Here is a 57,671-nt window from a genome sequence, read left to right as displayed (position 1 = left end):
AAACAGGTGAATTTGATTTAGCCGAAAACTATACTAATAAAATATTGCAAATTGATTCCAAGAGCGCAATCGCACTATTCAACCTTGCGGCTATAGCTCAGGCAAAAGGGGACTCGGAGAAAGCAAAAAAGATCTGGGAAAAAGTGGCAAAAGAGAATCCGAATAGTCAAATTGGACATATAGCAGAACAATCAATTATTCAATTGAATAAGATAAAAGCGGGAACAGATTAACAATAATAGCTGATCTTTGGATCAGCTAGTTATATTGGAAAAGTGAAATCCTTTTATTGGGTTTCTTAATGTTAGAACAGGACAGGGAGCTTTCCTAACGACTTTTTCAGCAGTACTTCCAAATAAAATATGTTCTACTCCGGTGTGCCCATGTGTGGCAATAATTATAAGATCAGCATCAATTTCTTGTGCTGTCTCATTAATTTCAACAAATGGTTTTCCTGTTTTAATAACAACATCCACTTTAAGACTGGAGTCGATCACTGATTTTGCCAAAGTATTTAATTCTTCCTCGGCTCTCTCATGAAGATGCATATCTGTTGAAGGAATTGCAACCTGCCCCATACTAAAATCAGCGGGATAAATCATTGGTTCTACAACATAAACAAGTGTGATGCTGGCTTCAAAAAATTTAGCAATTTGCGCTGCATATTTTAGAGCGGATTTTGAATAATCGGAAAAATCAATAGGAACTAAGATTCTGTTTATTAATTCCATTTTTACCTCCTATGAATTTTTCAGTTTGTTGAAAAGAGTAAAGTAATCTTGATTAAGATTACGTAATCGAGATGCCAAAATAAAGGAAATTCCTTTGAGGATTTTGATTCCTTCTTTTGGATAAGTTTTAATAAATTCATCTAAATCGGGCCTAAAAATTACCAGTATTCTAGTCTCCGTAGTGGCTTTAGCTGTTGCTGATCTGCGGGCTTCATCTACTAATGCGAGTTCACCAAAAAAATCACCTTTACTCAACGCGGCCAGCACAACCTCTTCATCTTTTTCTGTATGAATAATTTTTACTTCACCGTCAATTACAATATATAAACATATTCCAGGGTCATTCTGATAAAAGACAAATTCGTTAGCGGCATAAACTCTTGGATGCATAATTTTTGTCAAAGTTTTCAAGTGTTTACGAGATATACTGCTAAATGGAGGCATAGAAATCAAAACCTCTTCAATCTCACTCTGTTCTGAAGATGGTTTAAATAAATTAGCCCAAAAACTATTTTTAACAATTTTTTCGTTAGATAATTCCATAATTACTCCCACTAAGTAAATAATCCCGATTCGGCTACACGCCAAATTTTTTGGCAAGAAAATTTATTTTCGTAAAGGGCTCTCCCAATTATTACAGAGTCGATATAATTGCCCCCCTCTTTCTGCAATTTGATTAAATCTTCGAAACCGCCGATGCCACCGGAATGAGTTACCTTAGTTTCAGCGGCTTCGGCAACCGATTTTGAAAGTTCTACATTTGGACCAACTAACATTCCATTTGTTGTAACATCGGTAACCACGATTCTTTTTACACCTAGAGACTTTAAAAACTCGGCATACTGAATTGGTCTTAGGTGAGTTCTAATTTGCCTTCCCCTAGTAACAACTTCATCATTAACAACATCAATTGCAGCCACAACTTTATTAGGTGAAAATGTATCAAGTATTCTTATAAATTCTCGTGGTTTCTCAAAAGCGAGGGTACCAACTATTACTCTAGCAACGCCTAAAGTAAAAGCTTCTTTGACATCTTCAAAATTTCTTAGTCCGCCCCCTAACTCAACCGGAATAATTACAGATTCACAAATTTTTTGTATTACTTCAAAATTTTCGTGTGATTTATCTTGTGCCGCATTAAAATCTACTACATGTATAGTCTTTGCATTTTCAGCACGCCAAATCATTGCCATTTCAACCGGATCGTCTCCATATTCTGTACAGTTCAGTTCTGGAATTCCTTGAACTACCCGAACAGTTTTTCGGTCTTGAATATCAATTGAGGGAATAATTAATATCTTACCCATCAAATTTCCATTTACCGTTATTCTTAATAGTCTTACGACTAATAATTAATTTTTGGATTTCGCTTGTGCCTTCAAAAATACGAAGAATGCGGGAATCACGGAACACTTTTTCTATCGGCAATTCTCGAGAGAATCCCATTCCACCATGAATTTGAATTGCCATATCAGCAATTTCAGAAACTACTTCGGAGCAGTAATATTTAACAATTGCCGCGTCTTGCGAAACATCAACCCCTTCGCCATATTTATCGGCAGCTCTAAATAAAATACTTTCCATAGTATATATTTTTGTTGCCATATCGGCAATCATAAATTGTAATGCTTGAAAATTTATAATCGGCTGATCGAATTGTTTTCTCTGTTTAGCATATTCTACAGAGAGTTCCATTAATTCTTTTGAGGCACCAACGCAGCATGCTCCAACGCCTAATCTGCCGGCATCTAAAGTTTTCATTGCAATTAAAAAACCGCGTCCTTCAATCCCAATTATATTCTCTGCCGGAACTTCAACATTATTAAAACTAATCGCGTTAGTTACGCTTCCTCTTATTCCCAATTTTTTTTCATTCGGTCCAATTTCTATACCCGGGAAATCTTTTTCAACAACAAAACCGGTAATTCCTTTTTCAGTTCTAGCGAAGACAGAAAATATATCTGCGATTGCTCCGTTCGTAATCCACAACTTTTCACCATTTATGATCCATTTGCCATCAATAAATTTAGCAGTAGTTTTTAAGTTGAATGAATCGGAACCGGCTTGTGATTCTGTTAGGCAGAAAGCGGCAATTTTTTCACCTGAGGTTAGAGATGGAAGATATTTCATTTTCAATTCCTCAGAACCCCCAATATAAATTGCGTTAGTTCCAATGGAGATATGAGCCCCAATAAAAGTTGCCGTTGAGCCGCAAACCCTCGCCACCTCTTCTTGAGCAATGCAGTAACCAATTTCACCGAATCCGCCTCCTCCATATTTCTCTGGAAAAGGTGTGCCCAACAATCCAACTTCGGCAATCTTTTTAATTAACTCATGGGGAATTTCCTCCTTTTCATCTATTTGTTTTGCCAGCGGACGGATTTCCGAATTTGTAAAATCACGCACAAGATTTCTGAGCAATTCATGCTCTTCATTAAAATTTAATTTCATAATTCCCAATCGTATTTGAAAAAATAGTAGTCAATTGAATGGTAAAACTATAACGACTCTCCATAAGCAATATAATTAAATCGCGTCAATTTCTAATGCCGGTTTTAATTAATCTCGAAGAATTAGAATTGCTCCGGCAAGAATAAATAACACAGCAATTGTTTTTTGAATCAAATTAGTATCTTTAAAAATTCTCCCACCAATTATAGTTGCCCATAAAACAGAAGTTCTTTTTATTGCCAAAGTGAGGGCAACTGAAGCAAGACTAATTGCGAGAACCTGTGTAAAACGATATCCGATTGTCATTAATGAAATAGCAGCAATCCATCCAAAATCATTTTTCTTAAAACTAATTGGATCATTGTTTTTGTGCGAGCCTGAAATGAAATAAATGAGTGTGAATAGGAGAGCGAAAAGCAAGTGTTGAAAAGCTGTAAGTGAAACCGGTGTAAGATTTAATTTGATCATTAATAATTTATCTAATATTGATGAAGCGGTGAAGAGAAGGAGTGCCGCTAATATGTAACGATGATATTTCGATTTAACAAAAACTTTTAAAGGAAATAAGGTTTCTTTAAGATCTTTACTCTCTAAAATATATGTTCCAATTACAAGTGTAATTAACCCAATAATTTCTGTGGTTTTTAGTTGTTCACCTAAAAATATAAACGCGAACAACGCAACAAATCCGGGAGTTAATGCCAACAGGGGAAGAGCATTACTAATCTGCAGATTTTTTAACGCTGTCATAACCGAAAGGAAAGCTCCTACTCCAATAATCGATTTTAAAATTAAAATAGAAATATTAGTTGGATTGACAGTTTGATAATCAATAAAGAAGAAGAATGGGATAGAAAAAACTAGATTAACTATTGCTAATATAAATGAAAACTCAAGTGGCGTTCTATTCAACAAAACTTTTTTTTGTGTGATCGCGGCAAACGCCGAGAGAAAGGAAGAAACTAGAGCAACAAAAAACCATGTCATATATTAACAATCCCATTGTGGATTCTGGTTAAACTTTTATTAATTGAAAGGGAATGACCTACTAAATACATTCCTAAAAATCTGCTGCCAATTTAATAAATAAATTTCTTCCAGGCTCCACAGTAATACTTCCGCGGGTTGTAGAGAGATGGTTCCGATATTCTCTATTAAAAATATTTTCTATCCCGGTATAAATCCTTAAACTAAATCCATTAAATTTCGCTAAGGTACTATTTAAGTAAAGATTAAAATAGGCGTAACCCGGAGTTCTGATTTCACCGATTGCAGTTTTGCTTTGTTCGGCGAAAAATGTTGCAGAGAAATCCGCGTTAATACTATCAAATAGCAAGAAATTAATCCCCATAATTCCGTTCAAAGGTGGAATGGCGGGGAGATTACTGTTGGCGGATAGGTCATCTCCTTTTACATAAGAAATGGTTGTGTACAAATTTATATTATTGTAAAAATTAAGATCTGTGCGCAAATCAAATCCATAAAGATGAGCCTCTCCAATATTAGTTTTTATGAAGGCTTTTCTCCCTTCATAAGTTGATGGTAGTTCGGCTACTAGATTTTCAAAATTCTGGAAGAATATGCTAGAGATTATTTTGAGTCTTGAACCATAATACCTAATTCCAAAATCGGCGGATTTACTTAACTCAGATTTGAGGTTTGGATCCCCAATTCTAACAAAACTTCCTTGATCTATATATTGAAATCTTTCTTCAAGAGAAGGGGAACGGAATGATAATCCGAGTCCGAGTGTAATATTCAACTGTTCATTGACTTCATACTTTAATCCAAGATTACTACTATATGCATCATCGATAGAGTTCGATTCTAGCCAAATAATTTTTTGCCCTGCCGGCGAATTATTTATCACTCCGTTGTTAATTTCATAAAGAGGATTGTATGTTTCTTCACCACTGATATTTATTCTGTCATACCTTGCCCCTAATGAAAGCATCAATTTTTGATCGATTAGAGGCATTTCATCCTGGGCAAATAAACCAAGACTGCTGTATTTTGAGTTTGGGAGTGGTTTTTCTCCAATAATTCTATTAACGGTACTTACAACATTTCCTTGTGAATTAAGCATTTCAATTAGTTGAAATCTTTCACGATTACCGATGTAGTTTCGATCCCAATAATCAATTCCAACAACAAGATTATTTTGTTCAGACAATAGAAAGTTTCCCTGCAGTTGAAAATTATTGCTTTTGTGATCAGCGCCGGGGGTAATTTTAAGCACACTTACTCTTCTTGCTAATGAGGTGCCCGATGCCGGAATATTTTGCACTGTATAAGGAATATTCTCAACCCTTCTCTCAATTACCTGGAAGGAATACTTTGCAGTTAACTTATAGAATACACTTGAAATGTTTTGGATTTCATATCCCGCAGAAATCATTTCTCTTTTTTCATAAGGGTATCGAACATCGGCATTGCTGGGGAAAATTGATGCGCCCGGAATTCCTACATCATTTGCTTTAAATAACTGATAATCAATTTTTAGTAAGTGATTATGAAGTGGAAAGATATTTAATGTGCCATTTAGGCTGTAATCTTCAAATTGGCTATTTCTAAGTTCACCCGCGGGGGTTTGGGTATTTTGAGCTTTTCTATAGGAACCTGATAATTTGGAAGACCAAAAATTAGAACCACTATATAGAGTGCCGGAAAATAGAGATAAATTATTCACACTATTGTATCCGGTTGCAGCGTTACCAGTTAACGTAAATCTCTCGAATAACTTTGGGGATTTTGTTATCACATTAACAATTCCACCGGTAGCTCCGGATCCATACATTGAAGAGGAAGCTCCTTTAATAACCTCAATTCTTTCAATATCGTTAATATTAAACATCGATAGTCGCGCGGCGATGTCGGTTGATGTAGATATTCTATTGCCGTCAATTAATGTTACTACATTTTCCCTGCTCAATCCACGAATACTAATTTCTGTTCCCCAGATACCATCTCTAATTAAATTTATACCGGCTTGTTCTGTTAACACTTCCGCTACTGATTGATGCTGTTTTTTTAAAATGTCATCTTTTGTAATCAGTACTTCGGAGTAGGGGGAATTTTTTAAATATCTGTCAATTTTTGAACTACTCACAATAATTTCATCAAGTTTAATTGGGGAGGAGTGAAGAAAATAATCTCTGGTCTCATCTTGAAGGAGAGATAGAGTATCAACAAGTTTTTTAAAACTCGGGTGTGATATTGTTACAATATATTTTTTGGGGGATAGTTCGTCAAACTGAAATTCACCATTAATGCTGCTATATCCAATAATATTTTGGGAAATAAAGATTACAGCGTTTTCGACCGGATTCCCGGTTTGTTGTTCCTTTATTTTTCCTTTAAATATCAAATTCTGGGAGTAAATATTAATTGCGAAAACGAAGCTGATTAGGAGGATTTTATTAGTCATAGTAGATCAAGTTGATAAGTTAGTATTAAAAATTAAAATTACAGAACAAAATTACTCAAATTAATCATCACTTTAAAAAACCTCAAATTTAATTGCTTTCTTGACTTTTCCTACTTGAATACCCATATTTCGGCATGGTTAATCACCTTTCCTATAAAGCCAGCGACGGCCAAAATATTAATTTGAGCATTTATAGCCCTATAAACACTTTTAATTGCAAAACAATAATTTTGGTTCACGGATTCAAGGGATTTAAGGATTGGGGATTTGGCCCCTATACAGCTAAATTTTTTGCTGAAAATGGATTCTTTGTTCTTTCTTTTAATTTCTCTCACAATGGTATTGGAGAAAATACCACCGAGTTTACAGAATTTGATAAATTTGCTGCAAATACATTTAGCAGAGAAATCCGGGAATTGAATGAGGTTATTAACTCAATTAGAAATGGAAATTATTCAATCCCGCGGGATACGAAGATTTATCTTCTCGGACACAGCAGGGGAGGAGGAATTAGTTTATTAACAGCTCCTTTCAGAAATGATATTGCGGGTGTGTCAGTTTGGGCATCGGTTGCAACTTTTGATCGCTATTCTGAGAGACAAAAAATTGAATGGCGTAAAAAAGGGGCTTTTGAAGTAATGAATATGAGAACAAAACAAGTTTTTAAACTTAATGCTACTCTTTTAGATGATTTAGAAAATAATCATGAGAAATTGAATATTGAGAGTGCTGTTAAAAATCTTAATAAACCATTATTAATTATTCATGGAGATCAAGATTTGGCAGTACCAATAAAAGAAGCTGAGCAGATTTTTGAATGGGCAGATAAATCCAAAACTGAATTTCACAAAATTAATGGTGCCGGGCATACATTTGATATTGTGCATCCGTTTGAAGGTTCAAATCCTAAATTTGATGAAGCACTAAATCTTGCAAAAATATTTTTTAATAAATAAATGGTGAAAAATGAAATCTCTCACAAAATCAAATCTCCTACCCTTTGAATTAAAGGAAAACTTAAATCAAGCAATATGGATTGCTACATTTAGTTTAATTACAGCAATTGGAGCTCAAGTTGCGATTCCTACTCAGCCGGTTCCATTTACATTGCAAACAATGGCTGTGTTGTTGGCAGGTGCGTTCCTTGGCTCGCGGAAGGGTGCAGTTAGTCAAACTGCATATTTAGCCGCTGGAGCTATTGGATTACCTGTATTTGCTGCTTTCGGTTTCGGTATCGCTAAGTTGTTTGGTCCAACCGGTGGATATCTGCTTTCATTTCCTTTTGCCTCATTTTTGGTTGGTTATATTTTAGAAAGAAAAAATAATTTAGTCTCAATTATTCTTGCGTTTATTGCCGGACAAGCATTAATCTTGATTTCCGGTGCGGCTTATCTTTCTATTTTTATGAATGGTGATTTTGCAAGCGCGCTTTTTAGCGGAGCTGTAATATTTTCTGTTTGGGATATTGCTAAAATAGCCGCGGCAACAGGCATTTTTTATTCTTTTTCTAAAAAATAACAGCGTTCATTAAATGGAATTAAAAAACTTCATTTTTATTCTGGTATTTATATCCGCGTTTGGATTTTTATTTATTAATCTCAAACGGATTCTTGGATATATAAAATTAGGTCAGCCTGAGAATAGATTCGATAATATTCCCGATAGAATTAAAAATGTACTGAAAATTGGAATTGCTCAAACTAAAATTTTAAGAGAGCCGGTTGCCGGATTTATTCACGTAATGATTTTTTGGGGATTTCTATTATTCTTATTTGCGGTTCTTGAGTCAATAATTCAAGGGTTCTATTCCCCCTTTTCACTTGAATTTTTAGGACCAATGTTTAGTGTTATTACTTTAGTGCAGGATATTTTCGGTGTATTCGTGCTGATTGCGGTTTTGTGGGCGCTTCACCGGAGATTTGTTGCGAAGGTACCACGGCTCGATGTGGGGAGTGAGGGGAATATTGACGCGGCATTAATTCTACTAATGATATTTGGAGTTGTAATCTCCATGTTCGGTCAAAATATGTCGAACATCGCAACACATGATTTTGTTTTAGCAGATTATGAAATTAGACCAATCTCATACCAATTAAGCGGATTATTCTTCTCATCAAATAGTGAATCATCACAAACTTGGTTTGAAATTTTTTGGTGGGCACATATTTTAATCATATTCGCCTTTATGAATTTTCTCCCATATTCTAAACATTTTCATGTATTTACATCACTTCCAAATGTATATTTCTCAAAACTCGGTACTCAAAAATTTATTTTGAAGAAATTGAATTTAGAGGATGAGAATCTTACTCAATATGGTGCTTCCGATTTTGAGCATCTATCTTGGAAACAGATATTTGATGGCTTTGCGTGCACCGAATGTGGAAGGTGCACTGCCTCATGCCCGGCGGCAAATACAGGTAAAAAACTTTCTCCTCGCGATATAATTGTAAATATTAGGCATAGAACTGAAGAAAAAGCCCCGTTGATACTTAATTCTACGCCAGAGGAAAATGAAGTTATGCAAAAAACACTTGTGCATAATTACATCTCCGATGAAGAATTATGGGCTTGTACAACTTGCGGCGCTTGTGTTTATGAGTGTCCGGTGACTATTGAACACATTGATTCTATTGTTGATATGAGAAGAAATTTGGTTTTGAATGAATCGGAATTTCCAGCAGAATTAAACGCTGTTTTTAAAAACCTCGAGACCAATTTTACTCCATGGGCATTCAATGCTCAAGATAGAGCAAATTGGGCTGAGGGTATGAATATTAAAACTTTAGCCGAAGATCAAAACTGTGAATATCTTTTTTGGGTTGGATGTGCAGGATCGTTTGACTCTCGTTATCAAAAAGTAACTCAGGCATTCGCAAAGCTTATGCAAAATGCGGGTATCGATTTTAGAATTTTAGGTACGGAAGAAAAATGTAATGGCGATACTGCCCGTAGATTAGGCAATGAATATCTCGCCCAAATGTTAATGCAGGAAAATGTTGAAACGCTCAATAACTATAATGTTAAAAAAATAGTTACAGGATGCCCTCATTGTTTTAATTCTATCAAGAATGAATACCCTCAATTTGGCGGAAATTTCGAAGTCATTCATCACTCGGAATTAATCGATCAACTCGTGAAAGAGGGAAAAATTAAATTAAAAGATGCTGAAAATTCCTCAAAAATTACTTATCATGATTCCTGTTATTTGGGAAGATATAATAATATTTACGATTCTCCCCGCAATCCTATAAAATCGATTAAAGGACTCCAACTAGTAGAGATGGCTAGAAACAAAGATAATGGTTTCTGCTGTGGTGCTGGTGGAGGAAGAATGTTTCTTGAAGAATTGGAGGGAAGCAGAATTAACGACAACAGGGCAGAGGAAGCTATTAAAACTAATGCTGATATTATTGCGTCAGCTTGTCCTTTCTGTATGACAATGATGACCGATGGTGTAAAATCATTCGATAGAGCGGATAACGTAAAAATTAAAGATATTGCAGAAATAGTACTGGAAAACTCAATAAATTAATCCACAACAACTCTAAAGAGGAGGAAAAATGAACGAAAAATACTTGCAGCTAATCGAATTTGTGAAAAGTCTTGAACCAGATGTTGCAAAGTTTTACGAAAAAGGGCAATCAGCCGCCGGAACCCGTTTAAGAAAAGGGTTAAGCGAATTAAAGAAATTAGCCCAAGATTTTCGTAACGATATTCAAAATGTGAAAGCTGAAAGAAAAACACCTAAAGCTTAATTTCACACTGAATGTTTTTCAACGAGGCTGTCTAAAAAAGTTTTTATTCATTTTAATGAGCTAGGTTTAACTAATATTTTACTTATTCGAACTGCTCTAATCTTTTGACTTTAGCTCTTGATAATTATTAGACAGCCTCTTTTTATTATGCAAAAATTTAACTTCTGGATCGTCATTTTAACTTCACTGATATTAATTAATATCGGTATAGTGCATGTTCAAAAACCCGCAAATCAACGGGCTGATTCTCTAACTGTGATTAATCTCTCCTTCGTTGGTGATTTAATGTGCCATTCACCCCAATTTGAATCAGCTATGTTAGGCAAAGACTCTTTCGATTTCAAGCCTCTGTTTAATTCAATTAAACCATTTCTGGAATCAGCGGATGTTACATTCGGCAATTTAGAAACTGTAACAGCGGGCAAATCTAAAAAGTATACTGGTTATCCCATGTTCAATTCTCCCGATGAGTACATTGAAGCATTAAAGTATGCCGGTTTTGATGTTTTGTTTACATCTAATAATCACTCCGCTGATAGAGGAGATTTCGGCGTTTTACGTACTATAGATATTTTGAAAAAAAATAATATTCATCCAATCGGTACATTCAACTCGGAGCGTGATCGTGATTCAATTCGTATCATAAATGTAAAAGGAATTAATTTAGCACTACTTGCATATACATATGGACTGAATGGAAATGTTGTGAGTAAAAAATTCTATGTTAATCAAATTGATACTTTACTCATTAAAAAGGATATTAATCGAAGCCGTGAACTCAAAGCTGATGTAATATTGGTCTATTTTCATTTTGGAAATGAATATGAGAGAAAACCTTCAGAATATCAAAAGGAAATAGTTAGTAAAGCAATTCATTATGGAGCGGATTTGATTATTGGAAGTCACCCTCACGTAATACAAGGCGCATCATATTTTAAGGGGAATGGAAAACTGCAAACTGGATTTGTTGCATATTCTCTTGGCAATTTTATCTCGAATCAGAGATGGCGCTATTCGGATGCGGGAGTAATAATAAACCTTCGATTAAGAAAAGATAATATTGAGGGATCAATCAAGGTTGATAATTTCAATTTCACTCCAACCTGGGTTTATAAAGGTACTATTGATGGCAAACTACAATACCACATTTTACCCGCAGATACTTCATTGATAAGAGGGGATAAAAATTTCTTGCGCAACGATGATGTTGCCAAACTTACTCAGAGTTATAACGATACGAAATTACAATTCCACAAAGTTGATACTCTTAAAAATTTTGGAAATTCTAAAACGAAAAACAAATAATTACTTTTTACCCCTGAATAACTATTAATGACTATTAATGCCTACTAATAACTATTAATGACTATAGATGCCCACGAATGACCATTAATGACTAAAACCTTCCTTCCTCTACACAAACCCAATTGGGTAGTTAAATTTCATACAATGAATTTCCGGACTAAAAAAAGATTCCATTTTGTTATCTTTGAAAAAAGAATATTATTTAATTAATGAATAAAAAAGCATCTCTTACTGTCATATTTTTGACCATTTTTATCGACTTAATGGGCTTCGGTATTTTAATCCCTATTCTGCCGACATTCGCAACAAAAGAACTTGGTGTTAGTGACTTTGCGATTGGGGTAGTTATTGCTAGTTATTCTTTAATGCAATTCTTTTTTAACCCTTTGCTGGGGAAATTATCGGATAAAATTGGGCGAAGACCTTTAATACTAGCAACACAATTACTAACCGCAATTGCATATTTGATGTTCTCCTTTTCTACAACTTTTTGGATCCTATTTCTATCGAGATTGCTGGCTGGACTTGGCGGAAGTAATATTGCTGTTGCACAAGCCTACATTGCTGATATAACTTCTAAAGAAGAACGAACAAAGGGGATGGGAATAATTGGAGCGGCATTTGGACTTGGGTTCGTATTTGGACCATTAATCGGTGCATTTTTATCAAAATATGGATATGCTGTTGCCGGTTATGGAAGTGCCGCATTTTCATTGATGGCATTTGTATTCGCTTATCTCAAACTACCCGAATCATTAAAACTAAAAAAAGATTTTAAATTTGAGATTAAGCTGTTTGATATAAATAGTATGAAAAGAATCGCGAAGATTCCCGGCTTAGGTTTTATGATGCTTCTGTTTTTTATTATAATTTTTTCGGTATCAAATATTTATGGTACATTTGCTCTTCTTGGTTATAAAATATATCATTTCACTGATCAGCAGAATGGAATTCTTTTTGGTATATCGGGAATAGTTGGTGCTGTAATACAAGGTGGAGTAATGAGGAGATTATCAACTTTGCTGAGCGAGCGTTCTCTGATATTAATTGGCGCGGTATTTCTAATGTTTGGAATTGGGTTGATGCCTTACGGTCAAAATTTTTTAGGTGTAGCCTTGGTTATTTCAGCGTTGGGAATCGGTAGTGGAATATTACAACCATTGTTGTTGAGTCTGATTTCTAAATATTCTCCCGATAACGAGCAGGGGGAAATTTTAGGAATGAATCAATCATTTTCCTCAATGGCTAGAGTGTTAGGACCATTATGGGGTGGTTTCGCCTATGAATTTATTGGTTATCAATACCCATTTTTGACGGGTGGTTTTTTTACTTTAATCACTTTAATTCTTGCATTAGTATTTTTAAAAAACTTAGATAAGAAAGAAGCATAGATGTTCTCATTTGGAAAATTAAATATAGATAAGGGATTATTACTCGCCCCAATGGAAGATGTAACCGATATCGCATTCCGTAAATTATGCAAGGAACTGGGAGCTGATCTGGTTTACACTGAATTTGTTAATTCGGATGGATTGATTAGAAATAATAAAAAGACAGCTCAAAAATTAGAAATTACCGATGAAGAAAGACCGGTAGGTATTCAAATTTATGGTGGTAATCTTGAACCGATGATTGAAGCGGCAAAAATTGCTGAAGAAAAGAATCCTGAAATAATTGATATCAATGCGGGATGTTGGGTCAAAAAAATAGCCGGCAGAGGAGCCGGAGCCGGTTTGTTAAAGGATCCTTGCTATATGCAAACTATGGTTGAAGAGATTGTAAAAGCGGTTAAAATCCCGGTTACTGTTAAAACAAGAATTGGTTGGGATTCTGATTCTATTAATATTTTAGAAGTCGCCAAAAGAATTGAAGATGCAGGCGCTCAAGCTTTGACCATTCACTGTAGAACACGAGTACAAGGACACAGCGGAGATGCCGACTGGAGTTGGATTCCAAAAATAAAAGAAATTGTGAAGATTCCTGTTGCTCTGAATGGAGGAGTATTTACCCCGGAAGATGTGAAGAGAGCATATGATGAAACTAATGCAGATGCGGTGATGATTGCCAGAGGCGCGATCGATCATCCTTGGATTTTTAGGGAAGCCAAGGAGCTTTTGGCAGGTCATGAGTATATGCCGGTAACACCTGAAGAAAGAGTTGAAACAGCGCTTCGACATTTGAAATATTCACTGGCAATTAGGGAGACTACAGGGACGATAATTCCTTTTAGAAAATATTACGCAGGATACCTAAAGGGGCTTCCAAATAATAAAGAAATTAGACAAGAATTATATCAACAATTAGAGTATGCTCCCATTGAAGAAATATTATATAGATACTTAAAGCAAGTTAAGGAGCATGAAAAAATGGAGCAGTCAAAAATAGAGGTGAGAGAAAAATGAACTTAGCCGATTTAATTAGAGATGTACCCAATTTCCCTAAAGAAGGAATAATTTTTAAAGATATTACAACTTTATTGAAAGAACCAAACGGACTTAAAGAAGCCACAACTAATCTTTATAACCTATCTAAAAATAAAGGGATAACCAAAGTAGTTGGAATTGAATCGCGTGGATTTATTCTTGGTGGAGTTCTTGCAGAAAAATTGGATGCCGGATTTGTGCCAATCAGAAAACCGGGGAAACTACCATCGGAAAAAATAGCTGAAAGTTATTCCCTTGAATATGGAACAGACTCAATTGAGATTCATAAAGATGCAATTTCACCCGGTGATAAGGTCTTGCTCCACGATGATTTACTAGCCACGGGTGGCACAATGGAAGCCGCGGTTAAATTAATTGAAAGACTGGGTGGAGAAGTTGTTCAAATCTCTTTTATTATTGAATTAGATTTTCTGAATGGACGAGAAAAACTTTCGAAATATGAAATCCATTCACTTCTACATTATTAGTTTGCTGGGACGGATATCCGTCCCAAATTTTTATTAAACCTCCCCCCTCATATCTTCTTTACTCAATTTCTCTTTTTCTTTTCTTCTTTAATGTATCTTGATCAAAATGAATAATAAATGAGTAATAATTTAGTGGTAAGTTAAATTCATATTTCATATTATTAAAACACATAGTTATCCTTTTAAATTATCAACTCCTGATCGATTTACCTCTCTAAAAGAGGTTTAATATAAATCGTAGGTCATATTCCTTTATTGAAACAGATAATTTTTTTGAATTTAGTCAATTTGTTGGTGCCAAAACCCTACAAAGGAGGAACTATGCAACGCAAGAAATTATTATCCCACTCTGTAATATCTCTAACAATATTATTAATTGTTTTTATTTATCCTTTCTTTTATACAAACCCAGCGCAAAATTTCCAGACAAATAAAAAAGTGAACCACATTTTAGAAGGTGAGCAAAATAATGATGGCAGTAATTCAATTGCCATCAATGGTAGTAATATTTTTGTGCTTTGGCAGAATATGGGAGGCGGATATTTCTCCTATGTCTCAAAATCAACGGATGGAGGTGTGACTTTTAGTGATGGGGTTAAAGTAGGAGGAGATCAGCCTCAACTTTTTGGATCAATAACTTGTGATACTGCCGGAGTTGTTTACGTTGCATGGAGTGGAATAGCTGCGGGTGGTGAAATGCCGGATGGCATTTTCTTCGCAAAATCGATAGATGGAGGGGCAACTTTTTCATCTCCGGTAACAGTATCACCGCATGGATTATTTGCCACAATTAAAGTTCATAACAGTCATGTATATGTTTCTTACTACGCAATGAAGGAAAACAGTACACTTGAAGTATACTTTGCTCGATCGACTAATGGCGGAACCTCATTCGAAAATCCATATCCAATAAATACTGTACCTGTAATCAAAACTAAATTTGATTCACCTCACTCAATGTATTTGGATGATGCGGGGGTAATATACTGCATTTGGAATGATGGTAGAAGAGGAGGTGATGGAACAGATATTTATTGGGCTAAATCTGTTGATAACGGCTTAAGTTTTTCTCCCAACATTATGGTGAATGATATCAATGGAAGCAGAGATAAACTTAGAACGGCTCCATCAATTGCTGTTGCGGGTTCAAATGTTTATGTAATATGGAGAGAAGAAACAGATGATACTGGAGCAAATAGAAGAATTTTATTCTCTAAATCAACAAATGGAGGAACTACTTTTGGTGCTGAGAAGGAAATTGCTGTAGGAGGATGGGGCTCACCTAAATTAGTGATGAATAAAAAGGGTGATATTTATTTGGGTTACCCACAATTTACGGAACAAAAAAATGGTATTTTTTGCGCAAAATCTATTGACCAGGGAAATACATTTCCCGAATCAGTATTCATAAACGACGTGAATAGCGATTCAAAGAATTTATCAATTGCTATAGATCAAAATGATGTTCTTTATGCGGTCTGGTCAGATAATAGAAATGATAATAAAGATGTTTATTTTTCAAAAGGGACAATCGTTGTTACAGACATTCAAGAAGATGAAAATAATATTCCAACCGAATTTGCATTATATCAGAATTACCCCAATCCATTTAATCCAATAACCACAATAAAATATTCAATCCCAGCTGGTGTAGAGACGTCAAATATGACGTCTCTACGTGTGTTTGACATATTGGGAAAAGAGGTAGCCGTTCTTGTAAATCAAAAACAATCAGCGGGCAATTATGAAGTGAAGCTTGATGCAAGTCATACTGAGCAAGGTCGAAGTATGGCGAGCGGAGTCTATTTTTATAAACTACAAGTAGGTAATTACATTTCAGTGAAGAAATTGGTTTTAATGAAGTAATAAATTTCATTAAAGAAGATGAATGAATTTTGGGCATTCAGTTTTTTAAATGCCTTCCAATTATGGAGAAGCGCAATGAAAAATCCAATCTTTATAGTATTATTTTTCTTGACACAAATAATTTATGGACAGTTTGGTGGTGGTACGGGCACAGAGGGAGATCCCTATCAAATTTCTACGGCAGAGCATTTAGCCGCAATTGCTACAAATGTAAGCTCTGGTACGACTTATGCAAATACTTACTTCAAACTAATGAATGATCTTGACCTATCATCATATTTAAGTGGAGCAGGTAATAACAGCGGTGCTTTTTGGCTGCCAATCGGTAACTCAGCAAACTTTTTTATGGAAAGTTTGATGGGAATGGAAAAGTAATTTCAAATTTGAAGATTAACAGACCAAGTACGGATAATATTGGTTTGTTTGGTTTTATACATAGTGGTTTTGGTGGCTATTTGAAAAACTTAGGTTTAACAATTGATCCCGGAAGTGCTGTAATCGGGCGGCAAGGTGTTGGCGGAATGATTGGAGATAATAGAGCCACCATTGAAAATTGTTATGTTTCTGGAAATGTGGTTGGTTATGCCTATGTTGGAGGTTTTGCTGGCTTTCAAAATGGATTTATACGAAAATGTTATTCGACTGGCACTGTAAGTAAAGGAACAACTTCTAATAATTACTTTGGAGGATTCATAGGTTGCAATTCGGGTACAATTGAGAATTGTTATTCAAGATCAAATGTATCAGCTTCAGGGTTAACATATGTAGGCGGCTTTGCCGGTGAGAACTTTTATGCGAACATTACTAACTCATACTCAACAGGATACGTTGATGCAACGACTTCAGGCACTGTAGGTGGTTTTCTAGGTTATTATAATAATGGAACTATCACAAAGTGTTTTTGGGATACTGAAACTTCGGGTAAAGCAAGTTCACAAGGGACTGATGTAATTGGAAAGACAACCGCAGAGATGAAGACCTACTCAACATTTTCTAATGCTGATTGGAGTGGCGACATTTGGTCAATTGTAACGGCAATAAATGATGGTTATCCCCATTTACAACCTTTTAATGGCGGGAATGGCTCAAGCAGTAATCCATATAAAATTGATTCTAAAGCTAATTTAATTAGATTGTCACTAAATAGCAGTTATTGGTCTCAAAGTTTCATACAAACTAATGATATTACTTTTTTAACTGATGAAACAGCTGAAGATTGGGATTTAAATGGTACCGCGGATGGAATTTCACCTTCCGGCTTTTCGCCAATTGGTAATAATGGTACAAAATTTACCGGTACATATAATGGACAGAATTACAAAATCGACAATTTATACATCAGTAGAGGTTTAACTGATTATGTAGGACTATTTGGGTTTGTTCAAGGAGCCTCTTCGAAAATTGAAAATCTGGGTTTAACAAACGTTGAAATTACAGGACAAAATGGTGTGGCTGGTTTGGCGGGTCAATTTGAAAGCGGTACAATTTCAAAATGCTATGTTGCAGGCACTGTTGTTGGGAATGAAAGTGTAGGGGGTCTTTTCGGATTGAGTCAAACTAATGCCTCAATAACGCAATCTTATAGTTCCGGTTCTGTTTCAGGTGTTAGTTTTTGCGGAGGCTTGTTCGGAGGCAATTCTTCTATGATTACTAATTGTTACAGTCGTTCAAATGTAACTCGTACAAGCGGAACAAATACAGCTATTGGCGCTTTTGGTGGTAGCAGTAATGGAACAGTTGATAAATGTTACAGCACCGGCAACGTTACTTACTCTGGTAGTTCTAACCCGAACGATAAGGGATTTTTGGGAACGAATAGTGGCACGGCTACTAATAACTTTTTTGATAATCAAACTTCTTCTCAATCATCGGGAACTGGCGCTACTGCAAAAACAACTGCTCAGATGAAAACTAACGCAACATTTACAGATGCTGAGTGGGATGTTGCAATTTGGAATAGAGAAGATGGTGTTAACGATGGTTACCCCTATTTGGATTGGCAAAACACCGGGGGAACGCCTTTACCCGTTGAATTAACTTCTTTTAGTGCAGATGTAAATGGAAACAAAGTTGTATTGAATTGGGAAACAGCAACTGAAATAAATAATTATGGATTTGAGGTGGAGAGAAGGTCATTCGATGCTGACGCATCGTCATTAGGTAATTCATCGTTAAAAAGTAATTGGAGTACTATAGGTTTCGTTCAAGGAAATGGAAATAGCAACTCACCTAAGAATTATTCATTCATAGATATAAATCCGCCAAGAGGAAAAGTAGAATATAGACTAAAACAGATAGATTATGATGGTTCATTTGAATATAGCCAGATAGTAACAGTGAATGTAGAATCGCCAACACAATTTAGTTTGCAGCAGAATTACCCCAATCCATTTAATCCAATAACCACAATAAAATATTCAATCCCAGCTGGTGTAGAGACGTCATATATGACGTCTCTGCGTGTGTTTGACATATTGGGAAAAGAGGTAGCCGTTCTTGTAAATCAAAAACAAACTGCGGGCAATTATGAGGTGAAGTTCGATGGATCACGACTTACAAGCGGAGTTTATTTCTATAAACTTCAGGCGGGAGAATATTATTCTGTTAAGAAATTGTTATTGATGAAATAGGGAAATTTATTTAACTGGTGAATAATATTATGATTGATGAAAATACTTGGATGAATCATAAACAAACTTATTTATGATTAAGCGAACTACTTTAAAGATTTCGGAATGACCAAACGAGTAGAATAATTAATGATAATAACGTGAACTAATTCAATTAAAATGAACTGGTTCACGCTAATAGCTATCCCGATTCAACTTTTTAGGAATTATTTTATAAATATCCCATTCCTAAAAAATAAAAATCCTTCAATCCTACCATACGAAACCCCTTGAAAAAATATTTATAATCTTTTCGATAATTAAAAAGCAACCATTTATCCTATTAAGCGTCTATTTAATACCAACTTTAAAAAATAGTGAGGATAAAATGAAAAAATATTTAACCATCTTAATTTTCATTGGGGTACTTGGCAGTTCAGAAGCACAATGGATGAAGGTTGAAGATGTTTCTTCTTCTTCCAGTATTCCCTCTATTTGGGTAGAAAAGAATAATATATATGCTGGTGCCGATAGTTTAATATATATAAGCAGCGATTATGGTAAAACATGGTCTTCATCTTCAATAATAACCAGAAATGTAGATTTTGTAAGCGCAATAATTGCACATCAAAACAAAATATTTGTTGGTACATATAATTATGGGGTTTATTTATCAACCGATAATGGTGCCTCATGGAATTCGCTCAATACAGGTTTAGTTGGTGCCGGAGCCAAATCAATCTCTGATTTTGTAATTAGAGATGGAATTTTGTACGCAGGAACATACGGTTCAGGGGTCTTTGAGATAAATCTTAGTACATTAAATCATTGGGCGCAATTTAGTAATGGGTTATCTAGTGGATATTCTTACTCAATTAATTCTCTTAAGCTAATTGATGATGTACTCTACGCAGGCGCTGGGGTAAACGGCTATTATTATAAAAACGATCATAATTCTAACTTTTGGCAGGAAATAAAATTTGGTGATTTTTATGGTGAGCCTTTGGCGATGTTGGATATAATTAAATATAACTCCGAATATTTTATTTCCGCATCTTACGGGTTATACAAAAGTAAAGATGGAATAAACTGGAATTATTATAATCCCGGGGTGGGGGGAATTTACATTTCAAACTTTGCGGTTCATGATGAAAAAATATTTGTGCACCTTTCAAATGGCGTAGGAAGAACATTTTGGTTCAATTCTGCCGATGGGGGAAATTCGTGGAATTATTTGGAAGAACAGCGTGGAGTTGATGTTATGGATATTGCCGTAATAGAAAACAAAATTTTTACTGGCAGACTTTATGGCATGTATTATCTTCCTTTGAATACAACCGAATTGGAAGAAGAAATTATTCCGGTGGATTTTTCATTAGCTCAGAATTACCCAAATCCATTTAATCCAATTACAACAATAAAATATTCAATACCAACCGGTGTAGAGACGTCATATATGACGTCTCTACGAATATTCGACATATTAGGCAGTGAAGTAGCAACATTGGTAAATGAAAAACAATCAGCCGGCAATTACGAAGTGAAGTTTGATGGATCACATCTTGTGAGTGGTGTATATTTCTATAAACTTGAAATAGGTAGTTTTTCTACTGTTAAGAAAATGCTTTTAATGAAATAATTATACGATTTAATTTAAGGAATAATTAATGTGGGCTGGGTTAAATCTCAGCCCTTTTATTTTGTTCCCTCTTTCCAATTCAATGGAGCAATTACAACAACAAATTCCCCCTTTATTACTTTGGATTCTAATTCAGCTAATAAATCCTGGGGATAACCTTTCCATCTTTCTTCAAACTTCTTTGTCAATTCACGAAAAACTACAACCATTCTCTCTGGCATATATTGCTTTAACTCTTCCAATAAATTGGTTATACGATACACCGATTCATACAAAACTATTGTTCTTTCTTCCTGGGCAAGTTCAACCAATTTTTTTTGTCTTCCTTTTTTTTGGGGAAGAAAGCCTTCGAAAACAAATGCGTCCGTTGGTAATCCCGAAATGCTTAATGCTGAAATTATAGCTGAGGCACCAGGGACAGATACAACTTCAATATCGTTTTTAAGGGCGAGATTAATAAATCGTCCGCCGGGGTCAGAAATTGTTGGAGTGCCCGCATCCGATACTAAAGCGCAATTTGCACCATTTAAAATTTTATCAACCGCGTATTCCATTTTTTTAGATTCGGTAGCGGCGTTAAATGAAATTAATTCCCCCTTAATTTCATAATGGTCCAATAAAATTTTAGTAACACGCGTATCTTCGCACAAAATAAAATTGACTGATTTCAGCGTTTCTACAGCACGGTAGGTCATATCCCCTAAATTGCCAATTGGGGTTGAAACAACATAAATTTTGCCTGAAGTAACCATTCTATTTACGACACAATTTTGATAAGGGTAAAATAACAATAGTTAATCATAATGATGATAAAGTTTCCCTAATTATTTTTATTCCCCGATCAATTTCTTCACTATTTACAATAAGAGGTGTACGGAATCTGACAGCGTTTTTGCCGCACCCTAGCATTATTAATTTTCTTCTATATAGTTCTTCTAAAAATTTACTTCTGATTTCCGCATTCGGCATATTAAATGAACACATTAATCCTAACCCTCTTGCTTGAAAAACCAAATTTGGAAATTCTGACTGAAGCTCATACAGTTTATTTAATAGATATTTTCCTTGTACTTCAGAATTCTCAACTAAATTATCCTCATCAATAATCTGTAAATTCCATTTAGAGCGGATCATATCAACTAAATTTCCGCCCCAGGTTGAATTTATCCTGCTCGACTTTTTAAAAACATTATCTTCAACTTCATCAATCCTATTCGTCGTCATCAATCCGCATATCTGAACTTTTTTACCAAAACAAATTATATCGGGTTCAACATAATGTTCAAATGCCCACATTTTCCCGGTCATTCCGATACCGGTCTGCACTTCATCAAAGATTAAAAGAATTTCATGCTCAAGTGTAATTTCTCTCAATTTTTCAAAAAATTCTTTTCTAAAAAAATTATCTCCACCTTCTGCCTGAACAGGCTCAATTATTAATGCGGCAATATCATCTTTGTTATTTTTGATCGCGGAGAAAATCTCAGTGATCGCTGCTTCTTCCGATTGAATTACAGTACTCAAATTTTCATGAAGGGGGAATGTAATTTTAGGATTAGAAATTCTTGGCCAATTAAATTTGGGGAAGTAATCAATTTTAACTGGATCAGTATTAGTTAGAGATAAAGTGTAACCAGATCTACCATGAAAAGCTTCACGAAAATGGATTACCTGTGTTCCTTTTTCACCTTTAATTCCTTTTTGAATATTCTTTCTAACTTTCCAATCAAATGCAACTTTTAGCGCATTACCAACCGCAAGAGCGCCACCATCAATAAAAAATAGATGTTTGAAATTATCAGGCATTGCAATTCTTGAAAATGTATCAACAAAACTTGCCATTTCAACAGTATAGATATCCGAGTTTGAGGGCTTGTTCATTGCCGCATAATATATTTCATCATGGTATTCTGGAGTGTTCAATTTGGGGTGATTTAAACCAATAGGTGATGAAGCAAAGAATGAGAAAAAATCGAGATACTCATCGCCACTCTTGTGGTTAACTATTGTTAAACCATGACTTCTCTCTAAATCGAGTACCAGGTCAAATCCATCGGCAAGCATGGTTCTGCTCAACGTTTCATGAACATTACTTGGATTGATTGAATTTGATTTTTTGATAACATCTTTAAATGGTAATGACTTATTCATTGCGGCCTCCTAGGTTGATAAAAATTGGGGAGGAGACTAATCGAATGGTTGCTCAAATCGTGAGATTAAATAATTACGGAGAATTTTTCTGCCGGTAATTTTTTGAAAATCCTTATAGTGAATCACTATCGCTATTGTTTTGTTGATTCTAAAATATCATTTTAATCCCAGAACAAAAAGAGGAAATTTTTTTAATCGGGAAATAATTGTATTAGAGGAAAATGTTTGTAAGATTTAATTCGATTTGTTAATTAAAAAATTATACTTTTAACATATTGAATTAGGAAGAGTATGTCATTAAAAGTAATAACAGCTCTAATTATTGTATCGATTTGTGTTATTTACTGCGGCGGAAGTAAAGATAAAAACGAAAAAAAATTTGAGTTCGCCATTAGCGATCAGACACAATTAGGATTGGAAATTTTTGATAAAGATTTAGGGATTAGATTCAATCCACCCAAAAATTGGAAATTTCAATCAGCTTCACTCTCTCGCAAAACTGAGGAAACAAAAAATTCAACTAGTCTGCAGGAGAGTTTTACATATCAACCTGTTTATCTTTTCTTTGATGATTCCACCGGAAGCGTTTTAAGTGTTGGATTTGTTGATAATGGGGATTCAACAATTTCAGCCGACTTCAAGCGCAATCAATACAAAAATATACTCAACGATAAATATTCGAAAGACAGCGCCACAGTTAATGAATTTTCTTATTCGAAAATAAATTATACCCTATTGAAGTTTGAACGTAACTCTTTAATTAGTTATAAAATTCTCTTTACCGGCAAAAACAGTTTAATAATGTTCGATTTTACCCTTCGTGAAGAATATCATGATACAGAGCTGAGGAAAATTAAATCATGTATTGGCTCTATATCAATTCTATAAAAAAAGGTAGTTCAATATTTCCACCCAAACAATGAGGCAAAAATGGATTTCTTAAAACAGCTCGGTATAAATGAAGAAAATTTTGGAGCATCGACCGGTATTAATTGGTTTTCCACAAAAGATTGCGGAGTTATCAATGTTCATTCTCCGGTGGATGGGAAGTTTATCGCTAAAGTTTATCAATGTTCAGAAGCTGATTATGAAAATGTGATTTCTCAATCCCACAATGCTTTTGTTCAATGGAGAAATGTACCTGCGCCGAAGCGAGGGGAAATTATAAGACAGATAGGGGATAAACTTCGAGAATATAAAACTCCACTAGGAAATTTAGTCTCGTACGAAATGGGAAAATCATTACAAGAAGGTTTAGGGGAAGTTCAGGAGATGATCGATATTTGCGACTTTGCAGTTGGATTATCGCGTCAACTCTATGGATTTACAATGATGAGTGAAAGAGAAGACCATAGAATGTATGATCAGTATCATCCTCTAGGTGTTGTAGGAATTATAACCGCGTTCAATTTCCCGGTTGCGGTTTGGGCATGGAACAGCGCACTTGCTACGGTTTGCGGTGATTCTAATTTATGGAAGCCTTCATCAAAAACACCACTATGCGCCATAGCTGTTCAAAATATTATTGCGCCAATAATCAAGCAAAACAATTTACCGGAGGGATTATTCTCTTTGGTAATAGGCAAAGGATCAACAATTGGGGAAAGAATATTAAATGATAAAAGGATTCCACTAATATCATTAACCGGTTCTACGGCAATCGGGAAACATGCGGCGGAAGTAATTTCGAAAAGATTTGGCAAGACAATTTTAGAATTGGGAGGGAATAACGCAATAATTATTTCTGATAATGCCGATCTGAAAATTGCCATTCCGGCAGTTGTATTTGGCGCTGTTGGAACAGCGGGACAACGATGCACTACTACAAGGAGATTAATTGTACATGAGGATATTTATGACAGAGTAAAAGAATCACTACTGAAAGCTTATCAAAGTATAAAAATTGGTAATCCACTCGATGCAAAAAATAATGTTGGACCCCTCATCGATAAAGGTGCCGTTCAAGAATTTTTATTCGCACTAAAAAAAGTTGTTGAAGAAGGGGGAAAAATTCTTTCTGGCGGAAAAGTTTTGGAAGGAACCGGATATGAATCTGGCTGCTATGTTGAACCAGCAATTGTTGAGGCTGAAAATCATTTTCAAATAGTGCAGGAAGAAACATTCGCGCCAATTCTTTATCTGCTCAAGTATTCGGGGGAAATTCAAAACGCGATTAAAATTCAGAATGATGTTGTACAAGGTTTATCCTCTTCAATATTTACAAATGATTTGAGAGAAGCGGAAGAGTTTTTATCACAGCGGGGCAGTGATTGCGGAATAGCGAATGTTAATATAGGAACATCCGGCGCGGAAATTGGGGGAGCATTTGGCGGTGAAAAAGAAACCGGCGGCGGTAGAGAATCGGGTTCAGATGCATGGAAACAATATATGAGGCGTCAAACAAATACAATTAATTATGGCAAAAAACTTCCACTTGCCCAAGGTATTAAATTTGATATTTAGAAAATGAGAGGTTAGAAGTAGAGTAAATATTTTTATTACATTTGCATAGAAATATTTGAAAGGATTAAAAATGCGCTTTTGCCTTAACATAGATCATATAGCTACTCTTCGAAACGCGAGAGGGGAAACACAACCTGATCCTGTAACATTTGCTCTTATGGCAGAGCAGTATGGGGTAGATGGAATTGTGGTTCATCTTCGTGAAGATAGAAGACATATTAATGAGCGTGATGTAAGATTACTGCGTGAATTAATTACAACTAAACTCGATCTTGAAATGGCTCCCGTTGATTCAATTATTGAAATTGCATGTGATGTGGTGCCTGAACTCGCGACCATCGTCCCGGAAAAAAGGCAAGAGTTAACAACCGAGGGGGGCATAAATGTAATTGATAATATTCAGCAAATAAGATTTGCTATAGAGCGGCTTCACGAATGTAAAATCCCAGTATCACTTTTTATTGAACCTGATTTGGACCAAATTGATGCCGCCGTTGATATCAATGCTGATTTTATTGAAATACATACCGGAGTATATGCTAATTCTAAATCTGAAGAAGATAGATTTGATGAACTGGAAAAAATTAGAATTGCCGCCAAACACGCAAAAAAATTAGGGCTGGGGGTAAATGCCGGGCATGGCCTCAACTATATCAATATGAAAGAATTTATTCACATTCCAGATATCGATGAAGTTAGTATCGGTCATGCAGTTATTGCTCGTGCTGTATTTGTTGGGGTGGAACAGGCAATTAAAGAAATGATAAATCTTACCAAAAAGTAATTGAGATAAATATTGAAGTATTCAAATCGAGAGTTACTGTTAAAGAATAAACTTAATCAGCATTATAAAAAATTTGATTTCTCACAGATTTCTCCCGATCCGCTGGAATTTCCATACCGATTCAAGAATCCTCTTGATATTGAAATCTCAGCTTTCATTTCGGCAACTTTCGCATATGGAAATATCACACAAATTATAACGTCACTCGAAAAGATTCATAAAGTGATGGGCAAATCACCACATAGTTTTGTTATGAATTTTTCCAAAAAAGATGAAGCAAAATTTGAGGGGATTGTTCACCGGTTTTACTCTTCTGAGGATATAGTATCATTGTTCAAAGTTTTAAAGATTGTTTATCAAAATTACGGATCACTCAAGTTTCTTTTTTTACTCTACTACTTTGAGGAGGAAAAAAACCTTAAAGAATCTATCTCTTTTTTCTCATGCCACATGCTAGATATTGCATCAAAGATTTGTGAAGTAACTCCCGGGGTAAAATTTATGTTTCCCAGTCCTCATAACAATAGTCCATGCAAAAGAGTAAATTTATTTTTAAGATGGATGGTTAGAAAAGACGCGCTAGATTTTGGTTTATGGAATGAAATTATACCTTCAAAATTAATAATTCCGGTTGATACACATATCGCAAGAATTTGCACAGTTTTGAAGCTGACAAAACGTAAAAATATATCATGGTTAATGGTTGAAGAAATTACAGAAAACCTAAAAAAATATGATCCGGTTGATCCGATTAAGTATGATTTTGCCCTCTGCCATATAGGAATGAGAAATCTCAAGTTTTGATATAGAATATTGAATTAATAGTTCATAATCAATAAAACGGCGTATCAAAATCCCAATTATCAATTTTCAATTCCCAACTAAATTGAGTTGCTCTGCAAATCATTCATAACTATATTAGTCGGCAAAGTATAATTAGTTAAGTACCCTAAATAAATAATCGTGACACTATAATTAGGAGAAAATATGGCGGAAGAGAAAAAATTTATTCCGTATGTATCAGCAGAATCAAACATGGCAGAATTTACAGTACGTGCGCTTATTATCGGCTTAATTATGTCGGTAGTATTAGGCGCGGCAAATGCTTATTTAGGATTAAAAGCCGGTATGACAATTGCGGCAACATATCCAGCCGCTGTTATCGGTATGGCTTTGTTACGAATAATGAAAGGATCAATTTTAGAAGAAAATTTTGCTAGAACTGTCGGTTCTATTGGTGAATCGGTTGCGGCCGGGGCAATATTCACATTACCTGCATTTTTAATTGCGGGAGTATGGACAGAGTTTTTCACATGGACCCACTACTTTGAAGCAACTGCAATTATGTTTGTGGGAGGTGTAGTTGGAATTTTATTTGTGACAATACTGCGCCGTGTTATGGTGGAAGACAAAGAACTGCCATTTCCCGAGTCTGTTGCCGCTTCCGAAATTCATAAAGCTGGAAGAGGCGGACAAAGCGGTGCCAAATTTTTATTTGGAGCGATGGCGCTTGGCGCTTTAATTCAAGTTCTGAAACAACTCCATTTCTTCGCTGAAAAATGGGAAGCATTTATTGCTTTCGCGCAGAAAAAAATTGCGATTGGAACCGGTAGTGTTGACGCTAGCGGCGGTTCAATTATTAGTACTCCTGGAGTAAGTCCCGCATATATGGGTGTTGGATACATTATAGGGCCTCAACTTGCATCTTTAAACTTTGCCGGTGGATTACTAGCATGGGGTTTGTTTGTTCCAATGCTTCTTTATTTTTTAGGACCTGAATTAGTAGCGTCCCTTCAAGCAAATGGTACAACACAAATTACTGATGAAACCTGGATTGGACTCGGAAATCAAGTTTGGAGAAATATTGTACGCCCAATAGCTATTGGCGGTATGTTGATGAGCGCAGCATATACATTATTTAGAATGAGAAAGAGTCTTGGTGCCGGATTGAGCAGAGCAATTGGCGATGTCAAAAAAGCAGCCTCAGGCTCTGCTACTACAGAATCACGTACCGATAAAGATATGAATTTCAAATGGGTATTTATTGGATTGCTCGTAGCTTCAATATTTACTTTTATAATTTATAATTATTTCGCGCAAGATATTCTCGCAGCTTTAGTTGCTACAGTTGTTATGATTATAGCGGGATTTTTCTTCTCAGCGGTTTCAGGTTATTTAGTTGGGTTGATTGGTTCAAGTAATAACCCAATTAGCGGATTAACAATTTCCACATTAATTATTGCCGCACTATTAATGGTGATAATGGGAGTTAAAGGAATGCCCGGAGTTGCCGCGGTATTAGGTGTAGCCGCTGTTATTTGCGTTGCCGCCGCGGTTGCTGGTGAAATGCTTCAAGACTTAAAAGTTGGACATATCCTTGGCGGTACTCCTTGGAAAATGCAGGTTGGTGATTTATTCGGAATTTTGGTTTCATCAGCGGTAATGTTTTTCCCATTATTAATATTGCACGAAGGTGATATTAAATCGGGCGGAACTGGTCTTGGCGGCGCAGCTTATCCAGCACCTCAAGCAAGTTTGATGGCAATTCTAGCAAAAGGAATTGTTGGCGGAGATATGGCTTGGCCTTTAATTATTGTTGGTGTAATAATGGCAATTGGATTTATTCTTGTCAAAGTTAAAAGTCCTATGCTTGTTTGCGTTGGTATGTACCTTCCGCTTGAAACAACATTCGCCATATTTATTGGTGGTGTTATAAAAGGTATTCTTGAAAAGATTTCTGAAAGAAAGAAAATGAATGAATCTCAAAAATCAAGAATAGAAAATAATGGAGTGCTGCTAGCTTCAGGATTAATTGCTGGTGAAGCCTTAATTGGATTAATTTTTGCGCTCTTCGCTGTAATCGAGTGGCAGACTCCTTCAATCTTCCAAAATCCATCATTTATAGTGAGCAGCGTTGTATTTCTTGTAGTTGGTTATTTACTGATTAAAACTCCATTATCAAATGCCGGAAGTCCTGATGAACCGGCTCCGCCATCTGTGGCTCATTAATAATTTTCAAGCCGGATCTCTTTTTAAGGATCCGGCTTTACCTTGATTTTTTAATTATATACTCAATCTAATGTTTAAGAAAAAAGAAAATTTCAATCTGCTCGAATTGCATCCTTTTAAAAATTCGAACTATGAAGAAAACGACGGCATTATTGAACTTTTAATTCCAAAATTCACTAATAAGTTTTTGGTGAAATATCTTGTTCCGAAAATCAAACGGAAAGATTTTAAAGTTAAACTTGATGATGTTGGCAGTGCTGTTTGGAACTTAATTGATGGCAATAATTCCGTTGCTGAAATTGCGGTAAAACTCAAAGCAAAATTTGGACCTGATTTCATTCAGCCAGAGGAAAGAGTATCAAAATTTTTGTTGGAATTACACAAAGGCAACGTTATAAATTTTAAAGAATTCAAAAAGGGAGTATAAGATGGGTGATAAATTAGGAAAACTAAAACCGGAATTGTTATGGAATCATTTTGAAGAGATTTGCAATATTCCGCATCCTTCAAGAAAAGAACAAAAACTTGCGCAATATGTTATTTCGGTTGCTAAAAAAAATGGATTAAAATATTCAACCGATGATTTTGGAAATATAGTGATTAAAAAACCGGCAACTCCGGGTAAAGAAAATCTGACTCCGGTTGTTCTGCAAGGACATCTGGATATGGTTGCAGAAAAAAATTCAGATGTAAAACATGATTTTGATAAAGATCCAATTCAAGTTTTTATTGATGGCGATTGGGTTAAAGCTAAAGGTACAACTTTAGGTAGTGATAATGGAATTGGTGTAGCCGCGGCTTTAGCGGTTATGGAAGATAAATCACTGAAACATGGACCTGTTGAAGCTCTTTTTACACTTGATGAAGAAACCGGGTTAAATGGAGCTCAAGCTTTAAAGCAAGGATTCCTATCATCGGATATTCTTTTAAATCTTGATTCTGAAGAAGATGGAGCGTTATATATTGGCTGCGCCGGCGGACAAAATACAATGATTACTTTCAAACCGAAATTGAAAGATATCCCGACTAAAACTGCCGCAATTGAAATTAAGGTTACGGGATTGAAGGGTGGTCACTCCGGACTCGATATCGATACCGGAAAAGGTAACGCGATAAAAATTATGGCAAGATTACTACATGAACTCGATTATAATTATGGAATTCGTCTAGTTAGTATTAATGGTGGAAGCAAACACAATGCAATTCCAAGAGAATGTTTTACAGTAGTTAGAGTACCGAATAAAAATCTGGGAATAATCGCCGATCATATACTGGCTTATAATGGTGTTGTAAAAGCTGAACTAGCGAGCGTTGAACCTACACTAGAAGTTAGTTTTAGTGAAGTAAAGTCTAAGGCAAAAGTGTTCGATAAATATACCACCGTAAGTTTGGTTGATTCATTATATGCCGTACAAAACGGTGTAATAAAAATGAGTGCCGATATTCCGGGATTAGTGGAAACATCAACCAATCTTGCTGTAATTACCACTAAAGGTAAAAAAGTTGATGTAACCTTAAGTCAGAGAAGTTCAGTTGAATCGGAGAAGCATGATATTTCCAATTCAGTTGCGGCATTATTTAATTTGGCTGGTTCAGAAGTTAAGAGAAGTGATGGATATCCCGGTTGGAAACCAGATATACATTCTCCAATCTTAAAAACAATGAAAGCCGAATTCAAAAAATTGTATGGCAATGAACCACATATTAAAGCTATACATGCTGGACTTGAATGTGGAATAATTAAGGAAAGATATCCTCAAATGGATATGATTTCATTTGGCCCAACAATTATGGGCGCACACTCACCTGATGAAAGAGTTCAAATCAGTACTGTTGATAAATTCTGGGTTCTATTAACTCACGTACTTGAAAATATTCCTCAGAAAAATTGATGATTGAAAAATTGGGAGTTTTACATTGTGTAGAACTCCCGAATATATTCAGAGAGAAGCTGATGAATGAACATCCCGATAAAAAAGATAAACAAGCTTACGAAATCAATTTGACATCTGAACAAAAACTAGCTCAGTCAATAAGTTTATATTGGTCTGCCAGAGATTTGAAGAAAGCCGGATTATAAATGGTTTACCAAGAATTGAGCGATGCTGAAATTGAAAAAAAAGTGAGAGACATTTTCCTTTATGCAAGAGATTGTTAGAATTTGCGTTGATATTTTTTGTAAGTAATAGTTTTAATGAAAAGGCTACAGATAATTATTCGTAAATAAAATATAATTCATCACTGAATTAAAAATAATTCAAAAACCGGAGATAATATTGACCGAAACTCAAGTTCATAAACCTGAGCCATTTGCACTATTTCGATGGGTTATTCTCTTTTTCATTAGTCTGGCCATGTTTGGTAATTATTATATATATGATAGCATTAGTCCACTCGCCGATCTATTATCAAAACAATTAAATTTTAGTGACTCTGATATTGGGCTTCTGCAGGGTATTTATAGCGTCCCAAATGTAATTATGGTGCTCATCGGCGGATTGATTATTGATAAAATCGGTACCAGAATATCAACCTTTATTTTTACTGTACTGTGTTTAGTTGGAGCTATTATCACTGCTTCATTTAACGATTTAACAATGATGGCTGTGGGTAGATTAATTTTTGGATTAGGCGCAGAGTCCATGATTGTAGCTATTACTACAGTAATTGGAAGATGGTTTAAAGGGAAACAATTATCCTTTGCTTTCGGATTAAATTTAACACTAGCTCGGCTCGGTTCATTTGCCGCGTTAAATTCTCCAACATGGGCTAAAAGTTTATACGAAAGTTACCAATTGCCCCTTTTAATTTCGGTTGGAGCCGGAATTATTGCCATTGCGGCAGTTATAATTTATTGGGGAATGGACGTCTATGCTGAAAGAAATTATTCACTTCGACCCGTGCCTAAACAAGATAAAGTTATGTTTAGACAAATCTTTAGTTTCTCTAATTCATATTGGTTTGTGGTACTTTTATGTGTGACTTTTTATTCAGGTATATTTCCGTTCCAAACATTCGCTGTAAAATTTTTTATGGAAGAACATGGAGTTACCCGTGAGTTTGGCGGATTTCTTTCTAGCATGCTAACTTTATCTGCAATGATCTTAACACCATTATTTGGATTAATGGCCGATTATATTGGCAAACGTTCATTACTAATGATGTTTGGTTCGTTGCTACTTGTGCCAGTCTATCTTTTAATGGCATATACTCAAATAAATTTATTCATTCCGATGGCGATGATGGGAATAGCGTTTTCTTTAATCCCGGCGGTTATGTGGCCTTCTGTAGCAATAATTGTTGATGAATCAAAACTTGGAACTGCCTACGGTTTAATGACAATGATCCAGAATATTGGTCTTGCTTCATTTAATTTTATTATTGGATTTGCTAACGATTTTAGCGGCGGATATACTATGGGAATGTGGATCTTTTCATCACTTGGATTTTTTGGACTTCTCTTTTCATTTTTACTCCGGCAGAGTGAATTGGGAAAAGGGGGACACGGTCTCGAAGAGGGGATTAAGCAATCCAAATAAATATTTCTTAATTTAGTTTTATTATATGCGGAAATTCATGAAAAAAATTATTTATATAAATCTTGTTTTTGCTTTATTCTTCACCACTCAGATTAATAGTCAAACGTTTGGATTTGGTTGTTTGGGATTGAGCGGTTTTTTTGCCGGATACTCTCAGCAGCAATTTGATGGTCAGCATTTAAATTCCTCTCTAAACTTAATTTCGTCAGGTAATCCACTTCTTAATTTGAATGAACAATCTGTAAAATTTCAGAAGGTATCTGGTTACAGAATTGGAGCTAATTTTTTTAGAGCCGATTTTGAATCTGTTTTTATTACTGCCAAAGGTTACTACCAATTTTTAAAAGAGAAACACTCGGTTGCCGATAATACATCTTTATCGCGACCTCGCGATGATTACGAACTTAATTTAAATCATTGGGGTGTTGGTTTAGATTTCGGTGTCCCATTTTTCTGGATATTCGATTTAAAATTAGTTGAAGCAAACGTTATGTTTTATAATGCCGAATTATCCCGTGAGACTTACAATAATTATGAGTTACAAAGTGAAATTAGTTTATCGAATAGCAAAAATAAAGTGGGCTACTTCATCGGTTCTGGAGTTATTATGCATCTCGTGAGAGATTATATAAGTCTCGAAGGAACTGCAGGCTTTAATTTTGTTGAGTTCGATAACTTTAGTGATGGAAATGTGATCCTTCCAATCGATGAATCAAAAAAAGCAATTCAAAAAAATGGTTTCAGCGCAACATTACAACTTAACATAGGTTTTCCATTATGAAATTATCAAATTTAGATCGCGCATCAATAATTGCAATTCGTGATTGCATGGGTGCTAAAAAAGGGGAATCAGTATTAGTAATAACCGATGAGGCAAAGAAAAAAATTGGTTATAATCTTTATAAAAATGCATTGAATCTTGGACATGAGGCATTATTTGTAGAAATGAAATCCAGGCAGATGCACGGGGAAGAACCTCCCAAACAGGTTGCCGAATTAATGAAAAATTTTGATGTAGTATTATGCCCCACAGCAAAATCATTAACCCATACAAACGCGCGAAGAGAAGCATCCGCTCTAGGGAGCAGAATTGCAACATTCCCCGGCATAACTGAAGATGTGATGATCCGCGGATTAAATGCCGATTATCATAAAATAGCGGAATTAACTATTAGGCTGACAGATATTCTCACAAAGACTTCAACCGTAAAAGTTACAGCGAATAATGGAACAGATATTACGATGGATATTTCTGGCAGAAAAGCTATCGCAAGTAAGGGTCTATTTCACGCAAAAGGGGAGAGCGGAAATCTTCCAACAGGTGAAGCCTATCTGGCTCCTCTCGAGGGTAAATCGAATGGTGTTTTTGTTGTTGATGGTTCAATGGCAGGTATTGGTGTAATAAAAGGGAAGCCAATTAGAATTGAAGTTAAGGATGGATTTGCCGTAAATGTAACAGGCGGGGCGCAAGCTAAAAAGCTGGATGCGACTTTAAATAAATATGGACAACTGGCACGTAACATAGCTGAGTTTGGAATTGGGACAAATCATAAAACAAAATTAAGCGGACTTTTATTAGAAGATGAAAAAGTTATGGGTACAATTCATATTGCTCTTGGTGATAATAAATCGATGGGCGGTACAGTAAATATCCCAATCCATCTTGATGGCGTTGTTAAAAAACCTAACGTCTGGTTCGATGGAAAATTAATAATGAAATCGGGTAAACTTTTAATTTGAAATAGAATAATCTAAAGATTAAAATATTTTGCCACTTACACAGCCTCACCAAATTTATCATCTGAAATAAAAATTGATAATACCGGCTAATTTTTTGTATATTTGCCGACCAAAAAATTACTTGCCGATGAAAATTCTTAAAGAACTTAATGAAAAACAACGGGAAGCCGTTGAATACAACTCGGGACCTCATATAATTGTTGCTGGTGCCGGTTCCGGAAAAACAAAAGTATTAACCTACAAAATTGCTTATCTGATCGAGGAAGGATTAGAACCCTCCTCAATTCTTGCGCTTACTTTTACAAATAAAGCGGCAAAGGAAATGAAAGATAGAATCCGCCAAATTATCGGTAAAAAAGCCGATGAATTATGGATGGGTACTTTCCATTCTATCTTTTCGAAAATTCTAAGGGTTGAATCAAAATACTTAAATTATAAATCGAATTATTCTATTTATGATAGGGAAGATTCTACCGGGTTATGTTCAAACATAATCCAGGAATTGAATATCACTCTAGAAAATCTTACTCCAAATTCGGTTCAGCATAAAATTAGTTTTTTGAAAAATCAGATGATTACCCCCGGAGATTATCAAAAGACAATGGCTGTTACTCCATCAGATAAAAAATTTGGAGAAATTTTCGCCGAGTATAATAAGAGACTTTTCGAAAATAACTCGATGGATTTCGACGATCTTTTATTGAAGCCAATTCAGTTATTTAGAGAAAATGAAAAGGTACTGGCGAAGTACAAAAAAATCTTTAAATATATTTTGGTTGATGAGTACCAGGATACCAACAAGGCTCAGTATGAAATGCTGAAATTACTTAGCCCGGTTAAAGATAAAATTTGTGTAGTTGGGGATGACGCCCAAAGTATTTACAGCTGGCGTGGCGCCGAAATTAAAAATATGCTCAATTTCGAAAAGGACTTTAAAGGCGCTAAATTATTCCGGATGGAACAGAATTATAGATCTACCAAAACAATACTTGCGGCGGCTGATTCTATAATAAAAAATAATAGTGAGCAGATTCCAAAGACATTATGGACTCAAAATAATGATGGCGAAGAACTAACCATGCTTCGTGCATCCGATGAGAAAGATGAGGCGTTTCAGATTGCCAAAAGAATTAAAAAAGAAATCTCTACCCGTAAATTATCTTTAAATGATATTGCAATATTCTATAGAATCAATTCACAATCGCGTGCACTTGAAGATGCGCTACGTCGTGAAAAAATTCCTTATAAAATAATTGGTGGCGTTGAGTTTTACAGAAGGAAAGAAGTAAAAGATATTTTAGCTTATCTCCGAATTCTATCAAACCAAAATGATGAGGAAAGTCTTCTAAGAATTATGAACTTTCCACAGAGGGGAATTGGCAATACTTCAATTTCAAAAATGATTGCGTTTGCAAGAAAACTTAATCTTTCACTATTCTCAACCATGTCCCGTGTTTTTGAAGTGATTGAGGTTAAGGAGAGAATTCAAAAAAATGTAAAGCAATTCAAACTTTTGCTCGATAAATATATTGATCTCAAAGAAAAATTATCAATTGGTGAATTAACCGCCGCTTTGGTTGATGAACTCGGTGTCATGAGAATATATAAAGAAGATGGATCTCAAGACGCATTGGCTCGTTACGACAATATCCAGGAATTAGTTTCGGCTGTTCAAGATTATTCCAAAACTAACCATGATGCTACTCTCGATAATTTTCTCGCGGAAGTATCATTAGTTGCAGGTGTTGATCAATATGATGAAAAAATGAATTCTGTAACAATGATGACAGTTCACAGCGCAAAAGGTTTAGAATTCCCAATTGTATTTGTTACAGGATTGGAAGAAGATATCTTTCCACTCAATCCTAGATTTGACAGCGATTCTAAAATTGAAGAAGAACGAAGATTATTTTATGTAGCGTTAACACGAGCAAAAGAAAAAGTTTTTATTACTTATGCCCGTTCTAGATATAGATTTGGTGAAGTAGCTTATCAATCTAAATCAAGATTTTTAGAAGAGCTTGATGAAGATACTTATGAAGAATATAATGGTTTGGGTACTAAAAAATCGGGACGAAAGAAAAAAGCATATTATGATGAATTCTATCAAGAAAATTATGATGACTTTGACCAGGAAAGAAGATCATTAAGAGTTGGAAGCAGAGTAACTCATCAAGTATTCGGCACCGGAAAAATTTTAGCTATTCTTGGCACCGGTGATTCGCAGAGAGTTACAATTTCGTTTGAAGGACATGGTACAAAACAATTATTATCAAAATTTGCAAATCTAAAATTGATTTGATAAAAAACATTTTTAATAATTTGGAGCATAAATGAAAATAGCAATGTTAACTGGCGGCGGCGATTGCCCCGGTTTGAATGCGGTAATTCGTGCGGTTGTTCGCAGATCTATGCAGTACGGATATGAAACTGTGGGTTTTAGAAATGGTTGGAAAGGTGTTGTTGATAATTTAGTTATTCCTTTAGATCGAAATGCAATTTCAGGTATTCTTCATCGAGGTGGAACAATCCTTGGCACATCAAGAACAAATGTTTATAAAATCCCCGATGGTGAAAATATTGTTAAAAAAACTTTAGCCGCGAATAATATTGACGCGCTCGTTGCTATTGGCGGAGAAGATACACTCGGCGTTGCCGCAAAATTAGCTAAAGCTGGTGTGCATGTTGTTGGTGTTCCAAAAACTATTGACAATGATTTAAATGCCACCGACTATACATTTGGGTTTGATACCGCGGTAAATATTGCAACAGAAGCTATCGACCGCTTACATACAACTGCAGAATCTCATAACCGCGTAATAGTTGTTGAAGTGATGGGACGACATGCAGGTTGGATTGCACTTCATTCTGGCATTGCAGGCGGCGCAGATATTATTTTAGTTCCAGAGGTTCCTTACGATATAGATGAAATATGCAAAACTTTGATTCAACGCCACGATGGAGGCAAAAGCTTTAGTATAGTATGCGCTTCCGAAGGAGCTGTTCCAGTTAATAAAGGTGATGATGGAATGGTTACTTCAACTCAAGAATTAGATTCTTTTGGTCATGTTCGGTTAGGTGGTATTGGCCAAGTATTAGCTGAACAAATTGAAAAGAGAACCGGTTTTGAAACTCGCTCAACAGTGTTAGGTCATATACAGAGAGGTGGAAGCCCTACTGCTTACGACAGATATTTAGCTACACGCTTCGGTGTTAAAGCCGCTGATCTTGTTCATGAAGGAAAGTGGGGACAAATGGCAGCTCTTAAAGGAAATGATATTGTTGGAGTTGAACTTCAGGATGCGGTTGGTACTCTTAAAACAGTTGACCATGATTTATATAAAATTGCCGAGACATTTTTTGGTTAATAGTTTAGATTAAAATACAAAAAGCCATGCTTCAGTTAGAAGCATGGCTTTTTTGTTTTAAAAACAATCAAATCTGATTACTTATCTAATCTATCCTTGTAAGGTATATGTTTAATCGAAAAATATTCTTTTATGTCTTTCCTCAACACCCCAGAAAGTAATATTATAGAGAGAAGATTTGGAGCGGTCATAAATCCGAGAGCCGCATCTCCAAATGCCCAAATAGCTTCCAACTCAGCAATTGCTCCAATAAAAACAAAAAGTACAAAAACCCATTTATAGGGAAGTATAGCTTTATTACCGAATAAATAATAAGTAGCTCTATCGCCATAGTAAGACCAGCTTATAATAGTAGATATCGCAAATAACAGAACACCTAATGTTACTATTTTGTCGCCATAAGAAAACAACCACATTAATCCCTGCTTGAATGCAAACGCGGTTAATAAACTTGCATTATACAGTGGTCCGCTGAAAGAAGGATCGATTCTAGTTTGGTAAAATGCTGTGTGGTGCCAAGCATCGGTTGTTATAATTACTAATCCGGTTAATGTGCAGATAATTATAGTATCAATAAATGGTTCTAATAACGCAACGGTTCCTTCCCTAACACCATATTTAGTTTTGGCAGTTGAATGCGCGATTGGCGCGCTGCCTTGCCCCGATTCATTCGAATACAACCCTCTTTTAACTCCCCATAAAACGGTATTCATCCAGACTAAAAATGTTCCCCCCGTAACACCGGCAATTTCGGCGGGAGGATTAAAAGCATACACAACAATCATCTCCAAACTAGGTATTAGATGATTAAAATTTGAGATCAACACAATTACCGCAGTTATAAAATAAAATAGCGCCATTAATGGGGAAAGAATACCGGTCACATTACCAATTCTTTTAATTCCACCAATTATTACAACCGCAACCAGTGAGGCTATAACAACACCATTAATCAACTGAGTATATGATACAGCAAATCCGCTGAATATTTGATGTTGTATAGTCCAAAAATTATCCGTGCCTAATACTTGTCTTACTTCAGAATATATTTGATCTGATAGAGTAAATGATTGAATAGCATTTCCCGTTGCGAATGAACATATAATTGCAAATGATGCAAATACTATAGCAAGCCACTTAAATTTTGGACCCAACCCTTTTTCTATAGTGTACATTGGACCACCGGCAATTGAACCATCAGGTAATATTTCTCTGTATTTGTGGGCTAACGAACATTCAGCAAATTTAAGCGCTGAGCCGAATAGGGCAGTCATCCACATCCAAAAAAGCGCCCCAGGACCTCCATAATAAATCGCGGTTGCAACACCGGCAATATTTCCTATTCCGACGGTAGCTGAAATTGCGGTAGATAAAGCTTTAAAGTGATTCAAGTCTCCGGCATCTTTAGGATCATCATAAACTCCGGCAGTAACTTTAATTCCATGTATCATGTAACGAATTTGGGGGAATAGGTTTTTGATAGTGATGAAGATGCCTGTTCCTAATAAGAGCAGTAGAATTAATGGTATTGAACCAAGAGGAACATCTTTACTAGGGAAGTTTTTAATGATGTCAAAATTTCCGGGGAATGTCCAAACAAGATCAAAAAAATCTTTTCCTTCTATGATAAAAAGAAGAAAAATTATTGCGATAGTTATTATTCCGGCAGTCGATTTTTTCATTTTTACCCGCTGTTTAATTAAGGATTAGATTAGTCCGATTGAACTAAGTAAAACAATTAAAATTAGTATTGGTGCTAAATATTTCAAAATAAATACCCAGAAAGGGAAGAACCATTTTAATTTATCAAATAATGTTTCCGAACCGAATCGGATAAACTCTTTTACTTTATCCAACCCCCATAACCAACCGACAAAAATTGAAATAAAAAATCCTCCTACAGGCAGCATCAAATTAGATGATAAAAATTCGGTGACGCTAAAAAATGTTAATCCTAAAATTTTAAAATCAGCTAACGCGTTAAATGAGAGCGCGCTTGGAATTCCTAGAATAAAAGCTAATGTTCCAAATACGAGCACTGCATTTTGACGCTTCCATCCTTTTTCATCAACAAAATATGCTGTTACAACTTCGAGGAGAGAGACAGTAGAGGTTAATGCGGCAAGCGCAAGTGCGATAAAAAATAATATCGAGAACCAATATCCTCCCGTCATTTTAGTAAATACCACTGGAAGAGTTTGGAAAATTAAACTTGGACCTACATCAGGGCTTTGTCCCGTAGCAAATACAATACTGAAAATACAAATACCTGCTACAATGGCAACCGCTGTATCGAGAAATGCAATCCAAACCGATGATACCGGAATATTATCTTTCTTCGACATATAACTGCCATATGTCATCATTGCGCCCATTCCCAGACTCATAGAGAAGAAAGCTTGTCCAAGAGCCGCTAAAACCACTTTAGTTGTAATTTTACTGAAGTCGGGATTAAATAAATAATTGAGTCCTTTTAATTCTGTGTCGAGTGTTAAACCTCTTATCATTAATCCAATTAACAATATGAAAAGAAGAGGCATCATAATTTTACCGCCAAGTTCAATACCTTTTTGAACACCGAAATACACTATTCCCATGGTGAATAGCATAATCAATGCAAGCATGGAAATATCCCAAACGGGATTTTGGGTCAATGCTTCAAAATGATTATTAGCTATTGTTGAATTAATATCTGTAGAAAGGGTACCACGAAATGCTTCTATTATATAGCCTACCGTCCATCCTGCAACCACAGCGTAAAATGACAAAATTATAAACCCGGCAAATACCCCCATTCCTCCAATTGAATGCCAAAATTTATTATTGGTTAATGATTTAAATGAGCCAACGGGATTTTTTTGAGTTGTTCTTCCAATCAATATTTCTGCAATTAAAACAGGTATGCCAATAGCCACCACACAAAGTATATAAACAAAAATGAAAGCGGCTCCTCCATTTTCTCCGGCTAAATAGGGGAATCGCCAAATATTTCCAAGCCCAACAGCCGATCCTGCCGCAGCAAGAATAAATCCAATTTTGCTCCCCCATTGTTCTCGTTTAACCTGCATTCGAACCCCGCTCTTAATTATTAAGTGTAATGTGATTCAAAAATTTTAATCTATACTATAATCCCAGGATGTTTAATTGTTATTGTCTCTAAAAGATTGGTAATGCCCGAATGTTTTGAAAGTGAACATAATAAAAAGAAATCTTTTCAAAAAATATTTCAGAAATTTTCTCAAAAAATATTTCTTATTATTTTAGTTAATGAAGATACTTTGATTGGTTTAATGTAACCAACCAGTGATGTATAATTTTTATTGGACCAATTAAGTTGAAAGCATTATCATTAATTTCGGAATAAAAAATAGTGAGGTTTGCACTTTTTTTATATTTCATGAAAATTTAATCCGATAAAATATCTCAAAATAAAATACTTGACTATCTTATTAAAACATATTACGTTTGTTGCAGTTTTACCAGCCGAACGTTCATTTACATGAAATGTGAAGACAGATGAGGGATAATCTGATGATTCACATTAATATATCTGCAAAGTATCCAATCATACTTTGCTATTTCCAGCCGTGCATAAGAATTTAAACATATTTATATGAGAGGGTGTATTATGAAAAAGTTATTTACTTTTTTTCTCTTCGTTGTTATTTCTACTTTTGCTTTAGCTCAACCTACCACACCAGATCCTGCTAACGCAGCCGTTGGTGTTGGAGTGATTCATGATTTTTCATGGACTTGGGGTGCTTCAACTGCAAATAGAATTCGATTTTCTACAAGCAGTACTATGGCCAGTCCAACAGTTTACACTATTAATCCTGCCGCTAACACTTATACTAATACTACACCACTTCTCAATGGTGTAACATATTATTGGCAGGTTAGTGAAGATGGTGGTACTATATGGGCGCCCGCAGTTCCATTTAGTTTTACAACAGTACCTCCCGCTGTACCATATTTGAGTAGTCCCGCAAACTTATCTGTAGTCTCAGCTGAACTCCTAACTTTCTCATGGTCAACAGGAGTGTCAGGAATTGAGTATATTCTTGAGGTTGCAGAAGATGCAGGTATGACTACATTGGTAGCCCTAGCAACTACAACCACAGCTGACACATATGTAACTCTGAATACTTCAATATTCAACCAAGGTACTTCATATTGGTGGAGAGTTACATCAAAGGTTGCTGGAGTTGGTGGTGCTATAATTAATTATTCCAATGTTTGGAGATTTGATATGGCCGGATTGCCAACCGCAATTGCTTCTTATCCGACAGGTGGAGTAAGCATTTATAATAATCCACCAAGCTTATATTGGTACCAACTATCATACAATACTAAAGTTACAAGTTACAATGTACGTTATAGAAAAGCTGGTAACGCATATACAGTTGCGCTTGGGAATACAGACGCGGAAGAAGGTTATTTTAATACGGCTTCAACAAATTGGTTTACAACAATTCCTTTTGCATTAACACCGGGTGCTACTTATTATTGGCAAGTTGTCCCAGTTGCTGGGGTAACTGAAGGGCTTACCTGGTCATCAGAACAAAGTTTTGTTGTATATGGTACATATACATTTTTAGTTTGTTATCCAATCTACCCGGTACTTGGCGCATCAGTTCAAGCCGAACCAACATTCTACTGGACAACAAACACTTATGCACCGGTATTATTCTTTGAATTGGAAATTGATGATGATCCATTGTTTGGTTCGATTAATTTAACTGTTTCTGATATTGCTGCAGCTTCATATACTTTAACCTCGGGTAACGTTACAACGTTAAACCCAACATTAGGCGGAACATATTATTGGAGAGTTAAAGGAAGAATGACTTCCACCGGTTTATATGGACCAGTTTCAACAGCAGGAAGTTTTATATATCCTTCGACCGTGAACGCCGCCGCCACAGCACCAGTACCAACTATATCCGGCCCAACATCAGGTTCAGTTATTTTTGTTACAAACCCAACATTGACCTGGTCAGCTTCTTACACAGAACCAATTCAGTATCAAGTACTTTATTCAACTAGTCCCGCTCTAACAGCTGGAAAGTTATCTTCACCAGTTGTAAATGAAGCAGTAGCACCATGGTTAAACACAACATCATTTGTTCTAACCGGTCTTACACCAGGCGCAACATATTACTGGCAGGTTCGTTCAAGAATAACTACTGTTGGCGTAGGTTCAGAATCAGCATGGTCAACACTCGGATATTTCACATTATCACCCGGCGCGGCAAGTGTGGTTCCATTAGCAGGAAGTCCAATAAATGGTTACCCAATAAACAATACATCGGCAACTATTTCATGGATTATCCCAGCGCCAAGTACAAGCAAGTTAACTTATGATTTAGAATATTCAACTGATAAAAATTTCACTACATCACAAAAATTAACCGGATTGACCGGTACAAGCGTAACATTACAAGGATTAGAAAAAAATAAAGATTATTTCTGGAGAGTTGCATCAAAAACAGAAAAGGGAGAAATATCAAGCTTTTCAGCACCAACAGCATTTAGTACAGGCAGTGTAGTTAGTGTTGAAGAAACTGTAATCCCCAATACATTTGAATTGATGCAGAATTATCCAAATCCATTTAATCCAAGTACACAAATAAAATTTACAACACCAGTAAATGGATTTGTAACCTTAAAGATATACGATCTACTTGGCAAAGAAATAAAAACATTAATTAACAGCGAGTACTCAGCTGGAAGTCATTCAATACAATGGAACGGTGATGATAATATGGGCAATAAAGTATCAACCGGAATTTATGTATATAGAATGACAACAGGCAATTTTGCCAGCTCAAAGAAAATGCTATTAATTAAATAATAAACCATAGAGAGTAGAAAATGAAAAAATTCAGCGCATCAATAATGCTACTAGTAGTACTGGCAGCAATTGGGTTAGCTCTCTATGCATGCCATGTTACCTACTTTTCTTGATAGATAAGGATTAGATCATGAAGGGTCATCGAGCAGATGATCCTTTGTGATAACATTCGAGTCAAGAAAAAGCAGTCTCATTAACAAAGAGTAATGAGAAAAAATTTAGAAAATATAAAAGGTTACAAAATGAAAAATATTCTAAGAACGATTTTACTATTGTTTGTAATAACGAGCATATATGCTCAGTCACCGGTGGATAATGCTACGGGGGTCTCGGTAACAACGAACTTTTCGTTTACCGCAGTGGTAGTTCCTCCAAATACTAGAATTCAAGTATCAACTACTACCGCATTTAATCCTGTTGATTTGGTAATAAATCAAAATTTGGGCAATGGAGCAAACAGTTATACCTTCGTTGCTGGTGATTTAATAAATGCGTTAGCTGGTCAATCAAACTTTGCATACAACACCACATATTATTGGAGAATTCGGAATGTTGATGCCAATACAACAGTAGAACCTGGCGGAGTAGGATATTATACATTCACTACACTTCCAACCGCACCAACTTTATCAACTCCAGCAGATTTAGCTCCAAACATATTATTGAATACTACATTTACATGGAACGCAGTTGCAGGTGGTAATTTTTATGAATTGCAAGTTAACGATGATAACACATTTGTTAACGCTGCAGAATTTGCCCCCGCACCTGGAAACTATACAACATCACCAGCCGCAACAGGCTTATCAAACAATACAGTTTATTATTGGAGAGTAAGAGCATCGAATGATGGCGGAGTAACTTATGGGGCCTGGAGTTCAACCAGATCATTTACCACAATAGTGGGCGCCCCGAGTTTAACGACACCAGCCGATACAGATACTGATATTGCTTTAAATACAACATTTACATGGGGAGCGGTGGCAGGCGCAAACTTTTACCAATTAGAAGTTAATGATGATAATACCTTTACTAACGCGGCGGAATTTGCACCTGCGGCTGGTAATTACACTACCTCCGGAGCGGCAACAGGGTTATCTGGCTTAACTACATATTATTGGCGAGTTAGAGCTTCGGGTGATGGTGGAGTTACTTATGGAGATTGGAGTTCCACATTTTCATTCACGACAGAGCTATCCCCTCCAACATTAACAACCCCCGCTGATACCGATGTAAATATTGCGGTGAATACGACATTTAGCTGGAATGCTTCGGTAGGAGCAAATTATTATGAATTGGAAGTTAATGATGATAACACATTCGTTAACGCTTCAGAATTCGCGCCCGCTGGAGGAAATTATACAACATCACCACCGGCAGTAGGTTTGGCAAATAATACAGTTTATTATTGGAGAGTGAGAGCATCTGATGACGGAGGTGTAACATTTAGCGCATGGAGCAGTGCATTTTCATTTACAACTACCGGTACACCAACATTAACAACACCTGCCGATGTGGCGACAAATATTGCGGTAAATACAACATTCACTTGGTTAGGAGTATCAGGCGCAAACTTTTATGAACTTCAGGTAAATGATGATAACACATTTACAAATGCGGCAGAATTTGCCCCGGCACCGGGTAATTATTTGACTTCTCCACCAGCTACTGGCTTATCAAATAATACAGTTTATTATTGGAGAGTAAGAGCATCGTTTGATGGTGGTGTTTCGTACGGCGCATGGAGTTCAACATTTTCATTTACAACAGCATTTGGTGTTCCTTCGTTAACTCTTCCTGTTGATGGTACATTAGATGTGGCACTAAATACAACATTTTCATGGGGTGCTGTAGCTGGCGCTAATTTTTATGAGTTGCAAGTTAATGATGATAACACCTTTGTAAATGCGGCGGAATTTGCGCCTGCAGGGGGTAATTACACTACATCTCCTGCGGCCGCGGGATTATTAAACAATACATTGTATTATTGGAGAGTGCGTGCTTCAGGTGATGCTGGAGTAACTTTTGGAGCTTGGAGTGCACCAAGTTCATTTACAACTGAATTAGGTACTCCAGTATTAACAGCACCTGTTAACGCTTCTACCGATCAGTCAACTACACCAACATTTACATGGACGATTCCTGGAAGTTCGGCTGGTATAGTATTTAATCTTCAATATCATACCGGTGGCGGCTTCCCAGGTACAACCGTACCAAATGTAACCTCCGGTTATAATGGTACTACTTTAAATGGAAATACTACTTATACATGGAGAGTTGTTGCAACCAAACCCTCTTTTACTAGCAAGAATGCAGGCCAATTTACATTTACAACATTACCTTCTCCTGTTTTAGGGGTTCCATTAAATAATTCTTCTGGAAATTCAATTACTCCTAATTTCACATGGAGCTGGCCTGGTGGCGGAGCGCCAACATATACTATTGAAATCGCAGAAGATTTAGCATTTACGAATATTGTTTATGGACCGGTAGCCGCAACTTCACCGCACCAAATTTTAGATGCGGATAGGTTAGAAAATGGAACAATATATTATTGGAGAATAACAGCAACGTTACCGGGTCCGGTTGTATCATCAAGCATCGGTAAATTTATTACAATTCCACAAGGGTTACCTGTACTATCGAGTCCTGTAAATTCTTCTACAATTGTTGGCAATTTAATAAACTTTAAATGGTCATCTGCAGTAAGCGGATTAGTTTATCAAGTTGAGTTGGATGATAACGCTGATTTTCTATCTCAAGTTGCTGGATTCCCTTCTGCATTATCTTCACTAAGTAATTACAATCTTGAGTATACTTTAGCTACATTACCGGCAGGTACATATTATTGGAGAGTAAAATCATTTACCTCAGGTGGAGTTAAAGTTACAATTTCACCAACCTGGAGTTTTAATATCGCGGGTCCCCCAACTGCATCACCAATTTATCCGACAAACGGAGAAATTATTTACACTTTGTATCCAACAATATATTGGCAGTTAAATAATAATTTCAATAGTACGCCGGCATATTCAAGGGTAAGGGTTGGCACATCACCAGGCGGTCCTTACAATACTGTGGTTAGTGTACCAACGCTTAATAATTATATAGTGTTATCCGGATTAGAATTAGCAACTACTTATTATTATATAATAGAGGTATCAACTGGATTACCATTCTCAACTGTTACAACTAGTGCCGAGGGAAGTTTTGCGATGTTGTATGCATCATTAGCAAATGTTCCGATATATCAAACATTTCCGGTAACAGGCACTACTGTTTATTCACTTACTCCAACACTTTACTGGTTCTTGGGGTTGCATCTTCCGGGCGTAACATTTGATTTGCAAATCGATGATGAACCAACATTTGCACTTCCAAGAGTCGCTACTGCAGCAGGGTTAACTAGTTTAAATTATGAGTCCCCTTTATTAACTGCCGGCTCTACCTATTATTGGAGAGTAAGCATTAATGGTGCAGGTACCTGGTATTCTCAATCATTTTTAGTGGATGCTAATGCGGTGAATACGACTACCAATGCCGCAGTCATCCCAACTCCAACTGCTCCCGCACCAACATCAGGAGTTGTGATTTTTACACAAAGTCCAACATTACAATGGATTGCAACATCAACTCAACCACTCGAGTATCAAGTAATTTGGTCTGAACTACCTGGATTAACTGCCGGTGTACTCACAAATATTACCGCACCAAATGGTGGGCAATCGGGCTGGTTAATTATTAATGAGTATAATGTACCTGGATTAGCTGCAGGTAAAACATATTATTGGCAAGTTAGATCTAGATTAGCAAGCAATAATGCAGTAGTATCAAATTATTCTTCGGTTGCTCAATTCACAGTTTCGCCTGGAGCTTCACCGGTTGTTGTGCTTCCCGCAAATCCAATAGTTGGCGCAAGTATAAATTCTACTACGGCTAACTTATCATGGATTGTTCCGGCAAAGAGCACATCAGTAATTACTTACGATTTAGAGCTAGCAAAAAATAAAGATATGAGCGATGCCATTGTTGTTCGAGATATTAATAAAGCCAGTTATAAAGTGGAAGGATTAAATTCTTCTACAACTTATTATTGGAGAGTTCAATCGAAAACGAGTGAAGGTGAAAAATCTGATTATTCTTATCTCGGTGAATTTAATACCGGCAACGGAGTTACAGGTATTACAGACGAGTTTGAATTACCTGCTCTATATTCACTTGAACAAAATTATCCGAATCCATTTAACCCGACTACTACAATCAAATATTCATTACCTGAAAATTCTTTTGTAACAATTAGAATTTATGATATGCTGGGAAGGGAAGTGAATACATTGGTGAATAAGGAGATGACAGCGGGTAATCACTCAATAAATTGGAATGGCGAAGATTATTCCGGAATGAAAGTAACAAGTGGAACTTATATTTATCGAATTACGAGTGGAAAATTCACATCAGTTAAAAAGATGGTGTTAATTAAATAATTGCTAAACTAAAACGTCAATAAGGAAATGAAATAATGAAAACACTAGGTGCTTCAATATTTTTACTCTTTATGCTGGGCGTAGTAGGTTTAGCATTATACGCCTGCCATCACGCTTATTTCGGATAGACTAAAAATCTATTAAACATACAAAAGGTCACTTTTATAAGTGACCTTTTTTTTACCCTTTCATTAAATTGCAATTTAAATCATCTATTTCTTAAGCTTAAATTAAAAAATAATACAAGATATCTATTGACAATTTAAAAAAAAGACCTTAGGTTGCATTCAGTTTAACAGCCGAACTGTAAAATAAAACGATTTATCCTTTTTGGTATTTACTTGAAAGGGTTTATAAAGTTTACCAGCCGAAGTAAGATTATTTTATTTATTAACTAGAGGGTGTATTATGAAATTGAAATACTTTTTGATGGCATTATTTATTGTGAGTTTAACTCAAATGAATATTGCACAGATAACAACTCCGGCGGCTTCAGTGCCTGCAAACCTCGCATCCGGTGTGTCGATAGTTCCCACATTTACATGGGGTGGTGGTTCATCACATACCATCCAGGTAGCCACCGATAATGCGTTTGCAAACATTGTTTATACTTCGGGTGGTGATGTAGCATCGGGACACCAAATTCCAATAGCCAATCAACTATTGAATGGTGTTACCTATTATTGGCGTGCTATTAATAATGGAGGAGCGGGATACAATGAATTTTCAACTCTCGCACCAGCAGTTCCATATCTAAGCAGTCCCACAAATTTTTCTGTTGTTTCAGACCAATTTATTACCTTTGCCTGGTCTTCGAGTGTGGCAGGTATTGAATATACTTTAGAAGTTGCCACTGATGCTGGTGTTACAGTATTGGTAGGTGCAGCTACAACAGTTACTACAAGTACATCTGTAACTTTGAATACATCAATTTTTACAACCGGAACAGATTATTGGTGGAGAGTTACTGCCAAGACTCTTGGCGGTGCAATTATTAACTACTCCAATATCTGGAAATTTTCAATTGCCGGATTACCTCAGCCAATTGCATCTTATCCTTCAGGTGGAGTTAACATTTACAATAACCCGCCAAGTTTATACTGGTATCAATTGGGTTATAACTCAAAGGTTACTTCTTACGAAGTTAGATATAGAAGATCAGATGTTGGTGTTTACGGCGCTCTTTTAGGTACCTTCGACGCGACTGAAGGTTATTTCAATTCAGCGTCAACTAATTGGTTTACAACAATACCTTTTGCATTAACACAAGGCGCCACATATTATTGGCAAGTAAGATCACACGATGGTACAACTGGATCTGCCTGGTCACTCGAACAAAATTTTGTGGTATTTGGTACCTACACATTTTTAGTATGTTACCCAAGTTACCCAGTTCTTGGCGCAGCTGTTGACGCGTTACCAACATTTTATTGGTACTCAAATACGTACGCCCCGGTTTTATTTTTTGAATTAGAAATTGATGATGATCCTTTATTTGGATCTGTTAATTTAACTGTATCAAATATTCCTGCATTATCTTATACTCTAACATCAGGTAACATTACTACATTAAATCCAACATTGGGCGGAACATATTATTGGAGAGTTAAAGGAAGATTAACTGCTGGAGGACTTTATGGACCAGTATCAACATCAGGAAGTTTTGTATATCCTTCTACAGTAAACGCCGCCGCCTCAGCACCAGTACCAACAATATCCGGCCCAACCTCAGGTTCTGTTGTATTTGTAACCAATCCAACTTTAACCTGGTCTGCTTCATATAGTGAACCATTACAATTTAAGGTGATATATTCTACAAGTCCTTCAACTACTGCGGGAATATTAGATTTCCCAATAGTTAGCATAGCTTCCTCACCATGGTTGAATACTTCCTCATTCGTATTAACCGGGCTTACACCAGGTGCAACATATTACTGGCAAGTACAGTCAAGAATAATTTCATCAGGTACAACTTCAGCATGGTCAACACTCGGATATTTCACATTATCACCCGGTGCGGCAAGTGTGGTTCCATTAGCAGGAAGTCCAATAAATGGTTACCCAATAAACAATACATCGGCAACTATTTCATGGATTATCCCAGCGCCAAGTACAAGCAAGTTAACTTATGATTTAGAATATTCAACTGATAAAAATTTCACTACATCACAAAAATTAACCGGATTGACCGGTACAAGCGTAACATTACAAGGATTAGAAAAAAATAAAGATTATTTCTGGAGAGTTGCATCAAAAACAGAAAAGGGAGAAATATCAAGCTTTTCAGCACCAACAGCATTTAGTACAGGCAGTGTAGTTAGTGTTGAAGAAACTGTAATCCCCAATACATTTGAATTGATGCAGAATTATCCAAATCCATTTAATCCAAGTACACAAATAAAATTTACAACACCAGTAAATGGATTTGTAACCTTAAAGATATACGATCTACTTGGCAAAGAAATAAAAACATTAATTAACAGCGAGTACTCAGCTGGAAGTCATTCAATACAATGGAACGGTGATGATAATATGGGCAATAAAGTATCAACCGGAATTTATGTATATAGAATGACAACAGGCAATTTTGCCAGCTCAAAGAAAATGCTATTAATTAAATAATAAACCATAGAGAGTAGAAAATGAAAAAATTCAGCGCATCAATAATGCTACTAGTAGTACTGGCAGCAATTGGGTTAGCTCTCTATGCATGCCATGTTACCTACTTTTCTTGATAGATAAGGATTAGATCATGAAGGGTCATCGAGCAGATGATCCTTTGTGATAACATTCGAGTCAAGAAAAAGCAGTCTCATTAACAAAGAGTAATGAGAAAAAATTTAGAAAATATAAAAGGTTACAAAATGAAAAATATTCTTAAAACCATATTGATATTATTTGTAGTGACGAGCATATATGCTCAGTCACCGGTGGATAATGCTACGGGGGTCTCGGTAACAACGAACTTTTCGTTTACACCTGTTGCGGTTCCACCAAATACCAGAATTCAAATATCAACTACTACCGCATTTAATCCTGTTGATCTGGTATTAAATCAAAATTTAGGTAATGGAGCAAGTGGTTATACTTTTGTTGCTGGTGATTTAATAAATTCATTGGCCGGAGAATTTAATTTTGCATACAACACTACATATTATTGGAGAATTCGGAATGTAGACGCCAACACAACAGTGGAGCCGGGTGGAGGTTACTATACATTTACCACAGTTCCAACCGCGCCAACGTTATCCACTCCCGCTGATTTAGCGCCAAACATATTATTAAATACCACATTTACATGGAATACTGTAGCAGGTGGCAATTTTTACGAATTGCAGGTAAACGATGATAATACCTTTACCAATGCCGCAGAATTTGCACCGGCGCCTGGTAACTATACAACATCACCAGCCGCAACAGGCTTATCAAACAATACAGTTTATTACTGGAGAGTAAGAGCATCGAATGATGGCGGGGTAACTTATGGGGCCTGGAGTTCAACCAGATCATTTACCACAATAGTGGGCGCCCCGAGTTTAACGACACCAGCCGATACAGATACTGACATTGCTTTAAATACAACATTCACATGGGGAGCTGTAGCAGGCGCAAACTTTTACCAATTAGAAGTTAATGATGACAACACATTTGCTAACGCGGCGGAATTTGCACCTGCGGCTGGTAATTACACTACCTCCGGAGCGGCAACAGGGTTATCTGGCTTAACTACCTATTATTGGCGAGTTAGAGCTTCGGGTGATGGTGGAGTTACTTATGGAGATTGGAGTTCCACATTTTCATTCACGACAGAGCTATCCCCTCCAACATTAACAACCCCCGCTGATACCGATGTAAATATTGCGGTGAATACGACATTTAGCTGGAATGCTTCGGTAGGAGCAAATTATTATGAATTGGAAGTTAATGATGATAACACATTCGTTAACGCTTCAGAATTCGCGCCCGCTGGAGGAAATTATACAACATCACCACCGGCAGTAGGTTTGGCAAATAATACAGTTTATTATTGGAGAGTGAGAGCATCTGATGATGGAGGTGTAACATTTAGCGCATGGAGCAGTGCATTTTCATTTACAACTACCGGTACACCAACATTAACAACACCTGCCGATGTGGCGACAAATATTGCGGTAAATACAACATTCACTTGGTTAGGAGTAACAGGCGCAAACTTTTATGAACTTCAGGTAAATGATGATAACACATTTACAAATGCGGCAGAATTTGCCCCGGCACCGGGTAATTATTTGACTTCTCCACCAGCTACTGGCTTATCAAATAATACAGTTTATTATTGGAGAGTAAGAGCATCATTTGATGGTGGTGTTTCGTACGGCGCATGGAGTTCAACATTTTCGTTTACTACAATATTAGGCTCTCCATCATTAACCACTCCAACGAATAATGCTACTGAGATTGCTATTAATACAACATTTACATGGGGAGCCGTAGCAGGTGCTAATTTCTATGAGTTACAAGTTAATGATGATAATACATTTGTTAACGCAGCAGAATTTGCACCAGCAGGTGGTAATTACACTACATCCCCAGCAGCTACTGGAATCGTAAACAATGCAGTTTATTATTGGAGAGTTAGAGCTTCTAACGATGGAGGAGTAACTTTTGGGGCATGGAGTTCAACGTTTACATTCACGACTGAACTAGGCACTCCCGTATTAACAGCCCCTATTAATGGCTCTATTGATCAATCAACAACGCCCACATTCACATGGACTATACCGGGCAATACAACAGGAATTGTCTATAATCTTCAATATCATACAGGTGGTGGATTTCCGGGTACAACTGTACCAAATGTAACCTCCGGTTATAATGGTACTACTTTAAATGGAAACACTACTTATACATGGAGAGTAGTTGCAACAAAGCCATCATTTACTAGTAAACCAGCTACTCAATTCACATTTACAACATTACCGGCGCCAGTACTATTATCACCGGCAAATAATTCTTCTGGTAATTCAATTACTCCTAATTTCACTTGGAGCTGGCCTGGTGGTGGAGCCCCAACATATACAATTGAAATTGCTGAAGACTTAGCATTTACAAATATTGTTTATGGACCGGTAGCCGCAACATCTCCACATCAGATTTTAGATGCGGATAAATTAGAGAATGGTACAATATTATACTGGAGAATAACAGCCACATTACCGGGTCCGGTAGTATCATCAAGTGTAGGCAAATTTAGCACTATTCCACAAGGATTAGCACTACTCTCAAGCCCTGCAAATGGTTCTACAATATCTGGAAATGTTATTGGCTTTAAATGGACAACTCCATATGCAGGACTACAATACTATGTTGAGTTGGATGATCAATCCGACTTTTTATCGCCTGTAGCGGGTTTCCCCACAACACTTTCATCGTTGAGTTCATTTAATTTCGAATATACATTGAATTCGTTACCAGCGGGAATGTACTATTGGAGAGTTCAAGCTTATACAACTGGAGGAGTTAAAGTCAGTATTTCATCAACATGGAATTTTATTATTGCGGGTCCTCCTACAGCTATACCAATCTATCCATCGAATGGCGCAATAATATATACGCTATATCCAACTGTTTATTGGCACTTGAATAATAATTTTAACAATACTCCGGCTTATTCAAGGATACGTTTTGGTACGTCAAGTGGAATTTATACACAAACATCGGTTCCAACATTAAATAATTATATGCTCCTCTCCGGTGTTGATCTTGCAACAACATATTATTACGTAATTGATGTTTCACCTGACTTAACTTTCGCATCATATACAACCAGTACCGAAGCTACTTTTGCAATTCTCTTTGCATCTTTGGCAAATGTACCTCTTTATCAAACATTCCCTGTAACCGGTACAACAGTTTACTCTCTAACTCCAACTTTATACTGGTTTTTAGGATTACATTTACCGGGTGTGACTTTTGATTTGCAAATTGATAATGAACCTACATTTTCATTACCAAGAGTTGCCGACGAAGTTGGTTTAACTAATCTAAACTTTGAATCACCACTCCTTGTTGCTGGTACTACGTATTGGTGGAGAGTAAAAATTAACGGAATAGGAAATCCATGGTTTATTCAATCATTTGGTGTTGATATAAATGCAATCAATACCTCGAATAATGCTTCGGTGATACCAACTCCAACTACTCCAACTGCAGGGGTTGTAATTTATACTCAAAGTCCAACGCTTCAATGGCTTGCAATTTCTAATCAAGCATTAGAATATCAAGTAATCTGGTCAGATAACCCGCTTCTAAATTTAGGAGTATTGTCAAATACAACACCGCCTAATGGTGGTCAATCTGGATGGCTTGTAACACCAGAGTATAATGTACCTGGATTACTAGCCGGTACCACATATTACTGGCAGGTGAGATCACGATTGGCTTCCAATCCTGGAATAATTTCAAATTATTCTTCGGTTGCTCAGTTTACCGTTCATCCTGGTGCTTCTCCTGTAGTTGTATTACCTGCAAACCCGGTAGTTGGTGCAAACATAAATTCTACTACAGCCAGTTTATCCTGGATTGTACCGGCTCAAAGTTCATCAACAATTTCCTACAATTTAGAAATTTCGGAAAATAAAGATTTAAGTAATGCTATTGTCGTTAAGAATTTGCAAAAACCAACTTATCGAGTTGACGGGCTTTCAAAAAATTCTACATATTATTGGAGAGTTCAATCAGCAACCGGCAGCGGTGAAAAATCTGAATATTCATTTGTTGGAGAGTTTAGCACAGGTGTTACAACCAGTATTGAAGTTACTAATGAACTTCCTACTGAATATACTTTATCCCAAAATTATCCTAATCCTTTTAATCCCAGCACATTCATTCAGTTCACAGTACCCGAAAATGTTTTCGCTACTTTGAAAATATATGATATGCTCGGACAGGAAGTTCGCACATTGATAAACAATGAAGTTAACTCAGGCACTCATTCTGTTTCATGGAATGGAGAAAATAATTATGGAAGTAAAGTTACGAGCGGTACTTATATTTATAAGTTAACTGCAGGTAACTACACTTCAATTAAAAAGATGATATTAATAAAGTAAACTGATAAACCTTAATCATAAAGAGGGAATATGAAGACTATAGGTGCATCAATCTTTATTTTATTTATGCTGGGAGTGATTGGGTTAGCTTTGTATGCTTGTCATCATGCCTACTTTACCTAGCAATTCTAATAGAATTACCAACTAGTGCACAGAAAGGTCATCGCTCGATGACCTTTCTCTTTTTAAATGATTACAGAAATTGTGATTAAATAATTAAAATGATGTGATGATTTGATTTTGAATTTAGTCTTAATACTCAAATTCCTATATTTATACCGGTATTAATGAACAGCTATGTTGATCGGAATACTTGCCGAAAGTTGTGAGGTATAATACAAGATCTCAATCCACCGGAACTATATTTTACGAAGTTGGTATCTAATTCTCAAAATTAAAATAAAAAGAAAAGCAACATGAAGAAATCATTAAAAATATTTTTTTTGCTAACCGTTATATTGCTTCCGGGTTGTACTCTTAATGTAAGCGCCGAACCAGAAATTTTCATAAGGTTCAATCAAATTGGTTATCTAAATGATGAACCCAAATCAGCTGTTGTACTCTCCAATCATAGTTTAACTGGAAAAGTTATTAATGTGTTGGATTTCAAGACTAAAAAAAGTGTTTTGAAAATCCCATTCAATTCCAATAAGGGGATTTACGGATCATTTCAATATTCATATATCGTTGATTTTAGTAATCTTGTTGATAACGGCGAGTATCAGTTTGAGTTTTCTTCTCAAAGAACAACCGCATTTAAAATTGGCAAAAACATTTATAGCGGAATTGCTGATTCACTGCTAACATTCTTTTTGGTTCAACGTTGCGGTTATACAAATCCACATTTACACAAAACTTGCCATATCTCCGATGCGACACGGTTAGTAGATAACAGTAGAAATATTTTTGAGCAGTATGATGCCACAGGTGGATGGCATGATGCCGGCGATTATGTGAAATTTCTAAATACTACAGCTTTTTCTACTTATATGTTATTATTTGCATATGAATTTGATCCCCAAAAATTTGGATTTGATAATAATGGTAACGGTACACCCGACATTCTCGAAGAGGCAAAAATTGGTCTTGATTGGCTGCTTCGTGCAAATTATAAGGATTCAAAATTAATTACCCAAGTACAGGATTTGAGAGATCATGATGTTGGCTGGCGAATGCCGGAAGATGATCCTTTAGCATTCGATAGACCCGCATATTTAGGTATTGGAAAAAATTTAATCGGAATTTATTCAGCTGTATTGGCAATGGGAGGTAGAGTTTGGAAAGAGAAAATGCAGCTTACTGATTTTGCGGATAAATGTATTAGTGTTGCGGAACATTTTTATTCTTTACGAAACCGTGTACAGGATATTGATAGCTCCGGATCCGGAATGTATCTAGATAATTCATTTGAAGGTAAAATGGCTTTGGGCGCAACTGAATTATTTCTTGCCACTAATAAACAATTCTATCTCGATGAGGCAATGGTATTTGCGGATTCTGCAGAATCAGATCATTGGTGGAGCTGGGGAAATATAAATACATTAGCTCATTATAAATTGGCTAAGTTCAATCCTAAATATGCCGATTATATTAAAAATAATTTAAATAGCTTTGATAAAAATTCAGAGAAAAATTTGTTCGGCAAAGGCACGGCCCCAAGTTGGGGAACTAATGTTACATTGCTTGGAATTACTTTACAGAATATTCTCTACCAAAAATTAAAGGGATTTTCCCCGTATGAGCGGGTTGCATCAATTCAAAAGGATTTTGTGCTAGGGCGCAATCCATGGGGGATCAGTTTTATCTCCGGATTCGGTAAAAATTTCTCGAAGAATTTACATCACCAAATATTTCATATCAAGAAAGCAACAAGAGGAGGATTTGCAGCCGGTCCAGCATCAAAAGATTTAATAGAATCAAGTAAAATTCCTTTTGAAAAATTTGATACCAATGCTCGCTTCCAAACTAAGGATTCTTATTATCGAGATGATAGAATGGATTATATTTCGAATGAACCAACAATTACCGGAAATGCAACAGCAATATTTGTTTTTGGTAACTTGATTCTGAAATAAGGTAGAGTATCTGTATTTTAATGACACAATATTTTGATTTGTCTCAAATCAAGATTCTCAAAATGGAAAAGTTTGAAATACATCTTAAATTGTTAATATTTTTCTGGCATTAATGTTGATTAATGTATGCAGAAAATCAAAGGGCAAGTGAAATGAATAATTCAATTAGAAGAGTACCATCTGGATTCCAATTTATAGATGATAATTGGGGTGGTGTTTATAGAGGAGGAAGTTACTTACTCGTTGGTCCGAGAAAATCGGGGAGGACCCTTATTGGACTCCAATTTGCAATGGAAACTGCGAAAGCATCCGAGGTTTGTCTTTATTTTACTTTAATGCGCCCCAAAGATTTGATGATTCAAGCCGCATCGCTTAATTTCGATATTCAATCATATATGAATCAGAATTTAATAATT

The 57,671-nt window shown here is 36.0% G+C and carries 42 protein-coding genes (2 of these 42 cut by a window edge); 32 read left to right on the top strand and 10 right to left on the bottom strand.

From position 1 onward, the window contains the following. On the top strand, nucleotides 1–233 hold the 3' end of the coding sequence (locus tag KF816_10575) for a tetratricopeptide repeat protein (GenBank protein ID MBX3008460.1). The gene continues 382 nt to the left of window position 1, outside the view; only the last 233 of its 615 coding nucleotides appear in the window; its start codon lies beyond the left edge, outside the window; the stop codon is at nucleotides 231–233. Between the two features lie 21 nt (nucleotides 234–254). Here KF816_10575 and KF816_10570 read toward each other — a convergent pair whose 3' ends face one another. The 6 genes from KF816_10570 to KF816_10545 form a co-directional block, all read right to left on the bottom strand. Beyond that, complete coding sequence (locus KF816_10570) at nucleotides 255–731, bottom strand: universal stress protein (GenBank protein ID MBX3008459.1); 477 nt, start codon at nucleotides 729–731, stop codon at nucleotides 255–257. A gap of 9 nt (nucleotides 732–740) precedes the next feature. After that, nucleotides 741–1,274, bottom strand: a complete 534-nt coding sequence (locus KF816_10565) for a cyclic nucleotide-binding domain-containing protein (protein MBX3008458.1) — start codon at nucleotides 1,272–1,274, stop codon at nucleotides 741–743. An 11-nt stretch (nucleotides 1,275–1,285) separates the two neighbouring features. Then, the gene (locus KF816_10560) at nucleotides 1,286–2,041 is read right to left on the bottom strand and encodes a 1-(5-phosphoribosyl)-5-[(5-phosphoribosylamino)methylideneamino] imidazole-4-carboxamide isomerase (GenBank protein ID MBX3008457.1); all 756 of its coding nucleotides are present in this window, start codon (nucleotides 2,039–2,041) and stop codon (nucleotides 1,286–1,288) included. Further along, entirely contained in the window at nucleotides 2,031–3,182 is a 1,152-nt protein-coding gene (locus KF816_10555) for an acyl-CoA dehydrogenase family protein (GenBank protein ID MBX3008456.1), read from the bottom strand. Before KF816_10555 ends, KF816_10560 begins: the two co-directional genes overlap by 11 nt. 108 nt (nucleotides 3,183–3,290) lie before the next feature. After that, on the bottom strand, nucleotides 3,291–4,169 hold the full coding sequence (locus KF816_10550; GenBank protein ID MBX3008455.1) for a DMT family transporter: 879 nt from the start codon (nucleotides 4,167–4,169) through the stop codon (nucleotides 3,291–3,293). A 73-nt stretch (nucleotides 4,170–4,242) separates the two neighbouring features. Next, nucleotides 4,243–6,609 (bottom strand): TonB-dependent receptor, encoded by a 2,367-nt coding sequence (locus KF816_10545; GenBank protein ID MBX3008454.1) that lies wholly within the window; start codon nucleotides 6,607–6,609, stop codon nucleotides 4,243–4,245. Between the two features lie 134 nt (nucleotides 6,610–6,743). On the opposite strand from KF816_10545, the gene KF816_10540 reads away from it, so the two are divergent. The 12 genes from KF816_10540 to KF816_10485 all read left to right on the top strand — a co-directional run bounded on the left by KF816_10540 (nucleotide 6,744) and on the right by KF816_10485 (nucleotide 20,697). Beyond that, a complete protein-coding gene (locus KF816_10540) occupies nucleotides 6,744–7,565 on the top strand; it encodes an alpha/beta hydrolase (GenBank protein ID MBX3008453.1) in 822 nt (273 codons plus the stop codon). 10 nt (nucleotides 7,566–7,575) lie between these two features. Next, complete coding sequence (locus KF816_10535; GenBank protein MBX3008452.1) at nucleotides 7,576–8,127, top strand: biotin transporter BioY; 552 nt, start codon at nucleotides 7,576–7,578, stop codon at nucleotides 8,125–8,127. Between the two features lie 13 nt (nucleotides 8,128–8,140). Further along, on the top strand, nucleotides 8,141–10,144 hold the full coding sequence (locus tag KF816_10530; protein ID MBX3008451.1) for a (Fe-S)-binding protein: 2,004 nt from the start codon (nucleotides 8,141–8,143) through the stop codon (nucleotides 10,142–10,144). Nucleotides 10,145–10,172: 28 nt separating this feature from the next. After that, nucleotides 10,173–10,367, top strand: a complete 195-nt coding sequence (locus KF816_10525) for a histone H1 (GenBank protein ID MBX3008450.1) — start codon at nucleotides 10,173–10,175, stop codon at nucleotides 10,365–10,367. A 147-nt stretch (nucleotides 10,368–10,514) separates the two neighbouring features. After that, complete coding sequence (locus tag KF816_10520; GenBank protein MBX3008449.1) at nucleotides 10,515–11,672, top strand: CapA family protein; 1,158 nt, start codon at nucleotides 10,515–10,517, stop codon at nucleotides 11,670–11,672. A 209-nt stretch (nucleotides 11,673–11,881) separates the two neighbouring features. Next, nucleotides 11,882–13,063: an MFS transporter gene (locus KF816_10515; GenBank protein MBX3008448.1), complete on the top strand. Its 1,182-nt coding sequence runs from the start codon at nucleotides 11,882–11,884 to the stop codon at nucleotides 13,061–13,063. Continuing rightward, nucleotides 13,064–14,074: a tRNA dihydrouridine synthase DusB gene (dusB, locus tag KF816_10510; protein MBX3008447.1), complete on the top strand. Its 1,011-nt coding sequence runs from the start codon at nucleotides 13,064–13,066 to the stop codon at nucleotides 14,072–14,074. Continuing rightward, nucleotides 14,071–14,583 carry an adenine phosphoribosyltransferase gene (locus KF816_10505; protein MBX3008446.1) on the top strand — a complete coding sequence of 171 codons (513 nt, stop codon included), beginning with the start codon at nucleotides 14,071–14,073 and terminating at the stop codon, nucleotides 14,581–14,583. Before dusB ends, KF816_10505 begins: the two co-directional genes overlap by 4 nt. A gap of 321 nt (nucleotides 14,584–14,904) precedes the next feature. Next, complete coding sequence (locus KF816_10500) at nucleotides 14,905–16,449, top strand: T9SS type A sorting domain-containing protein (GenBank protein ID MBX3008445.1); 1,545 nt, start codon at nucleotides 14,905–14,907, stop codon at nucleotides 16,447–16,449. A 75-nt stretch (nucleotides 16,450–16,524) separates the two neighbouring features. Beyond that, nucleotides 16,525–16,824 carry a hypothetical protein gene (locus KF816_10495; protein ID MBX3008444.1) on the top strand — a complete coding sequence of 100 codons (300 nt, stop codon included), beginning with the start codon at nucleotides 16,525–16,527 and terminating at the stop codon, nucleotides 16,822–16,824. 80 nt (nucleotides 16,825–16,904) lie between these two features. Continuing rightward, a complete protein-coding gene (locus KF816_10490) occupies nucleotides 16,905–19,079 on the top strand; it encodes a T9SS type A sorting domain-containing protein (protein ID MBX3008443.1) in 2,175 nt (724 codons plus the stop codon). Between the two features lie 367 nt (nucleotides 19,080–19,446). Then, on the top strand, nucleotides 19,447–20,697 hold the full coding sequence (locus KF816_10485) for a T9SS type A sorting domain-containing protein (GenBank protein MBX3008442.1): 1,251 nt from the start codon (nucleotides 19,447–19,449) through the stop codon (nucleotides 20,695–20,697). 56 nt (nucleotides 20,698–20,753) lie between these two features. Here the strand turns inward: KF816_10485 and rsmI are convergent, their stop codons facing one another. Next, complete coding sequence (rsmI, locus tag KF816_10480) at nucleotides 20,754–21,449, bottom strand: 16S rRNA (cytidine(1402)-2'-O)-methyltransferase (GenBank protein MBX3008441.1); 696 nt, start codon at nucleotides 21,447–21,449, stop codon at nucleotides 20,754–20,756. Between the two features lie 46 nt (nucleotides 21,450–21,495). Continuing rightward, nucleotides 21,496–22,848 carry an L-lysine 6-transaminase gene (gene lat / locus KF816_10475; protein ID MBX3008440.1) on the bottom strand — a complete coding sequence of 451 codons (1,353 nt, stop codon included), beginning with the start codon at nucleotides 22,846–22,848 and terminating at the stop codon, nucleotides 21,496–21,498. A 291-nt stretch (nucleotides 22,849–23,139) separates the two neighbouring features. Between lat and KF816_10470 the strand changes: the two genes are divergently transcribed. From KF816_10470 to KF816_10410, 13 genes are all read left to right on the top strand, one after another. Further along, entirely contained in the window at nucleotides 23,140–23,736 is a 597-nt protein-coding gene (locus KF816_10470; GenBank protein ID MBX3008439.1) for a hypothetical protein, read from the top strand. 42 nt (nucleotides 23,737–23,778) lie between these two features. Then, nucleotides 23,779–25,311 (top strand): aldehyde dehydrogenase family protein, encoded by a 1,533-nt coding sequence (locus KF816_10465; protein ID MBX3008438.1) that lies wholly within the window; start codon nucleotides 23,779–23,781, stop codon nucleotides 25,309–25,311. 70 nt (nucleotides 25,312–25,381) lie between these two features. Beyond that, entirely contained in the window at nucleotides 25,382–26,095 is a 714-nt protein-coding gene (locus KF816_10460) for a pyridoxine 5'-phosphate synthase (GenBank protein MBX3008437.1), read from the top strand. 12 nt (nucleotides 26,096–26,107) lie between these two features. Beyond that, nucleotides 26,108–26,899 carry a TIGR02757 family protein gene (locus KF816_10455; protein ID MBX3008436.1) on the top strand — a complete coding sequence of 264 codons (792 nt, stop codon included), beginning with the start codon at nucleotides 26,108–26,110 and terminating at the stop codon, nucleotides 26,897–26,899. A gap of 183 nt (nucleotides 26,900–27,082) precedes the next feature. Further along, nucleotides 27,083–29,104 (top strand): oligopeptide transporter, OPT family, encoded by a 2,022-nt coding sequence (locus tag KF816_10450; GenBank protein MBX3008435.1) that lies wholly within the window; start codon nucleotides 27,083–27,085, stop codon nucleotides 29,102–29,104. Between the two features lie 70 nt (nucleotides 29,105–29,174). After that, the gene (locus tag KF816_10445; protein MBX3008434.1) at nucleotides 29,175–29,531 is read left to right on the top strand and encodes a PqqD family protein; all 357 of its coding nucleotides are present in this window, start codon (nucleotides 29,175–29,177) and stop codon (nucleotides 29,529–29,531) included. 1 nt (nucleotide 29,532) lies between these two features. Beyond that, a complete protein-coding gene (locus tag KF816_10440) occupies nucleotides 29,533–30,996 on the top strand; it encodes an aminoacyl-histidine dipeptidase (GenBank protein ID MBX3008433.1) in 1,464 nt (487 codons plus the stop codon). Beyond that, nucleotides 30,996–31,184 carry a hypothetical protein gene (locus KF816_10435; protein ID MBX3008432.1) on the top strand — a complete coding sequence of 63 codons (189 nt, stop codon included), beginning with the start codon at nucleotides 30,996–30,998 and terminating at the stop codon, nucleotides 31,182–31,184. The genes KF816_10440 and KF816_10435 overlap by 1 nt, the downstream gene beginning before the upstream one ends. Nucleotides 31,185–31,380: 196 nt before the next feature. Then, nucleotides 31,381–32,643 (top strand): MFS transporter, encoded by a 1,263-nt coding sequence (locus tag KF816_10430; protein ID MBX3008431.1) that lies wholly within the window; start codon nucleotides 31,381–31,383, stop codon nucleotides 32,641–32,643. Nucleotides 32,644–32,680: 37 nt separating this feature from the next. Continuing rightward, nucleotides 32,681–33,424, top strand: coding sequence for a hypothetical protein (locus KF816_10425; GenBank protein MBX3008430.1), 744 nt, complete (start codon nucleotides 32,681–32,683; stop codon nucleotides 33,422–33,424). After that, nucleotides 33,421–34,383, top strand: a complete 963-nt coding sequence (locus tag KF816_10420) for an aminopeptidase (protein ID MBX3008429.1) — start codon at nucleotides 33,421–33,423, stop codon at nucleotides 34,381–34,383. Before KF816_10425 ends, KF816_10420 begins: the two co-directional genes overlap by 4 nt. Nucleotides 34,384–34,510: 127 nt before the next feature. After that, nucleotides 34,511–36,685, top strand: a complete 2,175-nt coding sequence (locus KF816_10415; GenBank protein ID MBX3008428.1) for a UvrD-helicase domain-containing protein — start codon at nucleotides 34,511–34,513, stop codon at nucleotides 36,683–36,685. A gap of 31 nt (nucleotides 36,686–36,716) precedes the next feature. Then, nucleotides 36,717–37,751: a 6-phosphofructokinase gene (locus tag KF816_10410; GenBank protein MBX3008427.1), complete on the top strand. Its 1,035-nt coding sequence runs from the start codon at nucleotides 36,717–36,719 to the stop codon at nucleotides 37,749–37,751. 77 nt (nucleotides 37,752–37,828) lie between these two features. On the opposite strand, the gene KF816_10405 is transcribed toward KF816_10410, so the two are convergent. After that, the gene (locus KF816_10405) at nucleotides 37,829–39,433 is read right to left on the bottom strand and encodes an alanine:cation symporter family protein (protein ID MBX3008426.1); all 1,605 of its coding nucleotides are present in this window, start codon (nucleotides 39,431–39,433) and stop codon (nucleotides 37,829–37,831) included. A gap of 24 nt (nucleotides 39,434–39,457) precedes the next feature. After that, nucleotides 39,458–40,819 carry a sodium-dependent transporter gene (locus KF816_10400; GenBank protein ID MBX3008425.1) on the bottom strand — a complete coding sequence of 454 codons (1,362 nt, stop codon included), beginning with the start codon at nucleotides 40,817–40,819 and terminating at the stop codon, nucleotides 39,458–39,460. Between the two features lie 560 nt (nucleotides 40,820–41,379). Between KF816_10400 and KF816_10395 the strand changes: the two genes are divergently transcribed. The 6 genes from KF816_10395 to KF816_10370 all read left to right on the top strand — a co-directional run. Beyond that, the gene (locus KF816_10395; protein MBX3008424.1) at nucleotides 41,380–43,605 is read left to right on the top strand and encodes a T9SS type A sorting domain-containing protein; all 2,226 of its coding nucleotides are present in this window, start codon (nucleotides 41,380–41,382) and stop codon (nucleotides 43,603–43,605) included. Between the two features lie 206 nt (nucleotides 43,606–43,811). Next, entirely contained in the window at nucleotides 43,812–48,089 is a 4,278-nt protein-coding gene (locus KF816_10390; GenBank protein ID MBX3008423.1) for a T9SS type A sorting domain-containing protein, read from the top strand. A gap of 408 nt (nucleotides 48,090–48,497) precedes the next feature. Beyond that, nucleotides 48,498–50,711: a fibronectin type III domain-containing protein gene (locus tag KF816_10385; protein MBX3008422.1), complete on the top strand. Its 2,214-nt coding sequence runs from the start codon at nucleotides 48,498–48,500 to the stop codon at nucleotides 50,709–50,711. Nucleotides 50,712–50,917: 206 nt separating this feature from the next. Then, entirely contained in the window at nucleotides 50,918–55,180 is a 4,263-nt protein-coding gene (locus tag KF816_10380; GenBank protein MBX3008421.1) for a T9SS type A sorting domain-containing protein, read from the top strand. Nucleotides 55,181–55,596: 416 nt separating this feature from the next. Then, a complete protein-coding gene (locus KF816_10375) occupies nucleotides 55,597–57,255 on the top strand; it encodes a glycoside hydrolase family 9 protein (protein ID MBX3008420.1) in 1,659 nt (552 codons plus the stop codon). A gap of 152 nt (nucleotides 57,256–57,407) precedes the next feature. After that, nucleotides 57,408–57,671, top strand: the start of a protein-coding gene (locus KF816_10370) for a hypothetical protein (protein ID MBX3008419.1). The gene runs 993 nt beyond the window's last position; only the first 264 of its 1,257 coding nucleotides appear in the window; it begins with the start codon at nucleotides 57,408–57,410; its stop codon lies beyond the right edge, outside the window.

It is taken from the genome of Melioribacteraceae bacterium, assembly GCA_019638015.1.
Classification (GTDB): domain Bacteria; phylum Bacteroidota; class Ignavibacteria; order Ignavibacteriales; family Melioribacteraceae; genus JAHBUP01.
The sequence above is the reverse complement of the archived record's forward strand: the minus strand, read 5'-3'. Positions and strand labels throughout refer to the sequence as shown.

Bases quoted from the DNA above. Each gene is read 5' to 3' on its own strand.
- KF816_10570 (MBX3008459.1), bottom strand. From the start codon at position 731: ATGGAATTAATAAACAGAATCTTAGTTCCTATTGATTTTTCCGATTAT.
- KF816_10565 (MBX3008458.1), bottom strand. From the start codon at position 1,274: ATGGAATTATCTAACGAAAAAATTGTTAAAAATAGTTTTTGGGCTAAT.
- KF816_10555 (MBX3008456.1), bottom strand. From the start codon at position 3,182: ATGAAATTAAATTTTAATGAAGAGCATGAATTGCTCAGAAATCTTGTG.
- KF816_10550 (MBX3008455.1), bottom strand. From the start codon at position 4,169: ATGACATGGTTTTTTGTTGCTCTAGTTTCTTCCTTTCTCTCGGCGTTT.
- KF816_10545 (MBX3008454.1), bottom strand. From the start codon at position 6,609: ATGACTAATAAAATCCTCCTAATCAGCTTCGTTTTCGCAATTAATATT.
- KF816_10540 (MBX3008453.1), top strand. From the start codon at position 6,744: ATGGTTAATCACCTTTCCTATAAAGCCAGCGACGGCCAAAATATTAAT.
- KF816_10535 (MBX3008452.1), top strand. From the start codon at position 7,576: ATGAAATCTCTCACAAAATCAAATCTCCTACCCTTTGAATTAAAGGAA.
- KF816_10530 (MBX3008451.1), top strand. From the start codon at position 8,141: ATGGAATTAAAAAACTTCATTTTTATTCTGGTATTTATATCCGCGTTT.
- KF816_10525 (MBX3008450.1), top strand. From the start codon at position 10,173: ATGAACGAAAAATACTTGCAGCTAATCGAATTTGTGAAAAGTCTTGAA.
- KF816_10520 (MBX3008449.1), top strand. From the start codon at position 10,515: ATGCAAAAATTTAACTTCTGGATCGTCATTTTAACTTCACTGATATTA.
- KF816_10515 (MBX3008448.1), top strand. From the start codon at position 11,882: ATGAATAAAAAAGCATCTCTTACTGTCATATTTTTGACCATTTTTATC.
- dusB (MBX3008447.1), top strand. From the start codon at position 13,064: ATGTTCTCATTTGGAAAATTAAATATAGATAAGGGATTATTACTCGCC.
- KF816_10505 (MBX3008446.1), top strand. From the start codon at position 14,071: ATGAACTTAGCCGATTTAATTAGAGATGTACCCAATTTCCCTAAAGAA.
- KF816_10500 (MBX3008445.1), top strand. From the start codon at position 14,905: ATGCAACGCAAGAAATTATTATCCCACTCTGTAATATCTCTAACAATA.
- KF816_10495 (MBX3008444.1), top strand. From the start codon at position 16,525: ATGAAAAATCCAATCTTTATAGTATTATTTTTCTTGACACAAATAATT.
- KF816_10485 (MBX3008442.1), top strand. From the start codon at position 19,447: ATGAAAAAATATTTAACCATCTTAATTTTCATTGGGGTACTTGGCAGT.
- rsmI (MBX3008441.1), bottom strand. From the start codon at position 21,449: ATGGTTACTTCAGGCAAAATTTATGTTGTTTCAACCCCAATTGGCAAT.
- lat (MBX3008440.1), bottom strand. From the start codon at position 22,848: ATGAATAAGTCATTACCATTTAAAGATGTTATCAAAAAATCAAATTCA.
- KF816_10470 (MBX3008439.1), top strand. From the start codon at position 23,140: ATGTCATTAAAAGTAATAACAGCTCTAATTATTGTATCGATTTGTGTT.
- KF816_10465 (MBX3008438.1), top strand. From the start codon at position 23,779: ATGGATTTCTTAAAACAGCTCGGTATAAATGAAGAAAATTTTGGAGCA.
- KF816_10460 (MBX3008437.1), top strand. From the start codon at position 25,382: ATGCGCTTTTGCCTTAACATAGATCATATAGCTACTCTTCGAAACGCG.
- KF816_10450 (MBX3008435.1), top strand. From the start codon at position 27,083: ATGGCGGAAGAGAAAAAATTTATTCCGTATGTATCAGCAGAATCAAAC.
- KF816_10445 (MBX3008434.1), top strand. From the start codon at position 29,175: ATGTTTAAGAAAAAAGAAAATTTCAATCTGCTCGAATTGCATCCTTTT.
- KF816_10440 (MBX3008433.1), top strand. From the start codon at position 29,533: ATGGGTGATAAATTAGGAAAACTAAAACCGGAATTGTTATGGAATCAT.
- KF816_10435 (MBX3008432.1), top strand. From the start codon at position 30,996: ATGATTGAAAAATTGGGAGTTTTACATTGTGTAGAACTCCCGAATATA.
- KF816_10425 (MBX3008430.1), top strand. From the start codon at position 32,681: ATGAAAAAAATTATTTATATAAATCTTGTTTTTGCTTTATTCTTCACC.
- KF816_10420 (MBX3008429.1), top strand. From the start codon at position 33,421: ATGAAATTATCAAATTTAGATCGCGCATCAATAATTGCAATTCGTGAT.
- KF816_10415 (MBX3008428.1), top strand. From the start codon at position 34,511: ATGAAAATTCTTAAAGAACTTAATGAAAAACAACGGGAAGCCGTTGAA.
- KF816_10410 (MBX3008427.1), top strand. From the start codon at position 36,717: ATGAAAATAGCAATGTTAACTGGCGGCGGCGATTGCCCCGGTTTGAAT.
- KF816_10405 (MBX3008426.1), bottom strand. From the start codon at position 39,433: ATGAAAAAATCGACTGCCGGAATAATAACTATCGCAATAATTTTTCTT.
- KF816_10400 (MBX3008425.1), bottom strand. From the start codon at position 40,819: ATGCAGGTTAAACGAGAACAATGGGGGAGCAAAATTGGATTTATTCTT.
- KF816_10395 (MBX3008424.1), top strand. From the start codon at position 41,380: ATGAAAAAGTTATTTACTTTTTTTCTCTTCGTTGTTATTTCTACTTTT.
- KF816_10390 (MBX3008423.1), top strand. From the start codon at position 43,812: ATGAGAAAAAATTTAGAAAATATAAAAGGTTACAAAATGAAAAATATT.
- KF816_10385 (MBX3008422.1), top strand. From the start codon at position 48,498: ATGAAATTGAAATACTTTTTGATGGCATTATTTATTGTGAGTTTAACT.
- KF816_10380 (MBX3008421.1), top strand. From the start codon at position 50,918: ATGAGAAAAAATTTAGAAAATATAAAAGGTTACAAAATGAAAAATATT.
- KF816_10375 (MBX3008420.1), top strand. From the start codon at position 55,597: ATGAAGAAATCATTAAAAATATTTTTTTTGCTAACCGTTATATTGCTT.